Genomic DNA, 51,362 nt, shown 5'->3' with positions numbered 1-51,362 from the left:
GGTCCTCGCCGACGGCGGTGTCGCTCACGTGCGGCCCGCGCGCACCGGCGACGCCGACGCGCTGCGCAGCTTCTATGCCGTTCTGCCCCGTGTGGAACAGCGCCGGGACGCCGAGGTCCGAGATTGCCTGGTACAGCGGATAGAACCGCTCGTCGGAGGGGTCGAAGCCCTGCAGGGACGGGTGGAACTTGAACCCGCGGACGCCCCACTCCTCGACCATGCGGCGCGCCCGGTCCACTGCGACGGGCCCCTGGTGGGGGTCGACGGAGCCGAACGGGATCAGCACGTCGTTGTGTCGGACGCACCCGGCGACGATCTCCTCGATCGAGTTGGGCTCGTGCTTCAGCGCGGTCCGGGCGTCGACGGTGAAGACCACGGCGGCCATGTTCTCGGCCCGGTGCCTCTCGGCGATGACGTCGAGGGTGGGGGAGCGGTCCTCCGCCTTGAAGTAGGCAGCGGACGCCTCCGTCAGCGCCGTCGGCAGGGACGTGTGGCCATCGTCGGATTGTTCGATGTGCACGTGCACATCGATCGCGGTGCAGGCCGCGAGGTCGGGATGGTACTCGTAGCGCATGGTCGGGGAGCCCCTCACTTCGCCTGGGCCGGAGCGAGGTCGTCGGGCAGCGGCGGCATCTTCTCGCCGCAGGCCTGCAGGTGACCCTCGACGGGGGTGTCGAACTGCTCGGCGAGCTTCTCATACGTCCAGCCGCCGTCGCTGTATTCGGTGACGATGGGCTGCGGATGGCTGAACAGCTGCAGCCGGTCGCCTCCGGCGCCCACGACCTGGCCGGTGATGCCGGACGCCGCGTCCGAGGCGAGGAAGGCGACGAGACCGGCCACGTCGGCGGCCGTGCCGAATCCGAGAGTCTTGCGGAAGAAGTCCGGCATGGGCTCACCCCGCTTGTCGGCCTCGATCGCTGCCGAGAAGTAGGGGACCGTCTCGGTCATGGCGGTCGCCGCCACCGGGACGACGGTGTTCACCGTGACGCCGGCCTTCTTCATCTCGAGCGCCCACGTGCGCACCATGCCGACAATGCCGGCCTTGGCTGCCGCGTAGTTCGTCTGGCCGAAGTTGCCGTACTGGCCGGTGGGGGAGCCGATGGTGATGATGCGTCCGGCGACCCCCGCTCCTTGAAAGAGCGGTAGGCCTCGCGCACGCACAGGAACGTGCCGCGCAGGTGAACGTGGATGACGGTGTCGAAGTCGTCATCGGTCATCTTGAGCACCGACTTGTCGCGCAGGACGCCGGCGTTGGTGACCAGGATGTCGAATCCGCCGAAGGCGTCCAAGGCGCCCTCGATGAGGGCGGTCGCGGCCTCCGTGGTGCCGACCCCGACCACGACGGCGGTCGCCCGGCCGCCGGCGGCCGTGATGGACTCGACCGCCGCCTGAGCGCTGCTCGTTCACGTCGTTGATCACGACCGCCGCGCCGCGGCGGGCCAGTTCTTGGGCGTAGGCCAGGCCGAGGCCCTGGCCCGAACCAGTGACGACGGCCACTTTGCCGTCGAGGGGTTCGATGTTTGTCATGGCCACATGCTCCTTCGCTGTCGTCTGAACTCGGTCCATCACATCGGATGTCATTGAAAATGTCAACGGTTTTGTTGTTCACCTATGGGTAGGGTGTGACCAGCAACTCGAAGGGGCCCTCCATGAGCGACAGTGCCACCACCGCGAACGATTCGTCGGTCCAGGAGCGGCTGGCCGCCAGCGATCTGGCCCGCGAGCCGGTCTTCCTGGCGATTCGCCTGTCCTCCCGGGGGTCGGCCGACGCGAACCGGGCCCTCGCCGCGCTCGGGCTCAAGGTGCGGCACTACGCGGTGCTCGCGCTCGCGTGCAGCGACCTGCGACCCACGCAGCGCGAACTGAGCCAGTTCCTCTACCTCGACCCCAGCCAGATCGTGGGGCTCGTCGACGAGTTGGAGGGGCGTCAGCTAGTCCAGCGGCGTCCCGACCCGCGGGACCGGCGCTCGAAGGTGATCGTCGCCACGGCGTCCGGACGCCGGTTCTATGCCGAGGCGCGGGCGACTGTGTCCACCGCGAACGAGGAGACGCTGGCGGCGCTGGCGCCGGACGACCGCGACCAGCTGATCCGCCTGCTGGCCGCGGTCGCCTTCTAAGGGCGCCTCAGTGCTCGTAGGTGTGCAGATCGTGGTCCTTGGACTCCTTGGTGAGCAGGATGAAGATCGCGCTCACGACTGACATCGCGGCGAGGTAGAGCACGACCGGGGCGGTGTCGCGCTGGGACGCCGCGTAGATGGACGCCAGGATGCCCGGCGTGAAGCCCGCGCCCAGCAGGGTCGCGAACTGGTAGCCCAGCGACGCTCCGGTGTAGCGGGCCGTCGTGCCGAACCGTTCGGAGACGAACGCCGCGAGCGGGCCGTAGATGAGGGCGTGGCACAGGAGGCCGATCGTCAAGGCGAGGAAGATCAACAGGATGTTCCTCGACGCGAGCCAGCCGAACATCGGGTAGATGAGGGCGATGAAGGCGACGAGACCGACCAGCATGACGGGGCGGCGTCCGAAATGGTCGGAGACCCGGCCCATGGCTACCACGAAGGCCACCTGCAGCAGCGAGGCCAGCGCGAAGACGTACAGCACTGACTGGCGCGGGGCGCCGTGCTCCACCGCGTAGCCGACGGCGAACGTCGCCAGGAACACCTGCAGCGCGAAACCCGCGCCGCCGGACAGCATCGTGTAGATGAGGGCCCTCGGCCGCCGCAGCACCTCGACGATCGGCACCTTCTTCTTGGTGGTGCCCTCGGCCTCGTCCTTCGCGACGGCCGCCGCGAAGATCGGGCTCTCGCTGACCTTGCTGCGGATCACCAGCCCGATGACGAGCAGCAGCACCGACAACAGGAAGGGGATGCGCCAGCCCCACGCGAGGAACTGGGCCTCGGGGAGCGCTGCGAACATGCCCAGGATGAACGTGCCGAGCGCCGCCCCGGTGGGCGCGCCGGCGTTCGTGAAGGACGCCGCGAAGCCTCGCTTCCCGTGCGTGGAATGCTCCAGCGCCATCAGGGCCGCGCCGCCCCACTCGCCGCCGACGGCGATGCCCTGCATGACGCGCAGCAGCACCAAGACGATCGCGCCGGCCGACCCGATGACCTCCTTGGGCGGGATCAGCCCGATGAGCGTCGAGGCGACGCCCATGATGAGCATGGAGAGGATGAGCATCCGCTTGCGGCCGAGGCGGTCTCCGAAGTGCCCGAAGATCGCACCGCCCAAGGGGCGCGCGATGTAGCCGGCGGCGAACGTCCCGTAGGCGGCGATCGTGCCGGCGAGCGGGTCGAGTTGCGCGAAGAACACCTTGGGGAACACCAGGGCGGACGCCGACGCGTAGAGCAGGAAATCGTAATACTCGATGGTGGAGCCGAGGTAGCTGGACAGGATCACTCGGCGGGCCTCGCGATTCTTCGTTCTGGCGTCCAAGCGGTCGAGCGATTGTTCGTTCATGGTCATGGTGGTCTCCGGGATTCTGGGTGGAGTGACTGGGCTCGGTCAGTTCAGCTCGCGCAAAGCTTGCTTCTGGATCTTCCCGGTGCCGGTCCGCGGCAGTTCGTCGAGAATTTCGATGTACTTGGGCTGCTTGTAGTTGGCCAGCAGCGGCTTGAGGGCGGCGGCGATGGCGTCGGGGGTGAGGGAGGCGTCCGACAACACGACGAAGGCCTTGCCGGTCTCGCCCCAGCGGTCGTCCGGGACGCCGATGACGGCCGCGTCGCGGACGCCTGGCACCGAGACGAGGGCATTCTCGACCTCGGCGGGGTAGACGTTCTCGCCGCCGGAGATGTACATGTCCTTGATGCGGTCCTTGACCCAGAGGTAGCCATCGGCGTCGCGCAGCGCGATGTCGCCGGAGTGGTACCAGCCGTCCTCGACAGCGCGCGCAGTCTCTTCCGGCTTGTTCCAGTAGCCGGACATCATGTTCGGCCCGGTGATGATGATCTCGCCCGCTTCGTCAGGGCCGACCTCGTCGCCGACGACGTCCACGATGCGACTCTCGGTGAAGAAGTGCGGGCGTCCCGCGGAGCCGGCCTTGACGAGGCCGTCGCGCGGCTCCAACATACAGACGCCCGGTGCCGCCTCGGTCATGCCGAAGCCCTGCATGATCGCGACCTCGCGAGCCTGCCACGTCTTGATCGTCTGCTCGAGCAGCGGGGACCCGCCGACCATGATCGCCCGGAACGAACTCAGGTCCGCGTCGGCGAATCGCTCGTGCTGGCTCAGCATGTCGAGCATCGCCGGGACGAAGAACGACGACGTCACCTGGGACTTCTCGATCTGCTCCAGCACGGCCTCGGCGCGGAAGCCTCGGTGGATGATGATGCGGCCGCCCAAGGTGAAGGTGGGGACCGTCATCATGTTGAGCCCGGCGATGAGGAACAGCGGGGCGGCGGCGAGGTGCACCTCGTCCTGCCGGAGGTCCTGCCCGATGAGGGCGTTGACGTACTGATAGAAGAGGGCTCGGTGACTGAGCACGGCGCCCTTCGGGTGCCCGGTGGTCCCGGACGTGTACATGATCAGGCAGGGCTCTTCCAGGTCGAGGTCGATCTCGACGGGGGTGTCCGAGCCGCCGGCGAGGAAGGCTTCGTAGGGGATTCCGGGTCATGGGCGACGTCCGGGGCGGTCGGCGTGCCCGCGTCGATGCTGACGAGGGTCAATCCGGGGTGCGCGGTGGCGAGGTGGGTGGTGTTGTCGGCCTGCTCGGCGCCGAAGGCGAGGACGCGGGGCGCTCAGTCGCCGACGATGTACTCCACCTCGGCGAGTTTGAGGCGCGGGTTGAGCAGCACGCACGTTGCGCCCATGAGGCCCGCCGCGAAGAACAGTTCGAGGGCGGCCGGATGGTTGAAGCCGAGGTGGACGACCCGGTCTCCCCGCTGGACTCCCGCCGCGGTGAGCGCGTTGGCGAGGCGGGTGACACGGTCGGAGACGGTCGCGTAGGTGTACTCGTGCCCTTCGAATTCGATGGCTACGTCGTGCGGGCGCACCTTGGCCCGGCGCTGCGGCCAGGTGCCGATACCGAGGTTCACAGCTGACTCCTTCGTCCAGATGATCGACTGATCGATTGAAACAGCATTTCATTGAAAGAGTCAACGGTTTGGTGTTTGGGTTTTCTCCGAGCCAGGGACGCCGCGCTGGCGGCGTCCGTGGAGTCGATCTGTCAGGCATCCAGCACGGAGCGGACGCCGGTGAGGGACGGCGCAAGGCGTGCCCCGAGCCCCTCGCGGTCCCGGCCGGGCTGCCGATCGGCGGCCCGGAGCGGACCACCGGTCCACCCCCTAGACTGTGTCACCGCTGGCCGGAGTGGTGGAATTGGCAGACACGCAGGATTTAGGTTCCTGTGCCGCAAGGCGTGAGGGTTCAAGTCCCTTCTCCGGCACTCACTCACTCAACTCGCAGGGCGACGGAGCGGTGACGCATCGGGCTTGGGCGGCGTTGGGCGTCCGACGCCGACTGGGCCGCCCACCAGCGTGGACGGCCCAGCGGACGAGCGAGCAGAACGCCGCCGTCAGAACGGCACCCCGCACCGCAGGATGACGTTGGCGAACGGTGTCGCCTCCCCGGTGCGCACGAGCAGAACGGCGTCCCCGGACTTCTTCTTGAGCTCCTCGTGCGACAGGGTCTCCGGCTCCCCGAAGAGCGACTCGAGCAACTCCTGGGCCGCGGGGTTGGCGTCCGCGGTCTCCGTGGCGACCCACGCCTTCTCGACGACGATCTCCCCAGCCAGCGCCCGGACGACCGCCTCGAAGCTCGGGACGCCGAACGTCACGGCCAGATCGATCACCGGCACGCCGTGCGGCCGCGGCAGCCCGCAGTCCCCGACGACCACGAGGTCGGTGTGGCCGAGGCGTCCGATCGCGCCCGACAGGTCGGCGTTCAGGATTCCCGTGCGCTTCATCGGGCCGCCTCCACGTCGGCGAGGGTCGGGTAGGACGCCTGCGCGCCGCGCTTCTGCACCGCGCGGGCGGCGACGCGCGTGCCGAGGGCCAACGCGTCGCCGAACCCCTTCCCGGACGCCAGCGCCACGGCCATCGCGCCGACGAAGGCGTCCCCGGCGCCGGTCGTGTCGACCGCGGTGACGCGTTCGGCTTCCTGCGTGGTCACCTCACCGGACGCGTCGACCGCGAGCGACCCCTGCGAGCCGAGCGTCACGACGACGCTGCGCGCACCGCGTCCCAGCAGCTGCCGGGCGAGCTCGAGCGGCTCGGCGCTGCCCTCGGTGACGCCCGCGACGAGCGCGGCCTCGTACTCGTTGACGACCAGCGGGTCGCACACGGCCAGCACGTCATCCGGGACGTCGGCCGCCGGGGCGGCGTTCAGCAGAAACCGGACGCCCTCGTCGCGGCAGCGGGCCGCGACGTGGCGGACGGACTCGAGCGGGATCTCGTGCTGCAGGACGACCAGGTCGGCGTGCGTCCAGGCGTCGGCGTGCTCGTCGAGATACTCGGGCGTGACCCGCCGGTTCGCGCCGGGGGAGACCACGATCGAGTTCTCCCCGTCAGGCGTGATCGTGATGAGGGCGCAGCCGGTCGGGACGTCGACGTCGTCCACAGGCGACGTGTCGACCCCGGACGCCTCGAGCGATTCCCGCAGGAGCGCCCCGTTGCCGTCCGCTCCGACGCAGCCGACGAACGCGACGTCGCCCCCGATCAGGCCGGCCGCGACGGCCTGGTTGGCGCCTTTGCCGCCGGGCGTGATGACGAGGTCAGAACCGAGCAGCGTCTCGCCGCCGGAGGGTCGACGGTCGACCTCAATCACCAGATCCGCGTTCGCGGATCCAATCACCGTGATGCTCACAGCATCCCTTTCTGTCGATGGTGTGGGGGTGCAGCGCCGGACGCCCCGTCGGGGCGGCGTCCGGCGCCGAGGGGAGGATTACTTGGCGTTGCTCTTGTCGACGACGACCACCGGCACGGAGATCGCCTTGTCGACGGTCTCGCCCTTGGCGAGCTTGAGCGCGGTTTCGACGGACTTCTTGCCGAGCTCCTCCGGCTGCTGGGCGATCGAGGCGAACATCGTGCCCTGCTTGACGGCGGCGATGCCGTCGGCGGTGCCGTCGAAGCCGACGACCTGAACCGACTTGCCGGCCCGGTCCCCGAGCGCCTGAATGGCGCCCAGAGCCATCTCGTCGTTCTCTGCGAAGACGCCGACCGCCTTCGGGTTCGACTGCAGCAGGTTCGTCGTCACGTCGAGGCCCTTGGTGCGGTCGAAGTCGGCGGGCTGCTTCGCGACGACCTTCACGTTCGGGAACTTCGCGATCCCCTCCGTGAAGCCCTGGCCGCGCTCGCGGGAGGCGGTCGCGCCGGCGACGCCCTGGAGCACGATGATGTCGCCCTTCTCGCCGATGGCCTTCGCCAGCGTCTCGGCGGCCATCCGCCCGCCCGCCACGTTGTCGGACGCCACGAGAGCGTTCACCTCGGCCCCGTTCACCGCGCGGTCGACTGCGACGACCGGCAGGTTCGCGGCGGCGAGGGGGGCCACCATCGGGCCGGCCGCGTCGGAGTCGACCGGGTTGATGAGGACGGCCTTGACCTGCTGGGCCTGGAAGTTCTGGATCTGGTTCGCCTGCTGGGTCGCGTCGTCGCGGGCGTCGGTGACGACGAGGTCGGCGCCGGCCGCCGCGGCGGCGTCCTTCGCGCCCTTCTCCAGCGAGACGAAGAAGGGGTTGTTGAGCGTCGAGATCGCCATCCCGAGCTTGACCTTCTCGCCGCCGGCCCCCGAGGACGCGGCCGTGCCGCCCTGGGAGCAGCCGGACAGAAGCAGGGCGCCCGAGGCGAGGATGGCGGCGATGCGCATTCCGATCTTGGACATCGTGGGTGTTCCTTTCACTAGGTGGGTGTGACTACGCCGACTTGCGGCGGAGGGTGTCGGTGAGGACGGCGAGGGCGATCACGATGCCGATCACGACTTGCTGCCAGAACGAGGAGACGTTCAGCAGGTTCAGGCCGTTGCGGATGACCGCCAGGACGAGCGCGCCGATGAAGGTGCCGAACGCGCGGCCCTTGCCGCCCGCCAGGCTCGCGCCGCCGATGACCACGGCCGCGATGGCGTCGAGTTCGTAGCCGGACGCCGCCTGCGGCTGCCCGGAGACCAGACGACCGGCCAGCACGAGACCCGCGATGGCCGAGAAGGTGCCGGACAGGGCGTAGATGATGAGCTTCTGCCGAGCGACGTTGATGCCGGACAGACGCGCGGCGTCCTCATTGCCGCCGATGGCGTACATGCAGCGGCCCAGGTAGGTGCGGTTGAGGATGAAGGCTGCCAGGACGCCGAGGATGACCATGATGAGCAGCGGTACGGGCAGCCAGCCCCCCAGCGTGGAGCCGAAGAACGCGACCTGGGACGGCTGCCGCACCGGGATGCCGTTGGACAGCACGAGCGCGAGGCCGCGCCCGACGGACAGCATGGCCATCGTCGCGATGAAGGCGGGTAGCCGCCCGTAGCTGATCAGGATCCCGGAGACGAGGCCGGCTGCGCACCCCGTCGCGATGCCCAGCAGGATGGCCACCCAGGCGGGCAAGCCGAGGTTCGTCGCGCTGTAGCCGGTGACGATCGCCGACAGGGCCGCGAGCGAGCCGACGGACAGGTCGATGCCGGCCGACACGATGACGAACGTCTGGCCGAACGCCAGAATCGCGACGACCGCCGCTTGCGTACCGACGTTCATGAGGTTCTGGGTGGTCAGGAAGACCGGGCTCAGGATCGCCATGGCGATCGCGAGGATGAGCAGGGCGCCGAGTGCCCCATTCTGGCCGGCGAGCTCCTTGGCTCGCGCCGACCAGGGCGCGGATTGGGTTGCTTCAGTGGGCACGGGTTGACTCCCTTTCTTGGACCGCCAGAGCCATGACGGCGTCTTGAGTTGCTTGTTCGTGAGTGAGTTCGCCGACGATGCGGCCCTGGGCCATCACCAGGATGCGGTCGCAGATGCCGATGACCTCGGGCAGGTCGGAGGAGGCCATGAGGACCCCACGCCCGGACTGGGTCATGTCGTTGATGAGGTTGTAGATCTCGACCTTCGCGCCGACGTCGACGCCGCGGGTCGGTTCGTCCAGCAGAAGAACCGTGGGGTCGGCGAGCAGCCACTTGCCCATGACGACCTTCTGCTGGTTGCCGCCGGAGAGGTTCCGGACGGTCGCCTTGGCGCTCGGGGTGCGGATCCGGAGGCTGTCGATGGCGCGACGCGCGAGGTCGGCCAGCTTGCCCCGGTTGACGATGCCGCCCTTCGAGGCGTCCTTCAGTTTGACCAGCCCGAGGTTGTCGGCGACCGAAGCGCCCAAGACCAGCCCCTGCTGCTTGCGATCCTCGGGGACGAGGCCAAGCCCCTGCGCGATGCCGCGCTCGACGCCGGAGTGGCTGCGCGACCGGCCCCCGACCGTGATCGTCCCGCGGTCGAACCGATCGGCGCCGAAGACCGCGCGCAGCACCTCGGTGCGGCCCGCGCCGACCAGGCCTGCCAAGCCGACCACCTCGCCGGCCCGCACCTCGAAGGAGATGTCGTCGAAGCTGCCCTTCCGGCTGAGCCCCTCGACCTTCAGGAGCGTCTCGCCCACCTCGCCGCGCACCCGTGGGTACTGGGCGTCGATGGAGCGCCCGACCATGAGGCGTACCAACTCGTCGGTCTCGGTCGAGGCCGGGACGGTGGTCACGGATTCGCCGTCACGAAGGATGGTCACCCGGTCGCCGATGCGCCGGATCTCGTCCAGATGGTGCGAGATGAAGATCAGCGCGACGCCCTGGGCGCGTAGCTCGTCCATGAGGGAGAGCAGCCGGTCGACTTCGTCGTCGGTGAGGGCGGCCGTCGGCTCGTCCATGATCAGGATCCGCGCGTCAAGACTCAGCGCCTTGGCGATCTCGACCAGCTGCTGCCGCGCCACGCCCAGCGAGGACACCGGCGTCCGCGGGTCGAGGTGCAGGCCGACCTTCGCGAGCGTGGCGCTGGCCGTCTTGTTCATCTCGGCCTTCTTGATGATGCCCGCGACGCGGGGCTGACGGCCGAGCATGACGTTCTCGGCGACGCTCAGTTCGGTAACGAGGTTGAACTCCTGATGGATCGTCGCGATCCCCAACTTCTCGGCGTCCGCAGTGGTGTGCAGGACGACCGGGTCGCCGTCGACCGTGATGACCCCTTCGTCGGGCTGATGGACGCCGGCGAGACATTTGATCAGCGTCGACTTGCCGGCGCCGTTCTCGCCGAGCAGAACGTGGACCTCCCCGGGGAGGAGGTCGAATGAGACCCCGCCGAGAGCCACGACGCCCGGGAAGCGTTTCACGAGCCCCTCGACTCTCAGCAGAGGCGTGTCCTCTTGCATGCCTGTTTCCTTTCTCATGTGGACCATGGGCGGTTCACCGGAGCCGTCGAGGGTCGGTGGACTCGCGTAGACGCAAGGTGCAGGGGAGTCGGACGCTGCCGACGTCGTGGCCGCCCATGCGCGCCAACAGGGACGTGAAGGCCTGGCGCCCCATCTCGCGGGAGGGCTGCTCGATCGCCGTGATCGAGGGGTGCACGAGGGGAAACACCTCGAGGTCGTCGATCGCCGCGAGCGCGAGATCACGCGCCAGTTGCGGCACGACCGCGGGATAGCTGCTCAACGTCTCCAGGACGCCGAGCGCCATGCGGCCGTTCCCGACCAGGAGGGCTTGGGGGGTCGTCCCCTCGTCGAGCATCTCCTTCATCAGTTCGCGGCCCGACTCGCGCCGGTAGTCCCCAACCCAAAGCCCCTCCGAGCGCAACTGGAGTTCGTGTGCCGCCAAGGCGTCCCGCAGCGCCGCGACGCGCTCGCGTGTGGTGCCGGCCTGCTCAGGACCCGAGATCATGCCGATGTCGCGGCGCCCGGTGGCGACGAGATGGTCGACCAGTTCGGTGATCGCGGGGGCCGTGTCCGACGCCACCAGCGGCGCGCTCACGTCGGCCGCCGGACGATCGACCAGGACGATGTGGCGCTCCAGGTCGGCCGCCTCCCTCAACAAGGGGGACGTTTCCACCGTCGGGACCACGATGAGCCCGTCGACCTGACGTTCCAACAGAGTCTCGACGTACCGGTCCTGCTGCTCGGGAGACTCATCAGCGTTGCCGACGATCAGGAGGTAGCCGGCCTCTCGGGCTGCATCCTCCACCGCGCGAGCCAGTTCGGTGAAGAAGGGGTTCAGGAGATCGGAGACCACCAGGCCGATCGTGCGGGTCCCGGTTCGCCGGAGCGCCCGGCCCACCGCGTTCGGACGGAAGTTGAGTTCGCCAGCCGCCGCCAGCACCTTCTTGCGCAGACCGGGGGAGACCGAGGGGTGGTTGCTCAACACCCGAGACACGGACGCCGCGGAGACGCCGGCGGCCTTCGCCACGTCTTTCACTGTTGCCACGGTCAGTCACCTCCTCATCGAGATGCATGTAATCGATTTCAGAAATCGATTACATGAATGGTAAGCGTCTCGCGCGAGCCTTGTCAACGATGGCGCCGGCGCTCGCGCGCGTGGGGGCACCAGCGGTACCCCTCACGCGCTCGCGCATTGTCGGACCCACGGCGTAGCGTCGTCCGCATCAGCCGCACGAGCTGAACCGCGAGAGCCTGAGGAGATTCACGTGCGTGGAGTAGTCATGTACGCAGCCGGCGACGTCCGGGTGGAAGACCGCGACAAGCCGACCATCGAGAAGCCGACCGACGCGATCATCAAGTCGGCGGCGTCCTGTGTGTGCGGTTCCGACCTGTGGCCCTACCGGGGCGTCGACGAGGTGAAGGGTCCGTCGCCGATGGGGCACGAGTACGTCGGCTGGGTCGACGAGGTCGGCTCCGAGGTGAAGAACGTCAAGCCGGGCGACTTCGTGGTCGGGTCGTTCTTCGCGTCCGACAACACCTGCGAGATCTGCGAGGCGGGCTTCCAGTCCCGGTGCATCGTGGGTGAGTTCGCGTGCCCGACGGGCGCACAGTCGGAGTACCTGCGCGTGCCGCTGGCCGACGGCACGCTCGTCAAGACGCCCGGGGAGCCGACGCCCGATCTGATCCCCAGCGTGCTGGCGGCGTCCGATGTGCTGGGCACCGGGTGGTTCGGGGCGGTCGCGGCCCAGGCCGGCCCAGGGAAGACCGTCGCGGTCGTCGGCGACGGCGCGGTCGGGCTGCTGGCGATCCTGGCCGCCAAGCAACTCGGCGCCGAGCGCATCATCGCGATGAGCCGCCACGAGTCGCGGCAGAAGCTCGCCCTCGAGTTCGGCGCCACCGACATCGTCGAGGAGCGGGGCGACGAGGGGGTCGCGAAGGTCAAAGACCTCACCAACGGCTACGGCGCCCACTCGGTCGTCGAGGCCGTCGGCACGCAGCAGTCCATGCTGCAGGCGATCCAGGCCACCCGCCCGGGCGGGCACGTCGGCTACGTGGGCGTCTCGCACGACGTCGAGCTGCCCGGTCAGGCCCTGTTCTTCGCCGAGGTGAACCTGCTCGGCGGGCCCGCGCCCGTCCGGCGGTTCCTGCCCGACCTGCTCGACCGCATCTACCGGCGCGAGATCGACCCCGGCAAGGTGTTCGACCTGACCCTGCCGCTGGAGCAGGCGGCCGAGGCGTACAAGGCGATGGACGAGCGGCGCGCCATCAAGGCGCTCCTGCAGCCGTAGCGTCGCCGTGCACGCCATCGGATTCGACGCCTACGGCGGCCCCGACGTTCTGCGTCCGGTCGTCCTGCCCGACCCGCACCCCGGCCCTGGCGAGGTGCGCGTCCGGGTGGCGGCTGCCGGGGTCGCCCCCGTCGATGCCATGGAGCGCACCGGACGCCTCGCGGCCCTCAACGAGGGCCTGACGCCGCCGTTCGTCCCGGGGATGGAGGTCGCGGGCGTCATCGACGAGGTCGGCCCGGGCGGCGAAGCGGCACTCCCGATCGGGACGCCCGTCGTCGCGTTCGTCGACTTCCGAGGGTCGTGGGGCGGCTACAGCGACCTCGTCGTGCCCCCCGTGGCGAGCGTGACGCCCGCCCCCGCCCGCGCGAGCATGCCGGAGGCGGCGTCCTTCCTGATGAACTCGCTCACCGCGCAGAACGGCCTGGACGCCCTGGGGCTCGCCCCCGGCGACACCCTGCTGGTCCCGGGTGCGGCCGGCGCCGTCGGCGGGTACGTCACGCAGCTCGCGTCCCGCGCCGGGCTGCGGGTGGTGGCGCTGGCGGGCGAGGCCGACGAGGAACTCGTCCGGTCGTTCGGGGCCGAGCTGTTCGTCCCGCGCGGTCCGGACGCCGTCGAGCGCGTCCGCGCGCTGGTCCCCGGCGGAGTGGACGCGGCGGCCGACCCAGCGGGGATCGGCCCCGCGATCCTCGGCGCGATCCGCGACGGCGGACAACTCGCCGTGTTCAGGCCGCAACCGCCGGAGTGCGAGCGCGGCATTACCGGCCACGGGCTCAACGTGCGCCGCCGCGCCACCGATCACGCGGCGATCGCGCGCCTGGGCGCGCTGGCCGCCGACGGCGTCCTGGCGATGCGGGTGGCGCACGTGCTGCCGGCAGCCGAGGCGCCAGAGGCGCACCGGCTGCTGGACGCCGGAGGGCTGCGCGGCCGCAGCATCCTCGAATTCCCGGTGCGCCCGGCGCGCCACCACTGACGAGAAGGGACATCCGATGCAGAACGATTCCAACGCCTCCCCGCGCGAACAGCGCGCCGTCGAGGTCTTTACGCGGCTCTTCGGGGAGCGCGACGAGAGCGCGCCCGACCCGCACCCCGAGTTCGGCCGCATCCTGCGCTCGGTCATCTTCGGCGAGGTGTTCGCCACCGGCGACCTCGACGACCGCACGCGCGAGCTCATCACCGTCACCGCGCTGGGCACTCTGCAGACGCTGCCGCAGCTCAAGGCCCATGCGAACGCGGCCCTGAACGTCGGGGTCACCCCCGTGGAGTTGCAGGAGGCGATGTACCAGCTCGCGCCGATGATCGGGTTCCCGCGCGCGCTCAACGCGATCGGCGTGGTCAGCGAGGTGCTGACCGCGCGCGGCGAGCAGTTGCCGCTTCCGCCGCAGGGCACCGTGACCGAAGCCGACCGGCACGAGCGCGGTCTGGCGATCCAGCGGGAGCTGTACGGCGACGAGATCGCGGACGCCCTCGCGGGGCTGCCCGGCGGGTTCGCCGAGGCGGTGCCGGCGTTCTTGACCGACTTCACCTTCGGCGACTTCTGGACGCGCGGCGGGCTCGACGTCCCCATGCGCGAGCTGCTCGCTCTGGTCACGTACGCCGGGCTGGGGCTCGACCGCCAACTGCGGCCGCACGTGCGCGGGTGCGTGCAGGCGGGGCACACCGTCGAGACCGTGCTGGCCGCGCTCGTGCAGGCGTTCCCGTACATCGGGTTCCCGGCGGCGTTGAACGCGATCCGGATCGTGCAGGAGTACCTCGAGGAGCGCGGCGAGGAGTCCGGGGGCGAGTAGCCCGGCCGCGGCGTCCGGGAGGCTGCGAGGGCCCTGGCCAGGACGCCGAGGGCTCTGCTTGTTCGTGTGCGCCCGGGCCGTTTCGTGGCGAGCGACGAAACGCCTGCAGCGTTTGCGAAAGACCTGCAGCGTTTCGACAACGCCTGCAGTAGACCGCGGAACGCCTGCAGCGTTTCCACAACGCCTGCCTTCGGCGAGAACGCTGCCTTACGTAAGGCAGCGTTCCGGCTTAAGCCCGGCGTTTCGAGAACGCCTGCAGTAAACCGGGAAACACCTGCAGCGTTTGCGAGAACACCGGCAGAAGCGTTTCGGCAAGACCCGGGCCCAGCCGGCGCGTCAGCGTGGTCGCGGGTGCGCGTAGCGCGTCCGAACCCCCGCTGCGTCTCCAGAGGCTCGGCCCACCCTCAGGCCGCGCGGGCCAGGCGGTGGATGCCGCGGCGGTCGAACCAGGTGGACGCCGCGTCCAGCACAGGGGCGTCGGCGTCCAGCTCGACGGTCATCACGTTGACGGAGAAGATCTCCATGTTGGTGACCCGCTGCGCGATGAGGCGAATGGTGAGGCCGAGGTCGGCGGCCAACTCGGCGAGCGTGGCGCGGGCGGCGTCCTGCTGAACGAAGACCAGATCGACGGTCATGGGTGGTGTGCTCCTACGGAAAGATGGTTGTCGGGAGAGGGTCTGTGCCCAACTCCCGAAAACCGGCCCGGCCGCGTCAGGAGTGGGCGCCGCGCATGCGGCGACACCGACAACAGCCGGAGGGGAGCACGAACGACAGCGGCGTCGTGGAGAGCGCTGTCGTGATCATGGCCGAAAGCTTAGGCGATCCTACGGTCGTCGGCCAGCGGTTGCCAGAAAGTGGTCCTCGCGCTCGAACGACCGCTCCCCACGGACGCCCACGGGACACCTGCCCACGGGGAGCCACGGCCGACGTCGGTCGCACGCCGAAGGGCGCCTCAGTACCGCACGCGCAGGGCACCCAGCGGGTGGGCATCGGATGCCACCGGTTCCACCTCGAGCCGCTCGGTGGGGCTGAACGCCAGCGGCACGCCGGGCTGCAAGGACTCCGCGGTCGTGATCACGTACGTGGCCAGCATCGCCAGCCGCTCGTACACCTCGGCGAGCGTGTGCGTCGACCTCTCGACGAGCAGGTCGGCGTGCCCGAACGTGTCCAACCCGATGGTGTGGCCGCTCACGGTCCCGTCCGGCTGAGGCTGCAGCCATACGGACGTCCACAGGTCCACCGGCGCGGCCCCGGCCTCCAGCGACTCGATCACCTGCCCTGCGTACCGCCGCGCGGGGTAGGTGATGCCGCCGCTGCCGAAGTAGAGGGCGACGGCGTCCGGCTGCTCCATGAGCACGGACGCGACGACCGAGAAGATGCTCGCGATGAGCACCACCAGCGGACGATCCACAGAACGCCCCCGCTGGGGCAACGCGGTGATGATCGTGTGCGACGCGTGCTGCGCGACCGGCGTCGGATCGGTCCACCACAAGGGGTGACAGGCGCGCACGGCCTCGGCGGCGGGCACGGGGGCGTCGACGGGCGTCACGAGAACGACCACGTCGTCGGTCTCCACGGCGACCGTCCGCGCCGCCGGACGCCCCTCGCGCGCCGGCAGATCGACCACCCGGACGCCCACCTCGGAGTTTTCCAGCAGCGCCGCCGCCAACGCCTCGACGTCGAGGTGCGCCGACGACGACAGCCCGAACCCGAGGACCGGCAGTTGCGGGTCGGGGTGCGTGAACGCCATCAGACCCCGAGGTCGCGACGCAGCTTGGCCACGTGCCCCTTCGCCCTCACGTTGTACTGGGCGACGGCGACGGTCCCGACGCCGTCGGCGTCCACATCGACCACGAACGTCGACCGGATGACCCCCTCGATCTCCTTGCCGTACAGCTTCTTCGTGCCGAACGCGCCGTACGCGAGCAGCGTCTCCTTCGACGCGTCGGACAGCAGGACGACCGACAGCCCCTCCTTCTGCGCGAACCGCGCCAGCTTCTCGGGCGAGTCGGGGGAGATGCCGACGACGTCGTAGCCGGCCGCTGACAGATCGTCTTTGTCCGCGGAGAAGTCGACGGCCTGCGTGGTGCACCCGGGGGTGAGGGCGGCGGGGTAGAAGTAGACGATGACGCGGCGGCCGGCGTAGTCGGACAGCGATACCGTGCGCCCCTCGGCGTCCGGCAGGGAGAAGCTCGGGGCGGTGTCGCCCACCTTCAACGTCGTCATGATGCAACCTTAGTGCGCGGGCACTAGGGTGGTAGCACACAGGAGCACGCGGAAGGACGCCATCGTGGCCCGTACCAGCAGCAATGCCGATATCGAGAATGAGCTCGCCGAGGCGCGTCGGCGCCTGTCCAGCAACATCTCCGGGCTCATCACGCAGGTGCACCCGCAGGCCGCCAAGACCCGCGCGATCAACGACGCGAAAGACTTCGCGGCGCAGGAGGTCAACTCGGCGACCGACACGGTGCGCGACGCCGAGGGCAACATCTCCTGGGAGCGCGTGACCTACCTGGCCGTCGCGGTCGTCGGCAGCATCGCGTTCGCCGTCGTCGTGAAGTCGCTGTTCCGGTAGTGCCCGATCCCACCGACGGCGGCCTGCCGATCAGGATGCTGCACGACCGCATCCTGGTCACGAGCGAAGGCGAGGGGGGCGAGCGCCGCTCGGGCGGCGGAATCCTGATCCCGGCGACCGTGCAGATGGGACGCCGGCTGGCTTGGGCGCGCGTGGTCGCGACGGGCGCGAACGTCCGGGTGCTCAAGGTGAACGACCGCGTCCTCTACGACCCGGCCGAGCGCGCCGAGGTCGAGGTGCAGAACGAGGTGTACATCCTCCTGCGTGAGCGCGACGTGCACGCCGTGGCCGCCGAACGGCTCTCCGACGGGGCGACCGGGCTGTACCTGTAGGCGTCCCGCGACCCGGATTCGTCCGGCGACAGTCCCGCCCGTCCGCCTCCGCGCGGCCGCGCGGAGGCGTCCTGTGAAACGACACGGCCGGGTAACAGTTCACATTTCGGTCTGAGTTGTCCGGTACTTCCCTGCAGATGTGACCCGAATGGGATTACCATCTGGGCCTTCAGAGGGGGGGTTCATTCGCACGACCCCCTACCCACAGAGAAGTGAGGGATTCATGACCAAGGGACGCCCCATCCGGGCTATCGTCGCTGTCGCCTCCCTGAGCGCCTTGCTCGGGACGGCGGCCTGCACCAGTTCGACGAACCAAGCCAGCCCGGGCAACGCAGGCTCCGCGACCCAGTCGAATGCGAACTGGGACGAGAAGGGCCCCATCACCTACGCGCAGGGCAAGGACACGGCCGGCGTCGTGCAGGCCGAGATCGCGAAGTGGAACGCCGCCCACCCGAACGAAAAGGTCACGCTCGTCGAGCTGTCCGACTCCGCCGACCAGCAGCGCGCCGACATGATTCGCCGCGCGAACGCCAAGTCGGGCGAGTTCGCCGTGATGAGCGTCGACATCGTCTGGACGGCCGAGTTTGCCGCCAACGGCTGGCTCGAAGAGCTGCCGGCCGACAAGGCCCCGATGGACGGCTTCCTCAAGAGCGCGGTCGACGGCGCCACCTACTTCAACAAGCTGTACGCCTACCCGAACACCTCCGACGGCGCGCTGCTCTACTACCGCAAGGATCTGCTGGACGCCGCGGGCGTCACCGCGCCCCCGAAGACCTGGGACGAGATGAAGCAGATCTGCGACAAGGTCCTCCCGGGCCAGAGCGGCATGTCCTGCTACGCGGGCCAGCACCAGAAGTACGAGGGCCTCACCTGCAACATCGCCGAGGCCGTCAACTCGGCCGGTGGCGAGTTCATCACCGCCGACGGCAAGCCGGCCGTCGACAGCGACGCGGCCCTCAAGGGCGTCCAGTGGATGGTGGACGGCTTCAAGTCGGGCATGATCCCCAAGGAGGCCATCACCTGGAAGGAGGAGGAGTCGCGCACGGCGTTCCAGAACGGCAAGCTGCTCTTCCTGCGGAACTGGCCCTACGTCTACCAGAAGGCCGAGGAGTCGAGCTCCAAGGTGAAGGGCAAGATCGCCGTCGCGCCGCTGCCCGGCCTGAGCGGCCCCGGCGTCTCCACGCTCGGCGGCCACAACTACGGCATCTCGAAGTTCGCCAAGAACAAGGGCACCGCGCTCGAGTTCGTCAAGTGGATGAACAACGAGGAGATGCAGAAGAACCGCCTCGAGAAGGGCTCCCTGGCCCCCACGCGTGAGGCGCTCTACGACGACGCCGACCTGCAGAAGCAGTTCCCGTACCTGAAGGCCCTCGGCGAGTCGATCAAGACGGCCAAGCCGCGTCCCAAGGCCGTCAAGTACGGCGACGTGACCCTGGCGATCCAGGATCAGACGTACGCCGCCCTCCAGGGCCAGAAGGACCCGAAGGCCGCGTTCACCGAGCTGCAGAGCAAGCTGCAGTCCCTCACCCAGTGATTCCTTCCGGACGCCGCCCGGCTCCGGCGCTCGCCGCGCCGGACCGGGCGGCCGTCCGGTCTTCCCTCAGGAGGTGAGATGGCAACAGCGGTAGCGGCGCCCGAGGCGTCCGCGGCGAAACAGCCGAAACCCAAGAAGAACGTGCTGAGCGACGGCCAGGGTGGCCTCGCCGGCGCGCTGATCTCCCCGACGATGCTGGTGATCCTGCTCGTCGTCGGCATCCCCATCATCTTGTCGATCCGCGAGTCGTTCTTCCGGCGCAACGACGGCATCGACCCCACCACCGGCATGATCGCGCAGGGCGACGCGTTCGTCGGCGTCCAGAACTACACCGACATCTTCGCCAACCCGCAGACGATCATCGCGAACTGGGGCAGCATGGATCGGCTGCTCAACGCGTTCCTCAACACCACGTTCTTCACCGTCGTCTGCGTGCTGCTCGAGACCGTCATCGGCGTCGCCATGGCGATCATCATGAGCAAGGCGTTCCGGGGCCGCGGCCTGGTGCGTGCGGCCATCCTCGTGCCGTGGGCGATCCCGACGATGGTCTCCGCGAAGATGTGGGGCCTGATCTTCGACGCCGACGGCATCATGAACAAGCTGACCGGCCGGACGACCCTCTGGCTCGCCGACAACGCCTCGTCGCAGTGGGCGATCATCATCGCCGACGTCTGGAAGACGGCCCCCTTCATCGGGCTGCTCACGCTGGCGGGGCTGCAGACGATCCCCGACGAGGTGTACGAGGCGGCCCGCGTCGACGGGGCGAACGCGTGGCAGCAGTTCCTGCGCATCACGCTGCCGATGGTGAAGCCCGCGCTCGTCGTGGCCGTGCTGTTCCGCACCCTCGACACCATGCGCATGTTCGACCTGCCCTTCGGCATGATCGGGCCGGGCAAGTACTACGTCGAGACGCTGTCGATGTTCGCCTACTTCGAGAACGACGCGACCCGCTTCGGGCAGGCCGCGGCCTACTCGATGGTCCTGTTCGTCTACATCGTGCTGGTCGCGTTCCTGTTCGTCCGGCTGCTGGGCGCCGACGTCGTCGGTGACCCCGAGGCCAAGGCGATCTCCGACCGCCGCAAGGCGCAGCGCAAGCTCGCGAAACAGCAGGGACGCCGTCCGGGCCAGTTGCCCGGCAGCACCATCACCTCGGGGGAGTCGGCCACATGAGCACCGTCGTCAACGTCGGCGATCAGCCGACCGAACACCTGCTGAGCGACCACGAGATCGCCACGCTGAACAAGCCCCGCCGCGACTGGAAGTGGTGGGCCGGCATGATCGGCAGCGTCGTCGGGATGGGCTTCATCGTCCTGTACTGCATCCTGCCGTTCTACTGGATGGTGGTCTCCTCGCTGCGGCTGCCGTCCGACGGCCGCAGCACCGACCTGCTGCCGAACCCGGCGTCCGTCGAGAACTACTTCGCCGTGTTCAGCCCGGCGAACAACTTCACGCAGGCGCTGTTCAACTCGATCCTCGTCTCGACGGTGACCACGGTCCTGACGCTGCTGTTCGGCATCATGGCCGCCTACGCGCTGGCGCGGCTGCGGTTCCGGATGAAGGGTCTCGTGCTGAGCGTCATCATCGGGTGCTCGATGTTCCCGGGCATCACGCTGCTGATCCCGCTGTTCAAGATGTTCACCGGCGCGTACGAGTGGTTCCCGTGGAACTGGATGAACACCTACCAGGCCATCATCATCCCGTCGCTGTCGTTCGGCCTGCCGCTGTGCGTGTGGAACCTGACCGCGTTCTTCCGGCAGATGCCGGTCGAGCTCGAGCAGGCCGCCATGGTGGACGGCTGCACGCCGGGCCAGGCGTTCACGAAGATCATCCTGCCGCTGGCGGCGCCGGGCGTGTTCACCACGGCGATCATCACGTTCATCGCCGTGTGGAACGAGTTCATGATCGCCTACACGTTCGGCACGCGGCCCGAGATGTTCACGGCCGTCAACGCCCTGAGCCGGTTCACCGGCCAGTACGGCTTCGACACGCCGTGGGGCACGATCATGGCGGCCGGCGTCCTGCTGACCGTCCCGCTGATCATCGTCGTGCTGATCTTCCAGCGGCGCATCGTCGCCGGTCTCACGGCGGGCGGCGTCAAGTAGTCATCCGCCGCAGGTGCGGCACCGCGAGGGGCGTCCCGAGGGGCACCCCTCGCGGCGTCCCCGGGCGGGTTCCGCGGACGCCTGCCGCGAACGCCTGCCGCGGACGCCTGCCGTGGGCAACGCGACGGACGGCGTCCGAGCAGGCAGAATGAGGCCGTGCCTGTGACTGAACTGAGCCGACGAGCCACTCCCGCGCGCCTCGGCCTCGCGCAGCGGGCCCGACTGCGGGCCGCCACCCTCGCCGGAGACGCGGCCGCCCTCGTGTCCCGCGCGCTGGGCAAGGGGTCGGGGGCGTCCATCCGGGGGCAATTGCTGACCCGCCTCGACCCGAACGCGTTCCGCGAGCTGGTGAAGGGCCGCCGCATCATGTCGGTGACCGGAACCAACGGCAAGACCACCACGACTCACCTGCTGGCGGCGGCCGTCCGGACGGCGCTGGGCGAGGAGGCCGGCCGCTGCGTCACGAACGCCGACGGGGCGAACCTGCACTACGGCATCGCGTCCGCGCTGGCCAAGGCCCGGAAGGCCGACCTCGCCGTCATCGAGACCGACGAGCGCGTGGTGAAGGACATGATCGCGCACGGGCGTCCGGAGGTGCTGGTGCTGCTGAACTTCAGCCGCGACCAGCTCGATCGCAACCACGAGATCAAGTTCCTCGGACGCGCCTGGCGCCAGGCGCTGGAGGCCGCCGGCCCCGACGGGCCCGTCGTCATCGCGAACAGCGACGACCCGCTCGTGACGTGGGCAGCCGAGAAGGCGCACCGGGTGGTGTGGGTCGACACGGCGTCCACGTGGAGCGCCGACGCGGCGATGTGTCCCCAGTGCGGGGCGATGCTCGACCGGACCGACCCGTCGGAGGACGCGCCGACCGGCCGATGGAACTGCCCGGAGTGCGACCTGACCGAGCACGAGGCGTCCTATGCGGTGCACGGGCCGCTGATCGAACTGCCGGACGGGCGCCGGGTGGACCCGAAGCTGAACGTGCCGGGCAAGTTCAACATCTCGAACGCGGCGTGCGCCCTGGCGGCCGCCGCGCAGTGGGGGATCGACCCCGACGTCGCGTTGGTCGGCTTCCGGACCGTGAGCGCGCCCGCGGGCCGGTTCTCGACGGCGACGATCGCCGGGGCGACCGTGCGGCTCGTGCTCTCGAAGAACCCGGCCGGGTGGGCGGAGTCGCTGCCGCTGGTCCAGACGGACCCCGTCATCTTGGCGATCGACTCGGTCGCGGCCGACGGCAAGGACGTTTCGTGGCTGTGGGACGTCGACTTCGAGCAGCTCCGCGGGCGGCACGTGATCTGCTCGGGGCCGCGGGCGTACGACCTGGCCGTCCGGCTGTCGTACGCGGAGGTCGACCACCGCGTCCTGGTGGACCTGGAGGACGCCCTGCGCGCGGTGGCGTCCGGGCCTCAACCGGTGGACATCGTCGCCACGTACACCCCGTTCCAGAAGCTGCTGAAGATGGGAGGCCTGCGATGAGCGAGGCGGCCGAGAGCCCGGTGAAGATCGTCCTGGTGTACCAGTCGCTGCTCGGCATCTACGGCGACCAGGGCAACGCGAAGATCCTGAAGAAGCGGCTGGACTGGCGCGGCATCCCGGCCGAGGTGCTGATGATCGAGCCGGGGGAGCCGCTGCCGTCTGACGGGGCGGTTTACCTGCTGGGCGGTGGCGAGGACAACGCGCAGACGACCGCGGTGCGCGAGCTGAAGCGGGACGGCCACCTGTTCGAGGCGCTGGCCGACGGGGCCGTGCTGTTCGCGGTGTGCGCCGGCTACCAGATCTGCGGCAAGACGTTCACGATCGGCGAGAACGACGAGGTTCGGGAGGGGCTCGGCGTGCTGGACGTGACGACGGTCCGGGGCCCCGAACGGGCGGTCGGGGAGATCCTGACGCGCTGGGAGCACCCGGACGGCACGTCGACCCTGATCAGCGGCTTCGAGAACCACGGCGGCTGGACGACGCTCGGGCCCGGCGCGCGGCCGCTCGCCCGGGTGGAGGTCGGCATCGGTAACGCCAACGACGGCACGGAGGGGGCGGTGCAGGGCAAGGTGGTCGGCACCTACCCGCACGGTCCGGTGCTGGCCCGCAACCCCGAGCTCGCCGACCACCTGCTCACGCTCGCTCTCGGCCGCGAGCTGGAACCGCTGCCCGACGTGCAGGCCGAGCACGACGCCCTGCGGGCCGAGCGGGCGGCGTTCGTCCGCAGGTGAGCGGCGGGGCGGGCGTCCGGGCGATCGATGTCCGGCCCGATTTCACCTTTGGGTGCCGGATGCACTAATATCGATTCGCACGCGCCGCTAGCTCAACTGGCAGAGCAGCTGGCTCTTAACTAGCGGGTTCGGGGTTCGAGTCCCTGGCGGCGCACCACCCGAAAGGGGCCTCAGAGATGGGGCCCCTTTTCTGTTGCCCGGCGCGTGTGTTGCCCCAGCGCGTGTGTTGCCCAGCGCTGCCGCCTGGCGGGCGCGGGATTGTCGGTGCGGGTGGGTAGGTTGTCCGCATGCCTGAGAGCGAGGGCCCGTCCGGGGCGTCCGGGGTGACGAGCGACTCGACGGGCGCGCCCGAGGTGGCGGCGTCCGGGATGGTGGGGGTACGCGACGCCCGCCTGCACAACCTGCGGCACGTCTCGACGCGACTGCCGCGCGGCCGGCTCGTCGCGTTCACGGGGGTCTCGGGGTCGGGCAAGTCGTCGCTCGCGTTCGGCACCCTGCACGCCGAATCGCAGCGCCGGTACCTGGAGTCGGTCGCACCGTTCGCGCGGCGGCTGATCGGGCGGGCGATGGATCCCAAGGTCGAGTCGGTGGCGGGGCTGCCGCCGACGGTCGCGCTCGAGCAACGCAACGCCGCCGGCGGGGCGCGCTCGACCGTCGGAACGCTGACGACGGTGTCGAACACGATCCGGTTGCTGTATTCGCGGGCGGGCGATTACCCGCCCGACGTGCTCGCGCGCGAGACCGACCTGCCGGGCGGACGCCTCGACTCCGACTCGTTCAGCCCGAACACCCCCGAGGGCATGTGTCCGACGTGCCAGGGGGCGGGTGTCCTGCACGAGCCGACGGAGGCGTCCATGGTGCCCGATCCGTCGCTGACGATCGCGCAGGGCGCGATCGCCGCGTGGCCGGGGGCGTGGCTGGGCAAGAACTACCGCGACATCCTGCGGACGCTGGGGGTCGACCTCGACGTGCCGTGGAGTGAGCTGCCGACGGAGCGGCGGCAGTGGATCCTGTTCACCGACGAGCAGCCGGTCGTGACCGTGCACCCCGTGCGCGAGGCCGGCCGCGTCCAGGGCACCTACCAGGGCAAATGGTCGTCGGTCGCGCGGTACCTGCGGCACACGATCGCCGAGACGACGACCGAGAAGACCCGTCGCCGAGCGCTGCGGTTCCTCGAGACGACCGTGTGCCCGACCTGCCAGGGGCACCGGCTGACGCCCGACGCCCTGCGGGTGATGTACCTCGGCGAGCCGATCTACGCGCTCGCGGAGCGCACGATCGACGACGCGCTCGCGCGGCTCGCCGGCCGGCAGGACGCCCTCCCGCGCTCGGGCGGCACCCCGGCGGAGGAGGCGGAGCGGCTGCTGCTGCCCGCGGTCGTCCCGGTGCTGCGCACCATCGTGGGCCTCGGCCTCGGGCACCTGAGCCTGGGGCGTCCGACGGCCACGTTGTCGTCGGGGGAACTGCAGCGGCTGCGCCTGGCGGCCCAGTTGCGGGCGGGCCTGTTCGGGGTGGCGTACGTGCTCGACGAGCCGTCCGCCGGGCTGCATCCGTCGGAGAAGGGCGTGCTCACGACCCTGTTTCGGCACTTCCTCGACGAGGGCAACTCCGTGCTGATGGTCGAGCACGACATGGCGCTCGTGGAGGGTTCCGATTGGGTGGTGGACGTCGGTCCGGGCGCCGGGGTCGCCGGGGGCCGCGTCTTGTACTCGGGGCCCGTGCCGGGCCTGGCGGACGCCGACGGCTCGGTCACCGCGCGCTACCTGGGCGCGCCGCCGCCCGAGCCGCGGGGGGAGGGCGCGCGGGCGCCGGTCTCGTGGCTGCGGCTGGACGACATCGTCTCGCGGACGCTGCGTGGCGTCCGGCTGGACCTGCCGCTCGGGGTGTTCACGGCCGTCACGGGCGTGTCCGGGTCGGGGAAGACGACGCTGGTGGGGCACGTGCTGGGCGGCGTCCTGGCCGATCGGGTGCGCACGAGCGTGCTCGACGAGCCAGAGCCGGCGGCCGACGACGGCGGCGGGCCGGACGCCGACGGCGATGCCGACGACCGCCCGCGCGTCGGCGCGGTGACGGGCGTGGAGGCGGTGGACCGGGTCGTCCAGATCACGCAGAAGCCCATCGGGCGCAGCCCCCGCTCGTGCCTGGCGACGTACACGGGGCTGTTCGACCGCGTCCGGGCGCTGTTCGCGGGCACGGACGAGGCCCGCCGCCGCGGCTGGAAGGTCGGCCGGTTCTCGTTCAACGTGCCCGAGGGGCGGTGCCCCACGTGCGACGGCGAGGGCCAGCTCGAGGTCGAGCTCGTGTTCCTTCCCGGCAGCTACGCCGTCTGCCCGACGTGCCGGGGCGCCCGCTACAACCCCGACACGCTCGAGGTGACCTGGCACGGCAAGACGATCGCGGACGTCCTGGCGCTCACCGTCGCGGACGCGCTGGCCTTCTTCGCGAAGGACGCCCGCGTGCGCCGGGCGCTGACGGCGCTGGACGCCATCGGGCTCGGCTACCTGACCCTCGGGCAGCCGGCCACCGAGCTGTCGGGCGGCGAGGCGCAGCGGATCAAGCTGGCCACCGAACTGCAGCGCGCCCAGCGTGGCCACACGGTGTACCTGCTCGACGAGCCCACGACCGGGCTGCACCCCGCCGACGTCGACCTGCTGATGGCCGAGCTGGATCGCCTGGTCGACCTGGGCAACACCGTCGTCGTGATCGAGCATGACGTCCGCGTGATCGCGCGGGCCGATCACGTGATCGACCTGGGCCCCGGTGCGGGGGTGCACGGCGGCCGGATCATCGCGTCCGGGACGCCCGCCGACGTCGCCCGGGCGCCCGGCAGCGCCACCGGCCAGTGGCTGGCGCGGGGGCTGCCCGGATGAACCGGCGTCCGCGCGCCCGGCCCCGTCGCACCCGAGCGGGCGTGGCGGGCGGCGCGGCGTCCGGGGCAGGGTGGGGAGGACGTCCGCGGCCCGCGGCCGTCCCGACGACGAAGGAGCAGCCATGAGTGACAGCCAGACCGAGGGAGCGCCGGAGACGCGGTTCGACGCCGAAGGCGGGGCCGCGAACACCGACGCGAATACCGACACCGTGCGTCCGTTCAGCGAGGACGACGCCCAGCCCGAGGACGAGGCGATCGGCGAGTACCGCGACATGCGTCCGGAGGCCGACGAGTCCCCCAAGGACGACTGACCCGAGGGGCGCCTGACTACGTCAGCAGCGCCACCGCGACGGTGAACGTGGCGAAGCTCACCACCGTCGAGATCAGGATCACCCGCGCCACGCGGCCGCTGTCGGCGCCGTACCTCTCGGCCAACACCGCGACGTTCGCGGCCGCCGGCAGGGCCGCGGTGAGGGTGAGCACGGTGAGCGCGCCCTCGCCCAGCGGCAGCCCGGCGGCGATCATGCCCCGCCCGAGCCCCCACATCAGCAGCGGGTGGGCGAACAGCTTGCAGGTGGCGAGCCAGGCCACGTCGTCCCCGGTCGCGGCGCGAAGAGCCTGCCCCCGGCGCCGCCAGAAACCGCCACCGCTCCCTCCCCGGACGCCGGACGCCCGCGGCGCGCCCTCGCGCGCGAGCATCGCGCCGATCGTGAACAGCGCGACGGGCGTCGCGGACGCCGCGAGCATCGCGACGACGGCGTCCACCGGCCCGGGCAGCCGGACGGAGAACCCGCTGGCCAGCCCTCCGAGGACGATCGCCCACGGCATCGGGTTGCCCGCCACCCGGCGCGCCTGGGCCGCCAACTCGCGCCACAGGCTGCCGCCCTCGGCGCGTCGCCCGTAGTGGGCGAGGGCGACGGCCACCGACTGCATGAGGGCCACGTCGACGAGCAGGCTCGCGCTGATCGGCCCGGCGGCTTGCGCGCCCAGCAGGGCCATCAGCAGCGGGACCCCCATGAACCCCGAGTTCGGCAGCACCGCGATCAGCCCGCCGAACGCGGCGTCGCGCCAGCCGAGGCCGCGCCGGCGTCCCGGGACGACCGCCAGCGCCATCACGGCGAGCCCCGCGGCCACCCACAGGCCCAGCACCGCCGGGTCGAGCAGGTCGGAGGTGGGCGTCCGCTGGCCCAGCTTGAACAGCATGCAGGTGAGGGCGAAGTAGAGCACGAACGTGTTCAGGCCGGGCACGGCCGCCGCCGGTAACGCCCGCGTCCGCGCCGCGAGGTAGCCGATCGCGATGAGCGCGAAGAAGGGGAATGTGACGGACAGAATCTCGATCACGGCCCCTCCCTTCCCGCGGACGCCCGCTGGGGATCGTTCTCGGTCATCTTGCCAGCCGGCACGGGCGCGGGCGGGGGCTGCCCGCGGCCGCGGCCGCTGCGCCCGCGCGGGTCGTCGCTCATCAGGGTGCCGTCGACCCGGCGCGGTCGCCCACCTCGGGCGGGCGCAGCATCCGCGCTGCGATCAGCAGCTCGGACGCCTCCCCGTCGGCGACCACGACGACCCGGCCCCACCACTGCCCGTCCCACCGCCGCTCCCACGCGGCGAGGAGGCCGGGCACCCAGCCGCGGGCGGCGTCCCACACCTCGACGTGCTGCCCGCAGGGCAGCGGACGCTCGCCGCCCCCCTGCCCGCCGCGGGCGACGGCGGGCCCGGGCGCCCCCGCGCCCTCGGACGCCTCCGTGCGGCCCACGCGCTCGCCGAGGCCCCCGAACGGTGAGGTGCGGCGCGAGGACATGCCCCGGACGTTAGGCGTCCGCTCTGACAGTCCCGGGGCCAGGCCGGGAGGCGCGGCTGGAACGCCGGGCGGCCCACTGGTTGCCGGACTACGCTGTTCACGCCCGCGGTGTCGCCGAGTCGGATCGCCCGGCCCGCGCCGCCCGCGCGAGGAGGGGCTCATGACCCGCACCGTCGCCCAGTTGATCGCGGAGTGCCTGGTGGCCGAGGGGGTCGAGGTCGTCTTCGGCATCCCGGGCGAGGAGAACATCCATCTGGTGCAGGCGATCCACGACCACCCGGACCTGCGGTTCGTGCTCGTGCGACACGAACAGGGCGCCTCGTTCATGGCCGACGTGTACGCGCGGCTGAGCGGCAAGCCGGGGGTGTGCGCGGCGACGCTCGGGCCGGGTGCGATCAACCTGCTGCTCGGGGTGGCGGACGCGGCGACCGATTCGGCGCCGCTGGTCGCGATCTCGGCGCAGGTGGGGCTGGACCGCATCTACAAGGAGTCGCACCAGATCGTCGACCTGGTGTCGATGTTCGAACCCGTGACGAAGTGGGCCGACACGGTGCTCTCGCCCGCGGCGGTGCCCGAGATGGTGCGCAAGGCGTTCGACCTGGCCGAGGCGGAGCGTCCGGGAGCGACGTACCTGGCCATCCCGCAGGACATCGAGGCGGCGGACGCCCCGGCGCACCTCGTGCCGCTGACCGGACGCCCGAGCCACTCGGTGTCGCCCGATCCGGAGCAGGTGCACCAGGCGGTGCGGGTGCTGAAGGAGGCGAGCTTCCCGGTGGTGCTGGCCGGCCACGGGGTCGTCCGGGGGCACGCGGAGGCGGAGCTGCGGGACTTCGTCGAGGCGCTGGACCTGCCCGTCGCGACGACCTTCCAGGCGAAGGGCGCGCTGCCCGACCACCACCCCAACTCGCTGGGCGTCGTGGGCTTCATGCGCCACGATTACGAGAACTTCGCGTTCGACCACGCGGACGTCATCGTCGCGATCGGCTACGAGCTGCAGGAGTTCGACCCGGCCCGCATCAACCCGAACCACGACAAGAAGATCATCCACGTCAACCGGTTCGCCGAAGACGTGGACGCCAGCTACCAGATCACCGTCGACATCGAGTCCGACATCCCGCACGCGCTGCGGGCGCTCACGCAGGCCGTGCGCTACGAGCCCATCAGGCCGTTCCCGTACCGGGCGGCGCCGATCCGGGAGATGCTCGTCAAGGAGTTGGAGGAGGGGACGGTCGACGACTCGTTCCCGCTGAAACCGCAGCGCATCGTCGCCGAGATCCGGGCCGCGCTCGACGACGAGGACATCGTGCTCGTCGACACCGGGGCCATCAAGATGTGGATGGCCCGGCTGTACCCGACGCAGGCGTCCAACACGTGCGTGATCTCGAACGGGCTGTCGACCATGGCGTGGACGCTGCCGGGCGCGCTCGGCGCGCACTTCGCCGAGCCGGGGCGCAAGGTGGTCGCGGCGATGGGCGACGGGGGCTTCCTGATGAACTCCCAGGAGATCGAGACGGCGATCCGCGAGCAGATCCCGCTGGTCGCGCTGGTGTGGGAGGACTGCGCGTACGGCCTGATCAAGTGGAAGATGGACCTGGAGTTGGGCCGCCACGACGACGTCGACTTCACCAACCCCGACCTGGTCGCCTACGCCGAATCGTTCGGCGCGCGGGGGCACCGGATCTCGTCGGCGGGCGAGCTGGCTCCGGTGCTGCGCGAGGCGCTGGACGACGGCGGCGTCCACGTGATCGTCGTCCCCGTCGACTACCGCGAGAACATGAAGCTCACCGACCGGCTGGGGGAGCTGACGATCAACCTGTGACGCTCGGACGCCGGCGTCCGGGCTGCCCCGGCTTCCCCGGGGGTCGCTTCCGCCCGGGGCCTTTTGGGCATCGCCCCTAGAGTGGGCCGGGTGCCCGCGCGTCCCTCCGCCCATGCCGGCATGGGCTCGATCCCTCACGACGGCGGCGTGACGTTCCGCGTGTGGGCGCCGAACGCCCGCAACGTCGCCGTCATCGGCGACTTCTGCGACTGGCAGGCCGGACGCAAACACCTGCTGGCCCGCGACAGCGCCCACGCCGGCACGTGGTCGACGTTCGTGCCGGGCGTCCGCGCGGGCTGTCAGTACCGCTACCTGGTGCGCCGCGGCGGACCCTACCTGTGGCGGACCGACCCGTTCGCACGGCAGATCGCCGGACGCCACCGCAACGGCGTGGTGCTCGACCCGGCGACGCTGGAGTGGGGCGACGACGTCTTTCACGCCCCCGGCTGGGACGAGCTCGTGCTCTACGAGCTCCACATCGGCACGTTCGCGGCCGACGAGCACGGGCCGGGCACCTTCGACAAGGCCATCGGCCGGCTCGATCATCTCGCGTGGCTGGGCGTGAACGCGGTCGAGGTGATGCCGCCGTTCCAGTTCGCGACGCGGGTGAGCTGGGGCTACAACCCGTCCTACCTCTGCGCGATCCACGACGCCTACGGCGGCCCCTACGCCTTCGCGCGGTTCGTCCGGGCGGCGCACGAGCGGGGGATCGCGGTGTTCCTCGACGTCGTCCACAACCACCTCGGCCCCACCGGGCTCGACCTGTGGCGGTTCGACGGCTGGCGCAAGGGCCGCTACGGCGGCATCTACTTCTTCAACGACCGGCGCGCGTTCACGCCGTGGGGCGCGACGCGCCCCGACTACGGACGCCGCCAGGTGCGCAGCTTCCTCCGCGACTCCGCGGTGTCGTGGCTGGAGGACTTCCGCGTCGACGGGCTCCGGTTCGACGGGACGAACTTCATCCGCTCCCGCTGGGGCGACACGCGCGACCCGGACGCCTACCTCCGGCCCGGCCACGACTACCTGTCGTCCCTGACCGCCGACCTCCGCTCGCGGCAGCCGTGGAAGCTGCTCGTCGCCGAAGACATGCAGCGCGACCCGGTCGTCACCCGGCCAAGCGCCGAGGGCGGGCTGGGCTTCCACTCGCAGTGGGACGCCGACTTCGTTCATCCGGTGCGCGCGGCCCTCGAAGCCCCGCGCGACGAGGACCGCGACCTGGACGCCGTCGCTCGCGCGATCCGGGGGTACTACCTGGCCGCCCCGCACGAGCGGGTCATCTACACCGAGTCGCACGACGAGGTCGCCAACGGACGCTCCCGCCTCCCCGAGACGATCACGCCCGGCCGGGCCGACTCGTGGCACGCCCGCAAGCGCGCGGCGCTGGGCCTGGCGATCGTCCTGACCGCGCCGGGGCTGCCGCTGCTGTTCCAAGGCCAGGACTTCTGCGAGGACCGCTACTTCGACGACCGGCGTCCCTTGTCGTGGGACAAACGCGACCGGCATTCCGGCTTCCTGCACCTCGTGCGCGACCTGATCCGGCTGCGCCGCAACACCGACCGGTGGGCGGGCGGCCTGCACGGCGCCGGGACGCACATCCTGCGCGTCGACCGGCACCACGGCGTGATCCTCGTGCACCGGTGGCGCGCCGGCGGCCCGGGGGACGACACGGTCGTCGTGCTCAACTTCTCGACGCGGACGCTGTCTGGCTACCCGGTCGGGCTGCCCCGCCCCGGGCGCTGGCGCCTGCGCGTCAACACCGACGCCCCCGCCTACGGGGACGACTTCGGCGCGGTGATCGCCGGCGACCTGGACGCCGCGCCCGGCGAGTGCGACGGCTACCCGGCCACCGCGCACGTCGACCTGGGGCCCTACGCGGCGCTGGTGTACTCCCAGGATCCGGAACCCGGCGCCGGGGCCGGGCCGGAGGCGTCCGGGCGCCGCCGACCGGCGGCGGACTGAGCGAAGTACCCCCTCGGGCGTAGTGGGGCGTCGGGCGTCTCGGGCAGGGTGGGCGAAGGCGGCCGCAACGGGGCGGCCGCCGCCTGGGAGAGGAGGCGGCATGAGCGACAGCAAGGCGGAGGGCCCGAAGGTGGAGGCCGAACGGGCCGCGGCCGAGGGCGGCAGCGGCGCGGAGTCCGAGCGCGCGGAGACGACGTTCACCGAGGACGAGTCCCAGCCCGAGAAGCAGGGCGTCAAGAACTACAGCGAGTCGGTGTCGGAGGACAACCTCGGCTCGCAGGGGTGATCCGGGCCGGGCGCCGTTGGGCGGCGCGGCGGCCTAGACTCCGGGCATGCCGCGTGAACCCCGCACTCCCATCGGTCGCGCCGCGGACGCCGCCGGCCGCGCGATCGGCGCGGCGGCCGAGCAGCACTTCCGGCGCAGGCACGTGTCGCGGCTGCGGCGCACCGGGCACCTGAGCGCGCAGGCGCCGATCGGGGCGCTCGGCGCGGGCGGGTTCGGCGTCCGGGAGGGCAACGACGTCCGGGTGCTCATCGACGGGGAGGACGCCTTCGCCGCGATGGCGTCCGCGATCGAGGGCGCCCGCCGCACGATCCACCTCACCGGCTGGAGCGCGGACCCGGCCTTCGCGATGAGCCGGGCCGACCCGCGGCGCACCCTGGGGGCGCTGCTCGCGGGGGCCGGCGAGCGCGGCGTCCGGACGCGGGTGCTGCTCTGGCGCGGGGCGCCGCTGCCGGTGATCCATCCCTCGCGCGCCGACAATGCGGCCGCGGCCAGGGGTTTCAACGCGATCGACGGCGTCACGTGCGCCCTGGACGCCCACGAGTACCTGCTCGACTGCCACCACGAGAAGCTGCTGATCGTCGACGACGAGATCGCGTTCGTCGGCGGCCTTGACCTGACCGCGCTGCGCTCCGACCGCTGGGACACGACGGGTCACCCGCCCCGCGACTCCGACGGCTGGCACGACGCCGCGGTGCGCGCGACGGGGCCGGTGGTGGCCGACGTCGTGGAGCATTTTGGGCAGCGCTGGGGCGAGGTGACGGGGGAGCGGCTGCCGGCGTCCGCGGTGCCGGAGGCGATGGGCACGATCGCGGCCCGGCTGATCCGGACGATCCCCGAGCGCGTCTACCGCTTCGCCCCCGACGGCGACTTCGGGGCGCTCGGCGCCTACCTGGACGTCCTCGGCGCGGCGCAGCGGTTCGTCTACCTGGAGAACCAGTTCCTGTGGGCGCCGGAGATCGTCGACGTCCTCGCGGCGAAGCTGCGGCGGCCGCCGCGCGACGACTTCCGGGTCGTCGTCGTGCTGCCCGACCACGCCCACACAGGCCAGGACGCGACGCTCGGCCAGCTCAGCCGCCTCCGCGACGAGGACGCCGGGCGTCGGCTGCTCGCCCTGACCGTCCAGTCCGAGGAGCCGGGCCACCACGTGTACGTGCACGCCAAGATCGGCATCGTGGACGACCGCTGGCTCACGGTCGGCTCGGTGAACCTCAACACGCACTCGCTGCTCAACGACACCGAGGTGAACCTGGCGTTCGCGGTGCCGGATCTCGCCCGGTCGGTCCGCGAAGACCTGTTCCGCGAGCACACGGGCCAGGACGCCGCCGGCGTCGACCCGGTCGCGTTCGTCGACGGCGTCCTGCGGCCGCTCGCCGAGGAGCAGACCCGACGCCGGGCTGCGGGCCTGCCGCCGACCGGGCGCGTCCGGTCGGTCGAGCAGGGCGGACGCCGCACCGACCTGCTGCTGGGGCCCATCAGCTCGATCGTGGTCGACGGGTGAGGCGGCCGTCGTCCGGCGGGGTGGCTGGGCGTCCGGAATAGGCGGGCGTCCGGCGGCGGTTGTGGCACACATGAGCACCATCGGATTCATCGGAAGCGGACACATCGGCAGCACGGTCGCGCGGCTCGCGGTGGACGCCGGCTACGACGTCGTGCTGAGCAACAGCCGCGGCCCGGAGACGCTCGCCGGCCTGGTCGAGGAGCTGGGGCCGCGGGCGCGGGCGGCGACGGCGTCCGAGGCGGCGGCGGAGGGCGACCTGGTGGTCGTGACCGTGCCCCTGAAGGCGTACCGGCAGGTGCCGGTCGAGCCGCTGGCGGGCAAGGTCGTCATCGACACGAACAACTACTACCCCGATCGCGACGGGCGCATCCCCGAGCTGGACGACGAGAGCACGACCACGAGCGAGCTGCTGCAGGCGCACCTGCCCACGTCGCGCGTGGTGAAGGCGTTCAACAACATCCACTTCCCGGACCTCGCCGATCACGGGCGCCCCGCCGGCGACGTCGGGCGGACGACACTGCCCATCGCCGGGGACGACGAGGAGGCGAAGCGGGAGGCGTCCGGGTTCTTGGACGCCCTCGGCTACGACACCCTCGACGCCGGACCCCTCGCGGAGGGGTGGCGCTTCCAGCGCGACACCGCCGCCTACGTCGCGCCGTACAAGCAAGGCACGGTGACGGCCGCGGTGCTGCGGGCTCGGCTCGACGAGGCGAAGCGCTACCGCGACCAGTGAGCCGGACGCCGCGGGTGCGGCCTCGCCGCGGGGTGGCGTGGCCCGGGACTCGCGCCCTCAGGCGGGCGTCTCGGGGGCGGCGGTCCCGGCAGAGCCGGCCAGCAGCGCCGCCCCGCGGGCGAGGTCGGCGTCCATCTCGGGCCGGGGGACCATCGAGCCCCCGGTGAACCAGGCGAGATGGGTCGCGCGGGCCAGGCGGTCGTCGTCGAGGCCGCAGCGCGTGCGGAACTCCCGGTTCGCGAGGACGCGCCACGGCCCCGGCAATCCGGCCGCCGCGGACGGCTCGACGGCGATCCCGTCCGCCTCGTGCAGCAGGGCGATCAGCCGAAAGAACTCTTCGTCGGTCTCGGTGTAGAACCCCGAGATCAGCCGGCGCAGGCGGCGTCCGACGAACCCCGACGGGCGCCCCACGGCCAGCCCGTCGGCGGCGGTCACGTTGTCGATGCCGAAGTCCTGGACGCTGACGCGATCGTGCTCGCCCGTCAGGACGCCGAGCAGCATGCACGGCGCGTGCGTCGGCTCGGCGAAGACGCAGTGCACGGCGTCCCCGAAGACGGTCTTCAGCCCGAACGCGACCCCGCCCGGGCCGCCGCCGACGCCGCACGGCAGGTAGACGAACAGCGGCTGGTCGGCGTCCACGGCGACGTCGAGCGCGGCGAGCTGCCCGGCCAGCCGGCGGGCGGCGACGGCGTAGCCCAGGAACAGGCTGACCGAGTTCTCGTCGTCGACGAAGTGGGTGCGCGGGTCGCCGGACGCCTCCGCGCGGCCGCTGGCGACGGCCGCCGAGTAGTCGCCCGCGTGCTCGACGACGCGGACGCCGCGGGCGCGCAGGAGGTCCTTCTTCCACGCCCGCGCGTCGGCGGACATGTGCACGCTCGCCCGGAAGCCCAGCGTCGCGGCCATGATGCCGATCGACAGCCCCAGGTTGCCGGTCGAGCCGACGGCCACCTCGTGGCGGGCGAACAGGGCTCGCGCGTCGGGGGAGGCGAGCGTCCGGTAGTCGCCGGCGGTCGTCAGGACGCCCGCCTCGACCGCCACCTCCTCGGCGTACTGCAGCACCTCGTGGATGCCGCCGCGGGCCTTGATCGAGCCGCTGATCGGCAGCTCGCTGTCGAGCTTGGCCCAGAGGCGTCCGGGCAACTCGGCGCCGTAGTGGCGCGCGAGGCGTCCCTGGGTCTCGGGGATCGCGACCAGCGGCGATTCGATGATGCCCGCCGAGCGGCGGGTCTCACCGAAGGCGTCCGCGAGGTAGGGGGCGAAGCGCCGCAGCCGCGCTGCGGCGTCCTCGATGTCGGACGCCGTGAGCCCCACGTCGCCGAGGGCCTCGACGGCGGGGCTCAGGGCCGGGTTGAACCAGGTGGTGGGCTCCAGGCCGACCAGCCCGCGCAGCAACGGAAACCGGACGAACCAGTCGTCGAGCGGACGGCCGAGCGGGCTGGGCGGCATGGAAGCTCCCTGGGTAACGGTGGATGGATGGCGGTGGGGGTCAGGACGCCCCGCCCTCGGGAACCGCCTGCGAGACGGCCGAGATCTGGAAGCTCGCACCGGTCGGGTCGGCCAGGGTGGCGATGCGCCCGAAGGGGGAGTCGATGGGGCCGTCGAGCAGCGCGCCGCCGAGCTCCTTGACGCGGTCGACGGTCGCGTCGCAGTCCTCGACGCAGAAGTAGATGCGCCAGAACGAGCCGACGTCGGCGGGGAAGAAGCCGGCGACGTCGCAGATGCCCGAGCTGGCCTCCTGCCCGGGGGCGTCCGTGACGTAGCGGGACTGCGGGTCGTCCATCTCGGTGGTCAGCGGGGTCGGCCGGAAGTCGAACACGTCGGTGTAGAAGGCGACGGCCTTGTCGAAGTCCTGGGTCATCAGCTCGAACCAGACGGGCGTCCCGGGGTCGCCGCTGAAGTCGTAGCCGTCGAGGCCGCCGGCCTGCCACAGCCCGATCACGGCGTGCGACGGGTCGAGGACGACGCCGAACCGGCCGGCGCCGACGTCCCCGGCCGGGACGACGACCGTCGCGCCGTGCTTCTCGGCGAGCGCGAGGCGGGCGTCCAGGTCGTCGACGGCGAGGTAGACGCCCCACTCGCTCGGGAGCGGGTCCCCTTCGGGGCACGTCATGCCGGCGACGCTCATCGCGCCGGCGACGAGCGCCCCGTCCTTGCGGACCATGTGGTAGTGGCCCATCTCCTCGCCGGTGTCTTCGAAGTCCCAGCCGAAGAGCTGCTCGTAGAAGGTCTTGGCGGCCGCCAGATCGGTGGTGCCCAGGTCGAGCCAGGTGGTGGTTCCGGTGCTGCGGGTCATGATTCCTCCTCAGGTCGTAGCTTCACGCTAGGGGGACCGCCCGGCCCCGCGTTTGTCCGATCCTGCGCTCCTCAGCGGGCCAGGCTGGGCAGGGCGCTGAGCAGCGGGACGGCGTCCGGAGGGGCCGGCGCGAACGACAGGCTGAGGCCGTGCGGCGTCCGGGCCGACAGGTGCGCCAGCCCCACGAGCGGCCGCGTGGGCACGAGCAGGTCGTGGACGCCGGCGCTCGCCGGCAGCGCGAAGCCGAGCAGCCAGGGGGCGTCCGGGTAGACGGGCAGGCTCAGCGGGTCGCCGTGCGCGGCCAGGACGCCCGCGACCGGCAGCCCGATGGGCGCCGGGTGCGGGTACCAGCCCACCCACACGGACGCGCACGCCGCCGGCCCGGCGGCCGCCGGCACGTGCGCATGGATCCGGACCGTGTCCCGCCGGCGGTCGGCCAGCGCGAACGGGCGCGGCGGGCGGTCGGCCACGCGGTCGGCGACCCTCCGCAGGGACGCCGGCGGCACGCCCACACACTGCCGGAACCTCCTGCTGAAGCTGGACAGCGAGTCGAAGCCGACGGCGCTCGCGACGTCGATGACGGCGTCGTTGCCGGCGAGGAGGAGCCGCTTGGCGGCGTCCAGGCGGAGGGCGCCCAGGAACAGCCCGGGCGCGATGCCGACGGACGCCGTGAACAGCCGCGTGAAGTGGAACGGGCTGTAGTGGGCGTGGTCGGCCAGGTCGGTGACGCTGATGCCCTCCCCGAGCCGGGCGCGGGCGAGTGCCACCACGTCGTGGAGCACGGCGGGCGGCAGCGATGCTGTCGGGCGCACGCGAGTGAGTGTAGGGCGGCGGGCGTCCGGTGGGCAGGGGGCGGTTTTCCCGGGGTCAGCGCTTGTCGGCGTCCTGGGGGACGGTGGTGCCCGCGAGTTCCTTGTCACCCGGACGGGCCAGGGGCCCGACGAGTTCGTGCGCGAGGTAGGGCTCCTCGAGGTAGGCGATGTCCTCGGGGGTGAGCGTGACATCGAGCGCCCGGACGGCGTCGTCGACCCGGCTGGGTCGCGAGCAGCCGACGATCGGCGCCGTGACGCCCTTGGCCCAGTGCCAGGCGAGGGCGACGTCGGACATGGGCACGTCCAACCGGTCGGCCACCTCGGCCAAGCGCTCCACGATGGGCATGTCCATCTCCTGGTCGCGGTCGTACTTGGAGCGCATGACGTCGTCGGTCGTGGAGCGGACGGAGTCCGAGTCCCACGTCGGACGCGTCAGGTGCCCGGAGGCGGGCGGGCTGTAGGGGGTGAGCGACATGCCGAACTGCCGGCAGACCGGGATGAGCTCGCGCTCGTCCTCGCGGTAGAGCAGGTTGTAGTGGTTCTGCATGCTTGCGAACCGCGTCCAGCCGTGGGCGTCGGCGACGGTCTGCAGGGTGTGGAGCTGGTAGCCGTACATGGCGCTGGCGCCCAGAGCCCGGACGCGACCGTCCCGGACGAGGGAGTCGAGGGCCTCCATCGTCTCCTCGAGCGGGGTGTCGTAGTCGAAGCGGTGGATGATGTACAGGTCGAGGTAGTCGGTCCCCAGCCGTTCCAGCGTCCCGACGATCTCGCGCTCGATCGCCGCGCGCGAGAGGCGTCCCTCGTTGAAGAAGACCTTGCTGGCCAGCACGACGTCTTCGCGCGGGACGCCGAGATTCTTCAGCGAGGCGCCGATGAACTGCTCGCTGGTGCCGTGGGCGTAGACGTTCGCCGTGTCGATGAAGTTGACGCCGAGTTCCAGGGCGCGGGCGATGATCTGCTGGGTGGTCGGCTGGTCGGCCGTCCACTGGTGCGTGTCGGCGAAGACCTCGCCGAAGCTCATGCCGCCGATGCACAGGGGCGGCACGGCGACGTCGGTCTGGCCCAGGGGAGTGTGGTCCATCGTGATCTCCTCGTTGGCGTCTGCTCGCGGCGGCGACGGGTGCCGTCGCCGCCGCCTCGTGTGCCAGCCTGCCGGGCATCGCCGACGAAAACCAGGCTCCCTCGGGGCCTCCCTGCCGCGGGCGAGTCAGACTCGAGCGGCCGCGAGAGGCGCTCGCTCGACTCCCACCCGCCGACGAAACGGGCTCGTCGAGGCCGCATCTCAACGCGGACGCCCCCGAGAGAGCCCCGGCTGTTCCCTGAAGGATGCGGGGTTGGACCCCGGCTCACGGCAGGATGGGCCCGGTGAGCGTGGAGACACCTGGGCTGAACAGGGCGGTTGGGCTGGACGAGGCCGAGGTGGCCGAGCGGATCGCGGCGGGCCAGGTCAACGATCTGCCGCCCAGGTCGGGGCGCACCGTCGCGGGCATCATCCGCGCCAACGTCTTCACCCGCATCAACGCCATCTTGTCGGTGCTGCTCGTGCTCGTCGTGATCACCGGATCGTTGCGTAACGGGCTGTTCGCGCTGCTGATCGTGGTCAACTCGGTGGTCGGGATCATCCAGGAGATCCGCGCCAAGCGCACCCTGGACCGGCTGGCGATCGTCGGCGAAGCGCATCCGGTGGTGCGCCGCGACGGGGCCGCGGAGCGGCTCGATCGGCGCCAGGTGGTGCTCGACGACGTCATCGAGCTGCAGCCCGGTGACCAGGTCATGGTCGACGGCGACGTGATCGAAACGGACCATCTCGAACTCGACGAGGCGCTCCTCACCGGCGAGTCCGATCCGGTCGCCAAGGCGGTCGGCGACCAGGTGCTTTCCGGCAGTTTCGTGGCGGCCGGCCGGGGCGCGTACCGGGCCACCCGGGTCGGAGCGGACGCCTACGCCGCCCAACTGGCGGCGGAGGCCTCCAAGTACACCCTGGTGAACTCGGAGCTGCGCAACGGGCTGAACCTGATCCTGCGCTGGGTCACCTACCTGTTGATCCCGGTCGCCGCGCTGACGATCTGGGTGCAGGTCCGGCAGCTCTCGGTCGACCGCAACCAGGCGCTGCTGAATCTGGTGGCCGCCCTCGTCCCGATGGTGCCCGAGGGGCTCATTCTGCTGACCTCGGTGGCCTTCGCGGTGGGCGTCGTGCGGCTGGCCCGGCGCGGGTGCCTGGTGCAGGAACTGCCCGCGATCGAGGGGCTGGCGCGGGTCGACACCGTGTGCGTCGACAAGACCGGGACGCTGACCGCCCCGGGGCTCACCTTCGAGCGCCTCGTGCCGGTGCGCCGTCCGGGCGAGGGCGGGCCGGACGCCCTCGTGCCGGAGTCCGACCTGGCCGCGTTCGCGGCCCAGTTGGCCGCGACGGACCCGAGCCCGAACCCCACCGTGCAGGCGATCGCCGACCACCTCGGCGCACCCGAGCAGCCGTGGCCGTTGCGCGCCACCGAGCCGTTCAGCTCGCGGACCAAGTGGTCGGGCGCGACCTTCGAACCAGCCCCCGGACGCCCCACCACCCTGCTGCTGGGCGCCGTCGACGTGCTGGCGTCCCCGGGATCGCCGGTTTCGCAGGAAGCCGAGCGGCTCGGGGCGGGCGGGTTGCGCGTCCTCGGTCTGGCGCGCAGTTCGGCGCCGGTCGGGGAGGTGCGCGTGCCCGACGGCGTCGAGGTGATCGGCTTGCTGACGCTCGGCCAGAACATCCGTCCGGACGCCGCTGACACCGTGGCCTACTTCGCCGACCAGGGCGTCGCGGTGAAGGTGATCTCGGGCGACAACGCGTCGTCCGTGGCCGCGGTCGCGGGCCAGGTCGGCATCACCGGGACCGCCGTGGACGCCCGACCGCTGCCCGACGACCCCGCCCGGCTCGCCGACGACATGGCGAACCACGCCGTCTTCGGGCGCGTCACCCCGCAGCAGAAGCGGGCCATGGTGGGTGCCCTGCAGGCGCGCGGGCACGTGGTCGCGATGACCGGCGACGGCGTCAACGACGTGCTGGCGCTGAAGGACGCCGACGTCGGCGTCGCCATGGGGAGCGGCTCGGAGGCCAGCCGGTCGGCCGCGCAGCTGGTGCTGCTGGACGACAAGTTCTCGGTGCTCCCGAGGGTGGTCGCCGAGGGACGCCGGGTGATCGGCAACATCGAGCGCGTGGCCGTGCTGTTCTTGACCAAGACGTTCTACTCGGTGCTGCTGGCGCTGCTGGTCGGCCTGGCGCAGCTGCCGTTCCCGTTCGTGCCGCTGCACGTCACGATCACCGCCTGGTTCACCATCGGGATCCCGGCGTTCTTCTTGTCGCTGGCGCCGAACGCGGCCCGCGCGAAACCCGGGTTTGCGCGCCGCGCCTTGTCGCGGGCGGCTCCGGCCGGCATCGCGATCGCGGTGTGCACGTTCGCGAGCTACGTCGTGCTGCGTCAGTTCGTGAGCGGTGCCAGCCAGAAGCAGATCTCGACGGCCTGTCTGCTGGTCGTCATCGGCATCGCGATGTGGGTGCTGATCGTGGTCACCAAACCGGACGAACCGTGGAAGTGGGCCCTGATCCTGGGCGGCGCGGCCGCCTACGCGGTGATCTTCTGCGTCCCGGCGCTGGCCCACTTCTTCACGCTCGACGTCGGCTCCTGGCCGGCGCTCGCCGTGGCCGGGATCGGCATCGCCGTCGGCGTCCTGGCTTGTCAGGTGGCCTGGCGGGCCGAGCGGGCCCTTCGGACGCGACGGCAGGCGTCCGCACGACCGGGTGACTGACCGATGGGTGGGTGAGGTCTCAGCCTGTTACCCAGGTGAAATTTAGACAGCGGTGGCGTCCGTGCCTGGGCGCGTCCTCGTGCCCATCGGGGAGTCCTTCCGATCTCCAGAAGTCAGGGGTGCAGGGAGCCGTCAGGATCTCCGATACGCCAGCCGGTAAAGCGGATGGTCAGCCCGGCCCGGGTGGGCGCGCACACCAGCGGCCCGGCTGACAACGAGGCGTCCGGAGGGACGGGCAACACCCGCACCAACGCCAGCTCCCCGTCGACACCGGCCCGGATCGTCACCGCGTCGCCGCTGCGCGACGCGCGGACCGTCACCGTCCGCCCCAGCCAGCCGGGGACCGGCGAGACCGACCAGTCGCTGTGTGGCCACGTCACGACCGCACCGACCTGGGGAGCGCCGTCGGCGAACTCGACGCCCGCCTTCACCCAGTGCTCCGCATCGGCTCGGAGGAAGACGCCGGCTTGGTCGAACTGCTGACTGAACTCGGCCACGAAATCGACCTCGACCGCGGACTCCGCGGGCATCGGAGTCAACAATGCGTGCTCGGTGTCGTGCACGAACCCGTAGCTCGTGTTGCGCCAGGCATCGCTGGACTCGACCGCCGTGACGAGCAGGTCGTCGCCGTCGATCCTGGTCGCAGCGGGTTCGTGGGTCCAAGAGCCAGCGTCCCAACCGATGGTGGTCATCCCCGTAGCGTGTCAGCACGGCGCCGCCCCCGACAAGGGGGTCTGTGTTGGCGGTCTCCCGGTGTCATGCGGGCACCGAACCACGACAGGGTCCGGATTGGTTCAGCACGCATCAGCGACGGACTGTCGTGTAGATGGATGCCTCCAGCAACCGCATCTGGCGTTCGATCTGTTCGGCTGTGGTGCGGTTCTCGACGACGAGGCCGAGTTCGACGTTGAAGCGCTCGGCACTCTTGGAGACGTTGGCGCTCGTGACCACGACGTACCGGCTGTCAACGATCAGGAACTTTGCGTGGGAGCGGAGGCGGGACGAACGTGTTTGCAGCACGGTGGCGCCGGGCAGCCGGTGTGCGCCGCGGTTTGCGCCGTGAGCGCTCCACGGGAACCGGCCCCGCGCGGTGCGATCTTGGGGAGCTGGGGTGTTGTATGCGTGTGACATCTTGGTACTGCATGTAGTACTATTGGGAGGTGCCGAGCGTTGCCAAAATCCTCGCCCAGATGCGAGCGAATCCCCGCAACGTCAGCTACGCCGACTTGGCTAAAGTGTGCGAGCACCACTTCGGCACACCCCGCATGACGGGCGGATCACATGCGGTCTACAAGACACCCTGGCCCGGCGATCCCCGCGTGAACATCCAGAACGACCATGGCCGAGCCAAGCCCTACCAAGTCAGGCAGGTCTTGGCAGCGATCGAGAAGATGGAGGCGAGATGACCGATACGGCGATTGACGCGGCCCGTTACAGCTTCCGCGTCACCTGGTCCGGCGAGGACGCCGAGTTCGTTGCGACCTGCGTGGAATTCCCCTCGCTGTCGTGGCTGGCGAGCACCCCGGAGGACGCGCTGCGCGGGCTGCGCGATCTGGTGACCGAGGTGATCCAAGACCTGCAGGCCGCCGGCGAGGATGTGCCTGAGCCATTGTCCACGCGTACCTACTCCGGAAAATTTCAGCTCCGGCTCGGAGAAGACCTCCATCGACGCCTGGCCCTGGAAGCCGCCGAACAGCACATCAGCCTGAACCAGTACGTCGTGCGAAAGCTCTCGACAGCTTCCTGATCCGCCGCGTACCGCGTTCGCCCTGAAGGTCGGCTCACCATTGTGCACACGGCCCCAATAGGTGTTCGACGAGGTCTCATGCCTTGAGGCGGCCGGACGAACCGAGTGTGTCTGACCGTCCCGTTGGGGTGCCTGAGTAGTACGTTCGGCAACTCCGCCCCCAAGACAAAAACCCTGGTCAACCGCCTAGACCGTGGGGTCTACGAGGTCTCTCGACGTCCCCAGGATACCGCTCCGAAGGACGATCGTGGCCCTGTTGTGAGGACTGTCGAGACGGCTCAAACTTTTCTCACCGCCGCCGAGGTTGACTCGCTCGTCGGCGACTACCTCGCCGGGATGAGCGTCAAGGCACTCGCTGAGAGGTACGGCATCCACCGCGCCACTGTGTTCGCTCACCTCCGTCGCCGCAACGTGCCGAGCCGCCGACCGGGGCTGGGGATCGACGAGAAGGCAGAGGCAGTGCGCCTCGCCCGAGCAGGTGTCTCGATGCGCGCCATCGGCCGTCGGATGGGAGTGGACCGTAAGGCCGTACGCGCGGCACTGGTCGAGGCGGGACTCATCGTGGATGGCACCGACGATTCGCGTCTCGACTGACTCGCCGGGTCCGATCTGACAGTCTAAGGGCGTTGAACCGAGTGAAGAGTGACCGCGACAGCCATCCTGCCCGTGCCAACTCTGACGGATTTACGAGTGAGACTAAAGTCGTGTGCTAGAGTCCTTCGTGACGACGAAGGAGGGCCCGGTGGCTCAGCAACACGACAGCGACGACTGGCGCAGCGAGTTCCAGCCAACAGAGCTCGCGGCACTCCGCGACCGAATCCCAACCGCGATCCAGCGCAGCCAGGATCGCTCGGCCCGCGCTCAGGCAGCGTATGACGATCCCGATGGGGACCAGGACGTGTACGGCGCTGGCATGGCCCGTGGTGTGCAGAAGGAGCTCCGCGCACTCCTGTCCGACCTACCTTCCTATCGGGAGGCAAAGGTCCCGACCACCCGGCGGATGCTGACCTTCGTCGGCAACACGCTCATCTTCGCGCAACGGGTGGGCAAGCAGATGCCGCGCAATTTTCGCCGTGTGCGGCTCAGCTACTTGCCTGACTCGCGCCGTGAACTCCTCTCAAAGACGAGCAACGTCAAGTACTCGGACCCCGGGCTCTTCGACATCAGTGACGTTCTCGAAGGAGATCAGCCTGCGTCGCTTGAGGATGCGCTCAGTCACGTCGAGCTGGCCGTGCCCCGCACTACGCTCTTCGTTCCGTACTACAGCAGTACGCCGCAGGGTGTGGGTACGGTCTACTTCGCTCCCGCGCGATTGAACGGTCGGTACCTGGAGTTTGCAGACCCCGAGCGGCTCACCTATGAGCGCGCGCCTTCTTCGGTCGATGCTTCGCGCACCATGTTGAAGCCTGTCGCCGGGTTCAACAGCGGCGAGCGTCCGCGCACCTCGGTGAAGCTGCGCCAGCGGCGGTCCGAGCAGGAAGGCAGCTGACCGATGCCGACAGAGCACGTAGGCGACGCTGACCTAGCGGCCGTTGCCAGGATGTTTGACCCAGCGCGGTTAGCTCAGGCTCGTCGGATCAGCAAGATGTCCAAGGCTGACCTTCATCGCAAGGTTGGCGTGTCGGCCGCCGCGATCGGGCAGTACGAACGTGGAGAGGTGCGTCCCCGCGCAGAGACGGTCGCTGCCCTAGCTATGGCGCTCGGTGTCCCGCCGGGCTTCTTCGCGCTCGGGCGTCCACGCGTCCAGGTGGACATCGCTGAAGCATCGTTCCGTCGACTCCGTTCCACGACTGTCGCGCAACAGCAGCAAGCGACTGCGTATGTCGAACAAGCCTGGGAACTCAGCTGCTACCTCGAAGAGAGCGTGGAGTTCCCTGATCTAGACCTCCCAACCTGGGCGCAGGTCGACTCATCGGATGTGCCCGACCCTGTGACAGCAGCGAGGGCCATGCGTCAATACTGGATGCTCGGGACCGTGCCGATCAATCACCTCGTTTACGAGCTTGAACAGCACGGCATCCTGACCGTCTTCTTCTCCATTAAGGAAGACCTCGCACTTGACGAGAAGAGCCGGATCGACGCCTTCTCGACCACCGCGCTACCACGTCCCATGATCGTGCTGACCCCAGACAAGGCCAACGATGTAATGCGGCATCGGTTCTCGGCCGCGCACGAACTCGGACACATCGTCCTTCATCACGGCCGACAAGGAACAGATAGCCAACTTGAGCGGCAGGCGGACATGTTCGCGGCTGAGTTCCTGACTCCTCGCGACGCGATCCGTGACCAGCTGCCTCGGCGCATCAACTTCAATCGATACGACGAACTTAGCCAGCTGTGGGGGGTCTCCATCAACTCGCTGATCTTCCGGTCCCGGGAGCTTGATCTCATCTCGGAGTCCACAGCCCGTCGCGCGTACATCACGCTGAATGGGATCGCTCGGCGACCCATGCCGGTTCACGACTATCCCGGCGAGCGGCCGGAACTCCTGAAGTCCGCGCTTGAGCTGCTTGACCAGGCAGGTGTGCCGCTGACGCAGGTCGCGGAAGACCTCCAGATGACGCCTCGTCACATACGACGGCTAGCTGACATCGACGATCCCCAGCCCAAGCTGACGCTGGTGAAAGACCATCCAGACAACAGGAAGTAGTGGGCAGCAGTCCCATCCGAGAAAGGAAAGATCATGACCGAACCCAACAAGCGAGTAGTCCAGCGTCGAAGCGACGGCGACTGGGAGGTGCGGAAGCCAGGAGCTGATCGCGCCAGCGCCGTAACCTCCACACAGGCCGAAGGCATTCAGCGCGCCCGCACGATCCTCGGCAACGACGGAGGCGGCGAGCTACAGGTCCGTTCGCTCAAAGGGACGATCCGCGCGCAAGACACGATCGCACCCGGGAACGACCCGAGGTCATCCAAGGGCTGATCGCGACGCGCTTGTTGGCAGTCGTGCTCCCTGGGTAGGCGAAGAAGAGAGAGGCTCGATGTGGAATACCGGACCGAGGATGTCTGGGCGACGCCGCACGTGGCGGGCAAGAACGTAGTCCGTCAGTTGCTGGTTCCGGCGTATGACAACGTCGAGGCACTTGAGGCTGAGTCGGGCCTCGAATTGGTGAGCACGCCCTTCGGACAGTGGCCCGTAACTCGCGCCGCTGAACTCCCAACCGAGGGGCCGCTTGCGGCGAGGCTTCCGGTCCGCCGATCAAAGAACGCCCAGATCAAATGGGCTGGTGGTCGAGAGGCAGTTCAAGCGAGCGATGTCATCCGATCCTTCGACGGTGCCATTGGATTCACCGCTCATGATCAGCCCCACAGCCTGAGGCGCCCGCAGATCGCGGCACTTCATTCCATCGTCGGCTATCAGTCGTCCGGTCTATCTGAGCCTGGGATCGTCGTCATGCCGACCGGCACTGGGAAGACAGAGACCATGCTGGCGTGGCTGGTTGCGCAACGCCCCGAGCGCGTGCTCGTGGTAGTTCCCTCAACCGCGCTTCGAGATCAGATCGCCACCAAGTTTGAGACCCTGGGAATCCTTCAACTCGAAGGCATTGTCGACCGCTCCGCGCTACGCCCCAGGGTGGGACGGCTAGAGGGGCGGTTCGCCGACGATGCCGAGGCGAGAGCCTTTGTCGAAGCGGCGAACGTTGTGGTCGCGACCCCAAACGCGATACACGCCAACGAGCCGGAGGTGCGCGGGGTCTTCTTCCAGGGTTTCACGCACCTACTCGTTGACGAGGCGCACCACGCTCCGGCTCGAACATGGACAGAGATCATCCGGGTCTTCGCGAACCGGCCGACGCTTCTGTTCACTGCAACGCCGTTCCGTCGCGACGGATTGACGCTGCCGGGCCGGGTCATCTTCCGCTTCCCGTTACGCGAAGCCCAAAAGGAGGGTTACTTCAGCACCATCGACTTCAGTGCGGTGCTCGATCTGGACGATGACGATGAGGCATTGGCTGTGGCCGCGGTTTCGCGGCTGCGAGCAGACCTGGCCGCTGGTCACGAGCACCTGCTGCTGGCACGGGTGGGGTCGAAGGCGAGGGCAGATGAAGTTCACGCGCTCTACACACGCATTGCCCCCGAGTTGACGCCGAGGGTCATCTACGACTCGATGTCGGCCCGTCGTAGAGCAGAGACGCTTGAGGCGATGCGAGCCCGGACCAGCCGCGTGATCGTCTGTGTTGACATGCTTGGAGAAGGGTTCGATCTACCGACTCTGAAGGTGGGGGCATTCCACGACGCGCACAGATCGCTGAGCCCAATGGTGCAACTCATCGGCCGTCTCGCCAGAACATCATCTCCACTCCCGATTGGCAGGGCGAGCGTCTTCGTGCGCCAAGAGCCACGCCACGCACTCTCGCCGATGCGGTTCCTTCTTCGCGAGGACCCAGACTGGGACAAGGTGCTCAGCGATATCACTGAGCGCGCCACTGAGCGCGCGAACGAGGTTAGCGAGTTTGAGGCATCATTCGTCGACAACCCGCCGGATGTGCCCGTCGGACTCCTGGAACCCAAGATGAGCGCCAAGGCCTTCGCGACATCCACTACCGACTGGAACCCGCTCGCGGCACGGGACATCTACGGGGACTCCGTGTTGGACGACCTCGTCAGCCTCAACGCAGAGAACACTATTGCCTGGTTCGTTGTCGAGACTATTTCTGACCTGCGGTGGGGAGATATCCCGTCACTTCGTGCCACTGATTACACGCTGCTCGCGATGTACCTCGATCGCGGTCAAGGCATCCTCTACGTCCACTGTTCCGACACGAAGCACAGTCTCGATGACCTCGTCGAGGCGGTGCTCGGCCACGAACCGAGACCGGTCAGCGGATACGACACCTTCAAAGTCTTCTCGAAGCTGGACAGGCTGATTCCCACCAATATCGGCCTTCTCGACGCACGCGATCGCGACAAGCGCTTCTCGATGCACGTCGGCAGTGACGTGGAGACGGCACTTACGGAGGCTGAGCGCACGCACAAGTCCAACACGCATGTCGCAGCGAAAGCCTTCGAGGAAGGTGAGCGTGTCACCATCGCGGCGTCGCTCTCGGGGAGATTTTGGTCCATGCGTACCGCTCCGAACCTCGCTGAGTGGCGCACCTGGTGCCGACAGCAAGGTGCGAAGCTGAGCGACGGCAGCATCGACGTTCATTCGCTCTTCCGCTCCATGATCATCCCGATCGACGTAAGAGAACGACCAGCATTCCCAATCCTCGCGATGGAGTGGCCTTGGAAGCTGTACCTGGGAAACGGCACATCATCCAGGCTCAGCTACAAGGACTCAAGCGTGCTTCTGACCGATGCCGAGTTCAGGATCGACGACTACGGCACCAGCGGACCACTCTGCTTCTCGATCATGACTCCCACCTGGGAGCTCGCCTATGAGGGACATTTCGGATCGCAGGGCCTGCACTACCGTGCGAAGGGCGACGACGCCGAAGTAGTCGGCTGGCGAGACGTGAGAACGCCTTTCTCAACCTGGCTCAACAGCGACAAGCCGACCCTCTTCCTATCGGGAGATCGAATGGTGACCGGGGATGATCGGCTCCTGGCACCACGGACGGAGTTGCCTCCCTACCCGCGCGAGCGACTCCGTGCGCTCGACTGGGCGAGCAATGGCGTTGACATCACAGTGGAGTCGCAAGGGATCGAGCGCAAGGCAAACTCTATTCAGGCGTACATGGCCCGATTCCTGTCGCAAGACCAGACCTTCGACATCCTCATCGACGACGACCGCGCTGGCGAAGCCGCCGACCTTGTAGGTATCCGCGTCGACAAGGGTGATCTTCATATCACGCTGGTGCACTGCAAGTACTCATCGAAGCCCACCGCCGGCTCACGCCTCAGCGACCTGTACGAAGTATGTGGCCAGGCGATGCGTGGAGCACGATGGCGCGACAACGGGGCACTTCCGCTGCTGGAGCACCTTGATCGCCGAGCGAAGGCGTACACGAGGAGAACCGGTCTGAGTCCCTTCGAGATCGGCGACCGGGGAGCTCTGTTCGGAATCCGGCAGCAAGCTCCCCAACTGTTCCCTCGTATCTCGACTGTCATCGCGCAACCAGGCCTCAGTATCAAGGCATCCTCGGACGAACAACTCAGGCTGATTGCTGGTGCTGCGTCGTATGTGCAGAGCGTGACCAAGGGCAGCTTCGATGTTCTCGCATCCGAATAGAGCGCGCCTACCGGACCCGCCGCGCCCATACGCGCCGCTACACGCTCTTCCCGCAACCAAAGGAATCGAGGAATCGGAGTGACAGGCCACCGTCTATCTATCGCACGTCAGCTGACGCTTCGTATGAGTTCTGGCTGAGAGTTTCGGTCATGAGCACCGCTTTCGGCCTGATTCCTGGTCCGGCGCTCCCGTGCGCGAGCCTTCACGACGAGGACGACGCTCACCGGGCCGATGGCCATCATCTTGAGAGCGTTCCAGATGCAGAGCAGGACCACGAGGTGGAGCCATCCTGGGCCGCCGTTCTCGATGAGTGTGGTGCACCAAAAGGCGATGGCCAGATATGGGCCGGCGAGCAGCATCGCTGGCATGCCCCACTTCAGCCCCTTCCTGGTGCGGATCAGGTCGAGCAGGACGTTGCTCGGCATGTAGCGACGCAGGAAGTAGCGGACCTCGGCGCTGGCTGTCCACAGTAGGCGGATCATGATGGGCTCCTCTCAACACGCGAGTCGTTGTCGAGACGGTGCGTGGAGAGTGACCCGAAGGTCTGCCGCGAGCGGCCCAAAGGTAAGGAGAAATCCGCCTCACCTTCAAGGCTACGCCCCAGTCATGACATTGGGAAGGGTCAGATGCTGCGCCCAGGCCCGGGCTGGTCGCGCCTGACGGCCTGGAGATCGACCTCTGCCTGACGGCTCTCATCAGCGACCAGCTGACGTACCTTATCGAGCGCGGAGCGCGCTCGGGCGGCGTCGATCTGCTGGGCGGCCGACTCGGGTGGGGCGCCGAGGGGTGCGTCGTCGGTGATGCGGTAGCGGTCTCGCTAGGCGGCGACCACTCGTGCGGCCTTGCGCCAAACCGCGGCTTGCCGTTGATCGGCGGGCGGCGTGCCGAGTGCCTTCGTCCACGGCACGTCCTCGGCGAGCGCACTGTCGAGTACGCCGTCGGCGCGTGCCTCGATCAGTGCTTCTCGCTCGTCGAGCGCCACGCGCATCTCGGCGTCGATGACGCCGTGCGCCTGTGGGATCAGGCCGGCGATCAGTCGCGGTGACTTGCGAATCCTGCCCGAGCCTGCCGGGCGCACGGTCGCCCGCTCGACCCGATAGTGGAGTACGGCGGCGATGTCATCGGCATCACCGAAGCCGCGCGCAGCGACAAGCCGCGGGAGGAGCGCATCGACGTTGTGACGGTTCGCCTCAGCTCGACGGAGTTCAGCCGCAAGCGGGCCGAACGCGTCGGACTCGATGGCGCTCTCGGCCAGTTCGTCGGTGAGCCCGGAGGTACGGACGAGAGTGGCCCAGCGGTCATGCTGAGCGGCGGCGGCGATCGTCTCGTACTCGGCGGCGAGCTGGGCGATCGAGCCCCACTGGTCCTGCTCAACCATGAGGGTCTCGTGCGCCGAGAGTTCGGCGCCGCTGTGCTGCAGAACGCCGTAGAGCACGCTTCGCGCGGTGGCGTGTGGGTCGTCACCGGGGTGCGGCTGGGCATGGTCGTCGGCGCGGTCGAGCGTCACGTAGGCATGGTTCGCGTGCCGCCCTCGGGTCATCGCGACGTAGAAGGTCTCCCTCGTCGAGGTCGGTTCGACCAACACGTGCGTAGTGTCGGTCGTGATGCCTTGCGCGCGGTACGCGGTGACTGCGTAGCCGAGATCGACATGCTCAGCCACATACCCCGCTGGAAGCACGATGCTGCCGCCGAATCTGCGTCCACGCCTGCGAGCCCTGATGGTTCCGTCGTCGCGGACGGTGGTTCCGGTCCCGTAATCGCGCGCGATAGTGATTGTCCCGTCGTCACCGACGGCGGTGACGGTCCAGATGTCGCCGTTGCGTACCCAGTGCCGCCCGGCCGCAGTGCGGAGGTTCCGGTTGTTGCGTCGGGTGATGATGGTGTCGCCGACGCCTGCGGCGGTTCCGTCGCGCAGTTCGACTTCGCGGTCGGGGTTCAGCGTCTTGTTGAGGATCAGGTCGGCGCGGGCGCGACCGTTCAGCACGGTCACGTCTTGATGGGTCTCGGCGATCAACACAGACATCAGTCCCGCGTCGCGGTCGGTGCGCCAGGCGTTGTAGGCGGCATCGGTCATGGCCTCGCCGTCGCCCTCCGCTATGCGCTCGTGGGCGAGGTACGTGTCGATGGCGTGAGTGCGTCCGTGGCGTAGTTCGAGCGAGGCGGTCTTCTCCCAGGCGTGGGTGAAGCGGTGAACGTCGACCAGTTCGGGGGTATCGGACCTGCCTCTGGCGATCATCGCGAACGCACCGCCGGCGTCCACGGATTGCAGTTGGGCGTAGTCGCCGACCAGCAGCACCTTCGCGCCCGCTTCCTGGGCGAGGTGGGTGAGGCGGTCCAGTGACAGGGTGCCGGCCAGGGAGGCCTCATCGATGATGACGAGCTGTCCCGCTTCGAAGGTGGTGCCGTGGATGAGGTGGTTCTGCCACCACTTCGCGGTGTTCTCGGTCTCGATTCCGAGATCGTCGGC

General features: G+C 69.7%; 49 protein-coding genes, 2 tRNA genes and 1 pseudogene. 28 read left to right on the top strand and 24 right to left on the bottom strand.

Translation table 11 applies throughout. The features are described 5' to 3' along the window. On the bottom strand, positions 1-574 hold a 574-nt coding region (locus tag WMJ97_RS03960), incomplete at its 3' end, for an amidohydrolase family protein (RefSeq protein ID WP_347347660.1). A gap of 14 nt (positions 575-588) precedes the next feature. Then, positions 589-1,527, bottom strand: a pseudogene (locus WMJ97_RS03955) (SDR family NAD(P)-dependent oxidoreductase). Between the two features lie 122 nt (positions 1,528-1,649). On the opposite strand from WMJ97_RS03955, the gene WMJ97_RS03950 reads away from it, so the two are divergent. Further along, positions 1,650-2,117 (top strand): MarR family winged helix-turn-helix transcriptional regulator, encoded by a 468-nt coding sequence (locus WMJ97_RS03950; protein WP_347347659.1) that lies wholly within the window; start codon positions 1,650-1,652, stop codon positions 2,115-2,117. Positions 2,118-2,124: 7 nt separating this feature from the next. On the opposite strand, the gene WMJ97_RS03945 is transcribed toward WMJ97_RS03950, so the two are convergent. The 3 genes from WMJ97_RS03945 to WMJ97_RS03935 all read right to left on the bottom strand — a co-directional run bounded on the left by WMJ97_RS03945 (position 2,125) and on the right by WMJ97_RS03935 (position 5,027). Then, positions 2,125-3,459, bottom strand: a complete 1,335-nt coding sequence (locus tag WMJ97_RS03945; protein ID WP_347347658.1) for an MFS transporter — start codon at positions 3,457-3,459, stop codon at positions 2,125-2,127. A 39-nt stretch (positions 3,460-3,498) separates the two neighbouring features. Continuing rightward, positions 3,499-4,548 (bottom strand): AMP-binding protein, encoded by a 1,050-nt coding sequence (locus WMJ97_RS03940; protein ID WP_347347666.1) that lies wholly within the window; start codon positions 4,546-4,548, stop codon positions 3,499-3,501. Between the two features lie 182 nt (positions 4,549-4,730). Next, a complete protein-coding gene (locus WMJ97_RS03935) occupies positions 4,731-5,027 on the bottom strand; it encodes an AMP-binding protein (RefSeq protein WP_347347657.1) in 297 nt (98 codons plus the stop codon). Between the two features lie 268 nt (positions 5,028-5,295). On the opposite strand from WMJ97_RS03935, the gene WMJ97_RS03930 reads away from it, so the two are divergent. After that, positions 5,296-5,377 (top strand) — tRNA-Leu (locus tag WMJ97_RS03930). 129 nt (positions 5,378-5,506) lie between these two features. Here the strand turns inward: WMJ97_RS03930 and rbsD are convergent. The 6 genes from rbsD to WMJ97_RS03900 all read right to left on the bottom strand — a co-directional run bounded on the left by rbsD (position 5,507) and on the right by WMJ97_RS03900 (position 11,352). Next, positions 5,507-5,896, bottom strand: a complete 390-nt coding sequence (rbsD, locus tag WMJ97_RS03925; protein ID WP_347347656.1) for a D-ribose pyranase — start codon at positions 5,894-5,896, stop codon at positions 5,507-5,509. Further along, positions 5,893-6,795, bottom strand: coding sequence for a ribokinase (rbsK, locus tag WMJ97_RS03920; RefSeq protein WP_347347655.1), 903 nt, complete (start codon positions 6,793-6,795; stop codon positions 5,893-5,895). The genes rbsD and rbsK overlap by 4 nt, the downstream gene beginning before the upstream one ends. A 78-nt stretch (positions 6,796-6,873) precedes the next feature. Continuing rightward, positions 6,874-7,809 carry a substrate-binding domain-containing protein gene (locus WMJ97_RS03915; RefSeq protein WP_347347654.1) on the bottom strand — a complete coding sequence of 312 codons (936 nt, stop codon included), beginning with the start codon at positions 7,807-7,809 and terminating at the stop codon, positions 6,874-6,876. Between the two features lie 31 nt (positions 7,810-7,840). Further along, positions 7,841-8,707, bottom strand: coding sequence for an ABC transporter permease (locus WMJ97_RS03910; protein ID WP_347347665.1), 867 nt, complete (start codon positions 8,705-8,707; stop codon positions 7,841-7,843). Between the two features lie 91 nt (positions 8,708-8,798). Next, positions 8,799-10,307 (bottom strand): sugar ABC transporter ATP-binding protein, encoded by a 1,509-nt coding sequence (locus WMJ97_RS03905; RefSeq protein WP_347347653.1) that lies wholly within the window; start codon positions 10,305-10,307, stop codon positions 8,799-8,801. A gap of 34 nt (positions 10,308-10,341) precedes the next feature. Further along, a complete protein-coding gene (locus WMJ97_RS03900) occupies positions 10,342-11,352 on the bottom strand; it encodes a LacI family DNA-binding transcriptional regulator (RefSeq protein ID WP_347347652.1) in 1,011 nt (336 codons plus the stop codon). A gap of 220 nt (positions 11,353-11,572) precedes the next feature. Between WMJ97_RS03900 and WMJ97_RS03895 the strand changes: the two genes are divergently transcribed. From WMJ97_RS03895 to WMJ97_RS03885, 3 genes are read left to right on the top strand one after another with little or no spacing between them, the layout of a single operon-like run. Continuing rightward, positions 11,573-12,595: a zinc-dependent alcohol dehydrogenase family protein gene (locus WMJ97_RS03895; RefSeq protein ID WP_347347651.1), complete on the top strand. Its 1,023-nt coding sequence runs from the start codon at positions 11,573-11,575 to the stop codon at positions 12,593-12,595. Between the two features lie 7 nt (positions 12,596-12,602). Next, the gene (locus WMJ97_RS03890) at positions 12,603-13,565 is read left to right on the top strand and encodes an NADP-dependent oxidoreductase (RefSeq protein ID WP_347347650.1); all 963 of its coding nucleotides are present in this window, start codon (positions 12,603-12,605) and stop codon (positions 13,563-13,565) included. A 16-nt stretch (positions 13,566-13,581) separates the two neighbouring features. After that, complete coding sequence (locus WMJ97_RS03885; RefSeq protein WP_347347649.1) at positions 13,582-14,379, top strand: carboxymuconolactone decarboxylase family protein; 798 nt, start codon at positions 13,582-13,584, stop codon at positions 14,377-14,379. Positions 14,380-14,783: 404 nt separating this feature from the next. Here WMJ97_RS03885 and WMJ97_RS03880 read toward each other — a convergent pair whose 3' ends face one another. From WMJ97_RS03880 to bcp, 3 genes are all read right to left on the bottom strand, one after another. Beyond that, a complete protein-coding gene (locus WMJ97_RS03880) occupies positions 14,784-15,014 on the bottom strand; it encodes a hypothetical protein (RefSeq protein WP_347347648.1) in 231 nt (76 codons plus the stop codon). A gap of 317 nt (positions 15,015-15,331) precedes the next feature. After that, positions 15,332-16,129: a hypothetical protein gene (locus tag WMJ97_RS03875; RefSeq protein ID WP_347347647.1), complete on the bottom strand. Its 798-nt coding sequence runs from the start codon at positions 16,127-16,129 to the stop codon at positions 15,332-15,334. After that, positions 16,129-16,608 carry a thioredoxin-dependent thiol peroxidase gene (gene bcp / locus WMJ97_RS03870; protein ID WP_347347664.1) on the bottom strand — a complete coding sequence of 160 codons (480 nt, stop codon included), beginning with the start codon at positions 16,606-16,608 and terminating at the stop codon, positions 16,129-16,131. The genes WMJ97_RS03875 and bcp overlap by 1 nt, the downstream gene beginning before the upstream one ends. Before the next feature lie 61 nt (positions 16,609-16,669). Here bcp and WMJ97_RS03865 point away from each other — a divergent pair, with 61 nt between their 5' ends. From WMJ97_RS03865 to WMJ97_RS03820, 10 genes are all read left to right on the top strand, one after another. After that, entirely contained in the window at positions 16,670-16,954 is a 285-nt protein-coding gene (locus WMJ97_RS03865; protein ID WP_347347646.1) for a DUF3618 domain-containing protein, read from the top strand. Between the two features lie 35 nt (positions 16,955-16,989). Further along, positions 16,990-17,286 (top strand): co-chaperone GroES, encoded by a 297-nt coding sequence (locus WMJ97_RS03860; RefSeq protein ID WP_347347663.1) that lies wholly within the window; start codon positions 16,990-16,992, stop codon positions 17,284-17,286. 223 nt (positions 17,287-17,509) lie between these two features. Beyond that, positions 17,510-18,820: an ABC transporter substrate-binding protein gene (locus WMJ97_RS03855; protein ID WP_347347645.1), complete on the top strand. Its 1,311-nt coding sequence runs from the start codon at positions 17,510-17,512 to the stop codon at positions 18,818-18,820. Between the two features lie 78 nt (positions 18,821-18,898). After that, complete coding sequence (locus WMJ97_RS03850) at positions 18,899-19,990, top strand: sugar ABC transporter permease (protein WP_347347644.1); 1,092 nt, start codon at positions 18,899-18,901, stop codon at positions 19,988-19,990. Beyond that, the gene (locus WMJ97_RS03845; protein ID WP_347347642.1) at positions 19,987-20,922 is read left to right on the top strand and encodes a carbohydrate ABC transporter permease; all 936 of its coding nucleotides are present in this window, start codon (positions 19,987-19,989) and stop codon (positions 20,920-20,922) included. Before WMJ97_RS03850 ends, WMJ97_RS03845 begins: the two co-directional genes overlap by 4 nt. A 366-nt stretch (positions 20,923-21,288) precedes the next feature. Then, the gene (locus WMJ97_RS03840; protein ID WP_347347662.1) at positions 21,289-22,398 is read left to right on the top strand and encodes a MurT ligase domain-containing protein; all 1,110 of its coding nucleotides are present in this window, start codon (positions 21,289-21,291) and stop codon (positions 22,396-22,398) included. After that, the gene (locus WMJ97_RS03835) at positions 22,395-23,129 is read left to right on the top strand and encodes a glutamine amidotransferase (RefSeq protein WP_347347641.1); all 735 of its coding nucleotides are present in this window, start codon (positions 22,395-22,397) and stop codon (positions 23,127-23,129) included. Before WMJ97_RS03840 ends, WMJ97_RS03835 begins: the two co-directional genes overlap by 4 nt. 81 nt (positions 23,130-23,210) lie before the next feature. Then, positions 23,211-23,286, top strand: a tRNA-Lys gene (locus WMJ97_RS03830). A 130-nt stretch (positions 23,287-23,416) separates the two neighbouring features. Continuing rightward, entirely contained in the window at positions 23,417-25,999 is a 2,583-nt protein-coding gene (locus WMJ97_RS03825; RefSeq protein WP_347347640.1) for an excinuclease ABC subunit UvrA, read from the top strand. A 121-nt stretch (positions 26,000-26,120) separates the two neighbouring features. Continuing rightward, the gene (locus WMJ97_RS03820; RefSeq protein WP_347347639.1) at positions 26,121-26,309 is read left to right on the top strand and encodes a hypothetical protein; all 189 of its coding nucleotides are present in this window, start codon (positions 26,121-26,123) and stop codon (positions 26,307-26,309) included. A 16-nt stretch (positions 26,310-26,325) separates the two neighbouring features. On the opposite strand, the gene WMJ97_RS03815 is transcribed toward WMJ97_RS03820, so the two are convergent. Then, entirely contained in the window at positions 26,326-27,339 is a 1,014-nt protein-coding gene (locus WMJ97_RS03815) for an AEC family transporter (protein WP_347347638.1), read from the bottom strand. A 121-nt stretch (positions 27,340-27,460) separates the two neighbouring features. Next, positions 27,461-27,796 carry a hypothetical protein gene (locus tag WMJ97_RS03810; RefSeq protein WP_347347637.1) on the bottom strand — a complete coding sequence of 112 codons (336 nt, stop codon included), beginning with the start codon at positions 27,794-27,796 and terminating at the stop codon, positions 27,461-27,463. A gap of 160 nt (positions 27,797-27,956) precedes the next feature. Here WMJ97_RS03810 and WMJ97_RS03805 point away from each other — a divergent pair, with 160 nt between their 5' ends. From WMJ97_RS03805 to WMJ97_RS03785, 5 genes are all read left to right on the top strand, one after another. After that, positions 27,957-29,615, top strand: a complete 1,659-nt coding sequence (locus WMJ97_RS03805; protein ID WP_347347636.1) for an acetolactate synthase large subunit — start codon at positions 27,957-27,959, stop codon at positions 29,613-29,615. A 90-nt stretch (positions 29,616-29,705) separates the two neighbouring features. After that, entirely contained in the window at positions 29,706-31,574 is a 1,869-nt protein-coding gene (locus WMJ97_RS03800; protein ID WP_347347635.1) for an alpha-amylase family glycosyl hydrolase, read from the top strand. A 100-nt stretch (positions 31,575-31,674) separates the two neighbouring features. Further along, positions 31,675-31,860 (top strand): hypothetical protein, encoded by a 186-nt coding sequence (locus WMJ97_RS03795; protein WP_347347634.1) that lies wholly within the window; start codon positions 31,675-31,677, stop codon positions 31,858-31,860. A gap of 46 nt (positions 31,861-31,906) precedes the next feature. Beyond that, the gene (locus WMJ97_RS03790; protein ID WP_347347633.1) at positions 31,907-33,358 is read left to right on the top strand and encodes a phosphatidylserine/phosphatidylglycerophosphate/cardiolipin synthase family protein; all 1,452 of its coding nucleotides are present in this window, start codon (positions 31,907-31,909) and stop codon (positions 33,356-33,358) included. After that, on the top strand, positions 33,255-34,091 hold the full coding sequence (locus tag WMJ97_RS03785; protein ID WP_347347661.1) for an NAD(P)-binding domain-containing protein: 837 nt from the start codon (positions 33,255-33,257) through the stop codon (positions 34,089-34,091). Before WMJ97_RS03790 ends, WMJ97_RS03785 begins: the two co-directional genes overlap by 104 nt. A gap of 57 nt (positions 34,092-34,148) precedes the next feature. Here WMJ97_RS03785 and WMJ97_RS03780 read toward each other — a convergent pair whose 3' ends face one another. From WMJ97_RS03780 to WMJ97_RS03765, 4 genes are all read right to left on the bottom strand, one after another. Beyond that, positions 34,149-35,537, bottom strand: a complete 1,389-nt coding sequence (locus WMJ97_RS03780; RefSeq protein ID WP_347347632.1) for a D-serine ammonia-lyase — start codon at positions 35,535-35,537, stop codon at positions 34,149-34,151. 40 nt (positions 35,538-35,577) lie between these two features. Next, positions 35,578-36,384, bottom strand: a complete 807-nt coding sequence (locus tag WMJ97_RS03775; RefSeq protein ID WP_347347631.1) for a VOC family protein — start codon at positions 36,382-36,384, stop codon at positions 35,578-35,580. A gap of 71 nt (positions 36,385-36,455) precedes the next feature. After that, the gene (locus tag WMJ97_RS03770) at positions 36,456-37,196 is read right to left on the bottom strand and encodes a helix-turn-helix transcriptional regulator (protein ID WP_347347630.1); all 741 of its coding nucleotides are present in this window, start codon (positions 37,194-37,196) and stop codon (positions 36,456-36,458) included. Between the two features lie 55 nt (positions 37,197-37,251). Next, positions 37,252-38,277: an aldo/keto reductase gene (locus tag WMJ97_RS03765; protein ID WP_347347629.1), complete on the bottom strand. Its 1,026-nt coding sequence runs from the start codon at positions 38,275-38,277 to the stop codon at positions 37,252-37,254. A gap of 284 nt (positions 38,278-38,561) precedes the next feature. On the opposite strand from WMJ97_RS03765, the gene WMJ97_RS03760 reads away from it, so the two are divergent. Further along, positions 38,562-40,976, top strand: coding sequence for an HAD-IC family P-type ATPase (locus WMJ97_RS03760; RefSeq protein WP_347347628.1), 2,415 nt, complete (start codon positions 38,562-38,564; stop codon positions 40,974-40,976). 113 nt (positions 40,977-41,089) lie between these two features. Here WMJ97_RS03760 and WMJ97_RS03755 read toward each other — a convergent pair whose 3' ends face one another. Together WMJ97_RS03755 and WMJ97_RS03750 are read right to left on the bottom strand one after the other, a co-directional pair. After that, a complete protein-coding gene (locus WMJ97_RS03755; RefSeq protein ID WP_347347627.1) occupies positions 41,090-41,668 on the bottom strand; it encodes a DUF1349 domain-containing protein in 579 nt (192 codons plus the stop codon). 112 nt (positions 41,669-41,780) lie between these two features. Beyond that, complete coding sequence (locus WMJ97_RS03750) at positions 41,781-42,107, bottom strand: phospholipase D-like domain-containing protein (protein WP_347347626.1); 327 nt, start codon at positions 42,105-42,107, stop codon at positions 41,781-41,783. 29 nt (positions 42,108-42,136) lie between these two features. Here WMJ97_RS03750 and WMJ97_RS03745 point away from each other — a divergent pair, with 29 nt between their 5' ends. The 7 genes from WMJ97_RS03745 (at position 42,137) to WMJ97_RS03715 (ending at position 48,895) form a co-directional block, all read left to right on the top strand. Then, a complete protein-coding gene (locus tag WMJ97_RS03745) occupies positions 42,137-42,382 on the top strand; it encodes a toxin HicA (protein ID WP_347347667.1) in 246 nt (81 codons plus the stop codon). Next, complete coding sequence (locus WMJ97_RS03740; protein WP_347347625.1) at positions 42,379-42,723, top strand: toxin-antitoxin system HicB family antitoxin; 345 nt, start codon at positions 42,379-42,381, stop codon at positions 42,721-42,723. The genes WMJ97_RS03745 and WMJ97_RS03740 overlap by 4 nt, the downstream gene beginning before the upstream one ends. A 258-nt stretch (positions 42,724-42,981) precedes the next feature. Continuing rightward, positions 42,982-43,317: a hypothetical protein gene (locus WMJ97_RS03735; protein WP_347347624.1), complete on the top strand. Its 336-nt coding sequence runs from the start codon at positions 42,982-42,984 to the stop codon at positions 43,315-43,317. 148 nt (positions 43,318-43,465) lie between these two features. Continuing rightward, positions 43,466-44,212 carry a hypothetical protein gene (locus WMJ97_RS03730; RefSeq protein ID WP_347347623.1) on the top strand — a complete coding sequence of 249 codons (747 nt, stop codon included), beginning with the start codon at positions 43,466-43,468 and terminating at the stop codon, positions 44,210-44,212. Between the two features lie 3 nt (positions 44,213-44,215). After that, positions 44,216-45,373, top strand: coding sequence for an XRE family transcriptional regulator (locus WMJ97_RS03725; protein ID WP_347347622.1), 1,158 nt, complete (start codon positions 44,216-44,218; stop codon positions 45,371-45,373). Positions 45,374-45,406: 33 nt separating this feature from the next. Further along, positions 45,407-45,646, top strand: a complete 240-nt coding sequence (locus WMJ97_RS03720; RefSeq protein WP_347347621.1) for a DUF2188 domain-containing protein — start codon at positions 45,407-45,409, stop codon at positions 45,644-45,646. Positions 45,647-45,706: 60 nt separating this feature from the next. Then, a complete protein-coding gene (locus WMJ97_RS03715; RefSeq protein ID WP_347347620.1) occupies positions 45,707-48,895 on the top strand; it encodes a DEAD/DEAH box helicase family protein in 3,189 nt (1,062 codons plus the stop codon). A gap of 107 nt (positions 48,896-49,002) precedes the next feature. Here WMJ97_RS03715 and WMJ97_RS03710 read toward each other — a convergent pair whose 3' ends face one another. Both WMJ97_RS03710 and WMJ97_RS03705 read right to left on the bottom strand, forming a co-directional pair. Beyond that, positions 49,003-49,377 (bottom strand): sulfate permease, encoded by a 375-nt coding sequence (locus WMJ97_RS03710; RefSeq protein ID WP_347347619.1) that lies wholly within the window; start codon positions 49,375-49,377, stop codon positions 49,003-49,005. Positions 49,378-49,712: 335 nt separating this feature from the next. Beyond that, positions 49,713-51,362 (bottom strand): AAA family ATPase (locus WMJ97_RS03705; RefSeq protein WP_347347618.1); only part of this gene is annotated, 1,650 nt, incomplete at its 5' end.

Origin of the sequence: Nigerium sp. (assembly GCF_039811905.1) — a bacterium.
In the GTDB taxonomy this organism is placed as follows: Bacteria; Actinomycetota; Actinomycetes; order Propionibacteriales; family Propionibacteriaceae; genus Propioniciclava.
Note: the sequence above shows the minus strand (reverse complement) of the source record. Positions and strands in the feature narration are given on the sequence as shown.

Excerpts from the sequence above, each read along its gene's own strand:
- WMJ97_RS03840 (WP_347347662.1), top strand. The coding sequence starts at position 21,289 with ATGTCGGTGACCGGAACCAACGGCAAGACCACCACGACTCACCTGCTG.
- WMJ97_RS03845 (WP_347347642.1), top strand. The coding sequence starts at position 19,987 with ATGAGCACCGTCGTCAACGTCGGCGATCAGCCGACCGAACACCTGCTG.
- WMJ97_RS03795 (WP_347347634.1), top strand. The coding sequence starts at position 31,675 with ATGAGCGACAGCAAGGCGGAGGGCCCGAAGGTGGAGGCCGAACGGGCC.
- WMJ97_RS03740 (WP_347347625.1), top strand. The coding sequence starts at position 42,379 with ATGACCGATACGGCGATTGACGCGGCCCGTTACAGCTTCCGCGTCACC.
- WMJ97_RS03945 (WP_347347658.1), bottom strand. The coding sequence starts at position 3,459 with ATGACCATGAACGAACAATCGCTCGACCGCTTGGACGCCAGAACGAAG.
- rbsD (WP_347347656.1), bottom strand. The coding sequence starts at position 5,896 with ATGAAGCGCACGGGAATCCTGAACGCCGACCTGTCGGGCGCGATCGGA.
- WMJ97_RS03915 (WP_347347654.1), bottom strand. The coding sequence starts at position 7,809 with ATGTCCAAGATCGGAATGCGCATCGCCGCCATCCTCGCCTCGGGCGCC.
- WMJ97_RS03825 (WP_347347640.1), top strand. The coding sequence starts at position 23,417 with ATGCCTGAGAGCGAGGGCCCGTCCGGGGCGTCCGGGGTGACGAGCGAC.
- WMJ97_RS03875 (WP_347347647.1), bottom strand. The coding sequence starts at position 16,129 with ATGGCGTTCACGCACCCCGACCCGCAACTGCCGGTCCTCGGGTTCGGG.
- WMJ97_RS03780 (WP_347347632.1), bottom strand. The coding sequence starts at position 35,537 with ATGCCGCCCAGCCCGCTCGGCCGTCCGCTCGACGACTGGTTCGTCCGG.
- WMJ97_RS03910 (WP_347347665.1), bottom strand. The coding sequence starts at position 8,707 with ATGGCGATCCTGAGCCCGGTCTTCCTGACCACCCAGAACCTCATGAAC.
- WMJ97_RS03720 (WP_347347621.1), top strand. The coding sequence starts at position 45,407 with ATGACCGAACCCAACAAGCGAGTAGTCCAGCGTCGAAGCGACGGCGAC.
- WMJ97_RS03810 (WP_347347637.1), bottom strand. The coding sequence starts at position 27,796 with ATGTCCTCGCGCCGCACCTCACCGTTCGGGGGCCTCGGCGAGCGCGTG.
- WMJ97_RS03905 (WP_347347653.1), bottom strand. The coding sequence starts at position 10,307 with ATGCAAGAGGACACGCCTCTGCTGAGAGTCGAGGGGCTCGTGAAACGC.
- WMJ97_RS03820 (WP_347347639.1), top strand. The coding sequence starts at position 26,121 with ATGAGTGACAGCCAGACCGAGGGAGCGCCGGAGACGCGGTTCGACGCC.
- WMJ97_RS03755 (WP_347347627.1), bottom strand. The coding sequence starts at position 41,668 with ATGACCACCATCGGTTGGGACGCTGGCTCTTGGACCCACGAACCCGCT.
- WMJ97_RS03880 (WP_347347648.1), bottom strand. The coding sequence starts at position 15,014 with ATGACCGTCGATCTGGTCTTCGTTCAGCAGGACGCCGCCCGCGCCACG.
- WMJ97_RS03725 (WP_347347622.1), top strand. The coding sequence starts at position 44,216 with ATGCCGACAGAGCACGTAGGCGACGCTGACCTAGCGGCCGTTGCCAGG.
- WMJ97_RS03775 (WP_347347631.1), bottom strand. The coding sequence starts at position 36,384 with ATGACCCGCAGCACCGGAACCACCACCTGGCTCGACCTGGGCACCACC.
- WMJ97_RS03790 (WP_347347633.1), top strand. The coding sequence starts at position 31,907 with ATGCCGCGTGAACCCCGCACTCCCATCGGTCGCGCCGCGGACGCCGCC.
- WMJ97_RS03855 (WP_347347645.1), top strand. The coding sequence starts at position 17,510 with ATGACCAAGGGACGCCCCATCCGGGCTATCGTCGCTGTCGCCTCCCTG.
- WMJ97_RS03950 (WP_347347659.1), top strand. The coding sequence starts at position 1,650 with ATGAGCGACAGTGCCACCACCGCGAACGATTCGTCGGTCCAGGAGCGG.
- WMJ97_RS03765 (WP_347347629.1), bottom strand. The coding sequence starts at position 38,277 with ATGGACCACACTCCCCTGGGCCAGACCGACGTCGCCGTGCCGCCCCTG.
- WMJ97_RS03885 (WP_347347649.1), top strand. The coding sequence starts at position 13,582 with ATGCAGAACGATTCCAACGCCTCCCCGCGCGAACAGCGCGCCGTCGAG.
- WMJ97_RS03750 (WP_347347626.1), bottom strand. The coding sequence starts at position 42,107 with ATGTCACACGCATACAACACCCCAGCTCCCCAAGATCGCACCGCGCGG.
- WMJ97_RS03710 (WP_347347619.1), bottom strand. The coding sequence starts at position 49,377 with ATGATCCGCCTACTGTGGACAGCCAGCGCCGAGGTCCGCTACTTCCTG.
- WMJ97_RS03850 (WP_347347644.1), top strand. The coding sequence starts at position 18,899 with ATGGCAACAGCGGTAGCGGCGCCCGAGGCGTCCGCGGCGAAACAGCCG.
- WMJ97_RS03805 (WP_347347636.1), top strand. The coding sequence starts at position 27,957 with ATGACCCGCACCGTCGCCCAGTTGATCGCGGAGTGCCTGGTGGCCGAG.
- WMJ97_RS03835 (WP_347347641.1), top strand. The coding sequence starts at position 22,395 with ATGAGCGAGGCGGCCGAGAGCCCGGTGAAGATCGTCCTGGTGTACCAG.
- WMJ97_RS03860 (WP_347347663.1), top strand. The coding sequence starts at position 16,990 with ATGCTGCACGACCGCATCCTGGTCACGAGCGAAGGCGAGGGGGGCGAG.